This window comes from Geodermatophilus sp. DSM 45219, assembly GCF_900104025.1.
In the GTDB taxonomy this organism is placed as follows: Bacteria; Actinomycetota; Actinomycetes; order Mycobacteriales; family Geodermatophilaceae; genus Geodermatophilus.
Genome location: NZ_FNIQ01000001.1, coordinates 676,304 through 733,152, shown reverse-complemented (window position 1 = coordinate 733,152; position 56,849 = coordinate 676,304). Strand labels below are relative to the sequence as shown.

The window sequence follows — 56,849 nt, the reverse complement described above, 5'->3', positions numbered from 1 at the left end:
CAGCATCCGCATGAGCGGAGCGGTCATCGAGCCGGCCCGGCGCGGCGGGTCCGGCTCACCGCCGGCGACCCGGTGCAGCAGCCGCAGCGCGTTGTCGTCCATGCCGAACGGCGGCCGGCCCTCCAGGCAGGTGTAGAGCGTCGCGCCGAGGGCGAAGACGTCGCTCTCCGGCGTCACCTCGCCGCCGCGCGCCACCTCGGGGGCCAGGAAGGCCGGCGTCCCGGTGATCTGGCCGGTCTGGGTGAGCGTGACGTCGTCGCTGGCGTGCGAGATGCCGAAGTCGGTGATCTTCACCAGGCCCTCGACCCGCGGACCGCGCCCGATGAGGATGTTCGCGGGCTTGACGTCGCGGTGCACGATGCCCGCGGCGTGGGTGGCGGCCAGCGCGTCGGCGACCTGGGCGCCGACCTGGGCGACCTGGTCGACCGGCAGGACGCCGTCCTCGTGCAGCACCTCGGCCAGGCTGCGCGAGGGCAGGTACTCCATGACCAGCCACGGCGCGCCGTCCTCCAGGGCGACGTCGTAGACGGAGATGGCGTGCGGGTGCGACAGCCGGGCGGCGATCCGGCCCTCGCGCAGCGCCCGCTGGCGCTGCTGGGCGATGACGACGGGGTCGGCGGCCGGCGGCGGCAGCACCTGCTTGACGGCGACGTTGCGTCCGAGCAGCTCGTCGCGGGCCAGCCAGACCGCGCCCATGCCGCCGCCGCCGACGCGCTCCAGCAGGCGGTAGCGCCCTGCGACGACGTGGCCGGGCCCGTTCACGATCCGCCTCCCCTGCCCGTCGCCGAGGTGTCGATCAGACGCCCGTCGGCACGCCGTACCGGCGGGCGTACTCCTCCTGGGCACCCGCGGGCAGGACGTCGTACAGCTCGCCGAGCTCGGTCACCACGTCGGAGTCCAGGTCGTCGAACAGGCGCCGCCAGGTCGGCGGCTCGTCGTAGCTGCGGGTCAGCAGCAGCTCCCAGGCCCGCGTCTGGCGGTCCCGCTTGCTGCGCTCGGCGACGAACTCCGACAGGTAGCGGTCCTTGGCGGCGTCCTTCTCCTCCTTGGTCGCCGTGGCCGGCAGCTCGGCGGGGTCGGCGCCCTTGAGCACCGCGACGATGGCCTCGACGACGTCGGGCCGGAGCCGGTTCTCGCTCATGGGGCTGCTCTCCTGTCGTGGGCGTGCGCCGCCGGTTTCGACGCAGTGAGGGGCAGCGTGCCCCACCCGGCACGGGAGTAACCACCCCGGGACCGGCTCCCGGGTGCCGCGGCCGACCCGCGGCACGCCGCCCGGTATCGTGGCGGGTGCACGTGGAGGATTCGCCTAGTGGCCTATGGCGCTCGCTTGGAAAGCGGGTTGGGGGCAACCCCTCGGGAGTTCGAATCTCCCATCCTCCGCCGGTGAGGCCGGGTCCCACGGGGTCCGGCCTCCGTCGTCCTGGGTCTCAGCCGCGCAGCTCGGTCACGGCCGGCGCCGGGCGCCGCAGGTACAGCCCGGCCACGGCGGCGAGCACGAGCAGCCCGCCGGCCAGCGCCCCGAGCGGCAGCCGCTCGCCGAGGAAGGCCGTCGCGAGCGCCGTCGCCGCCACCGGCTCGAGCAGCGTGACGATCCCGGCCACCGCGCCGGGCACCGTCTGCAGGCCGCGGAAGAACAGCGCGTAGGCCGCGGCGCTGGGCACGACGCCCAGGTAGAGCAGCGTCGCCAGCGCCACCGGCTCGGTGGTGAGCCGCAGCCCGGCGACCAGTGCGACCGGCGTCAGCAGCAGCGCGCCGCCCGCGAACCCGACCAGCGTCACCGGGATGCCGACGGGGACGTCGCCACCGGCCACCGTCACGACCGCGTAGCCGAGGGCCGAGCCTGTGGCGACCAGCGCGCCCAGCAGCACCGCAGTCCCGGCCGAGGCGCCGGCGGTGAGCCCGACCAGCAGGGTCAGGCCGACGAGCGCGACGGCCAGGGCGGTGAGCGTGGCGCGGTCGGGACGGCCGTGGCCGAGGGCCGTCGTCCCGAGGGCGATGAGCAGCGGCGCCAGCCCGAGTGCCACGAGGGTCGAGATGCTGACGCCGGCCAGGGCGACCGCGGCGAAGAAGGCCAGCTGGTACGCGGCCAGCCCGGCGGCCACCAGGGCCAGCCGGACGGCGAGCGGCCGGGTCAGCGGGACCGGCGCCGTCGTGGAGCGGTGTCGGGTGAGCAGGTGCGCGGTGAGCAGCGCGACGGCGCCGATCGCCATGCGGTGCCAGGCGATGTCGAGCGGGCCGAGGTCGGTGCGGGCGGCGACGACCTGGCCGCTGACCCCGGCGGTGCCCCAGCAGAGGGCGGCGAGGACGACGAGCGGGAAGCCGCGCGCGGCGACGGCGGTGGTCGAGGGGGTGGGCATGACACTCCTGGGCGGTCCGGGGGACGGTCGGTCCGGAGCACGGCGCAGATCCCGGGCGGCTCGCGCCGGGAGGAGGTCAGCCCGCGGTGCTCCGGGTCAGGAGCGGGGCGGGGGCGGTCGGAGGACCCCGTCGTCCGCACCCCTCACCGGCTCGGGGCGAGCCTCCGGACGGGGCCTCGGCGTCATGGCACGGAGGGTAGCGAGGGGGGCACCCTGCCCTCGCGGGGTTTCCTCTACAGTGGTGTCCGACCCCTCGTGTGGCGTCATCTCGTGAACCTCCCCAGGGCCGGAAGGCAGCAAGGATAAGCGGGCTCTGGCGGGTGCGCGGGGGGTCCCTTGCTTTCGTGCTGGGCGGGGTGCGGCGGAGGCCGCCGATACCGTCCTCCCGTCCACGTAACCTGCTGCCGTGGCTCTGGCGCTCTACCGGAAGTACCGCCCGGCGACCTTTGCCGAGGTGGTCGGGCAGGAGCACGTCACCACCCCGCTGGTCAACGCCGTCGACGGCGGGCGGATCAACCACGCGTACCTGTTCAGCGGGCCGCGCGGCTGCGGCAAGACCTCCTCGGCGCGCATCCTGGCCCGGTCGCTGAACTGCGAGCAGGGGCCGACGTCGACGCCGTGCGGCGTCTGCGCGTCGTGCGTGGCGCTGGCGCCCGACGGGCCCGGCTCGCTCGACGTCATCGAGATCGACGCCGCGAGCCACGGCGGTGTCGACGACGCCCGCGACCTGCGCGAGCGAGCCTTCTTCGCCCCGGTGAGCAGCCGCTACAAGGTCTACATCGTCGACGAGGCGCACATGGTGACCACGCAGGGCTTCAACGCCCTGCTCAAGCTGGTCGAGGAGCCGCCGGAGTTCCTCGTCTTCGTCTTCGCGACCACCGAGCCGGAGAAGGTGCTCTCCACGATCCGCTCGCGGACGCACCACTACCCGTTCCGGCTGGTGCCGCCGACCACGCTGCGCGGCCTGCTGGAGAAGACCTGCCAGGCCGAGGGCGTGCGGGTCGAGCAGACCGTCTTCCCGCTGGTGGTGCGCGCCGGCGGCGGGTCGGTCCGCGACTCGCTGTCGATCCTCGACCAGCTGCTGGCCGGCGCCGGCGAGGAGGGCGTCACCTACGCCACCGCTGTCGGGTTGCTCGGCGTCACCGACGACGCGCTGCTCGACGAGACGATCGACGCCCTCGCCGCGCACGACGCACCGGCCGTCTTCCGCGCCGTCGACCGCGTGGTGGAGGCCGGGCACGACCCGCGCCGCTTCGCCACCGACCTGCTCGACCGGCTGCGCGACCTCATCGTCCTCGACGCCGTCCCGGACGCCGGGGGCAACGGGCTGCTCGACTGCCCGCCCGACCGGCTGGACCTGATGAGCTCGCAGGCCCAGGCGCTGGGGTCGGCCACGCTGTCGCGGATGGCCGACACGGTGCACGCCGGCCTGACCGAGATGCGGGGGACGACGGCGCCGCGGCTGCTGCTGGAGCTGGTGTGCGCCCGGATGCTGCTGCCCGCGACCGACGGCTCGACGGCGGCCGTGCTGCAGCGGCTGGAGCGCCTCGAGCGGCGCATGTCGATCGCCGGCGAGCACGCGGGGCGGCCGGCCGCCGAGCCCGCGGACGGGTACGCGGCTCCCCGTGAGGCCCCGGTGCGCGAGGCCCGGCCGGAGCCCGCCGCCGCCCCGGCGCCGGCAGCCGAACAGCAGCCCGGCCGGACGGTGCGCGAGTTCGTGCGGAAGTCCCAGGCCCCCGCGCCGGCGCAGCGGCCCGCGCCGGGGCCGGCCCGCAGCGAGCCGGCGGAGGCCGAGCCGGCGCGGTCGCAGCCGGCCCGTCCGGAGCCCGCGCCACCCGAGCCCGAGCGCGCCCGCCCGGAGCCGGTCGCGGCCCGTCCGCCGGCCGACGACGGCTGGCCGGAGACCACCCCGCCGGGGTCGGGGGCACCGTCCTTCCCGGCCGCACCGGCGGCTGCCGCTGCGGCGGCCCCGCCGGCCGCCACGGCCGAGGAGCCGCGGCGGTCCCGCGTCGCCCCGGGCGAGCCGGACATCCCGCTGCCCCCCGAGCCCACCGACGACGAGGACTGGCCGCACCCGGCCCAGCCCGCGGCGGCCGCCGCCGCGGCCGGGCGCGTCGAGCAGCCCCGCCCGGCGGCCACGTCGGCGCCCCGGGCCGCGGCCGAGTCCTCGCCGGCGCCGCGCGGTGCCGAGCCGACGCCGCTGGTGACGGCGAACCCGCCCGACCAGGCCGCCGACGGGGACCTCAGCACCACCGACGTCCGCCGGGTGTGGCCCGAGCTGCTGAAGGTCGCGCGCGGCCACAAGCGCACGACCGAGGCGCTGCTGCGCAGCGCCCAGGTCCACGACCTCGCCAACGGGGTGCTGACCCTGACGGCCACCTCGCCGGCCCTGGCCAAGATGCTCGGCGACGACCTCAACCGAGACGTCGTCCGGCAGTCGCTGCAGGAGCTGCTCGGCGTGCGCTGGAAGGTGCAGGTCGTGGTGGAGGGCGCGGCCGCCCGCGGCGCCGCCCCGGTGGCACCCGAGGCGGCCCGGGAGGCCGCGCGGGCCGCGGAGGCCGCGGAGGCCCGGGAGCTCATGGCCGAGCGCGCGGCCGAGGGGTCCGGGGGTGACGGGGAGCCGGAGCCCGCGGTCGACCCCGAGCAGGCGGCGCTGTCCCTGCTGCGCACCCACCTCGGCGCCCGCCCGATCGACTGAACGGCCCCCCGCCCCCGCCGCTCGTACCTCGCGGCGGGACCCTGCAGGGGGCCGTTCAGCAGGTCACGAGCGGGCGAGGACCTCGTCGAGGCGCTCGTAGCCCTCGCGGACGCCGACCTCCATGCCACTGGCCACGAAGGCGTCCCGGCCGGCGAAGGAGTCGACCAGCGAGGTCGACGTGAGCCGGGTGCGGCCGTCGCCGAGGTCCTCGAGCACCAGCCGCTCCAGCGCGACGCCGTCCGGCTCGCCCTCGTAGGTGAAGGTCTGCACGATCAGCTCGTCGGGCCGCACCTCGTGGAAGCAGCCGTGGAAGCCGTACTCCTCGTCCCCCTGGCGGTGCAGGTAGCGGTAGGAGCCGCCGGTGCGGCAGTCGTAGTGGTCGATCGCCATCTCCAGGCCACGGGGGCCGAGCCACTGGACGACCAGCTCGGGGTCGGTGTGCGCGCGGAACACCTTCGCGGGCGGTGCGTCGAACTCGCGGGTGATCCGGACCAGCGGGACCTCGGGGTCGACGTCGATGCGGGTCTCGTGCGTGGTGGTGGTCATGACGGGTTCCCTCTCTCGGTGGTCGGTCCGGTGGTGCTGTCGCTGTCGTCCGGCATGGACGCCAGGACGTCGTCGAGCCGGCGGTACCGCTCCTCGGCCTGCCGCCGGTAGCGCTCGATCCACGCCGTCATGAGGTCCAGCACCTCGGCCTCCAGGTGCACCGGACGCCGCTGGGCGTCGCGGCTGCGGCTGACCAGGCCGGCGTCCTCGAGCACCCGCAGGTGCTTGGAGACGGCCTGGACGCTGACGTCGTAGGGCTCGGCGAGATCCCCGACGGTGGCGTCGGCGACCGCCAGCCGGGCGACCAGGTCGCGCCGGGTCGGGTCGGCCAGGGCCGCGAAGACCCGGGAGAGCGGATCGGCGGCCATCGCGGTGTCCTCCCTTCCTCAACCGATTGGTTGAGGAAGAGCGTGGACCGGCTGCCGACCTTTGTCAACCACTTGGTTGAGGAGGCGGCGTCCCCGCACGTGTCGGTCCCCCGGCATACGCTCGGGTCATGTTCCCCGGAGGCCAGCCCGACATGTCGGAGTTGCTGAAGCAGGCGCAGCAGATGCAGCAGCAGCTGGCTGCCGCGCAGGAACAGCTCGCGCAGGAGGAGGTCACCGGCACGGCGGGCGGGGACCTGGTCAGCGTGACCATGACCGGGCAGGGCGAGGTCACCGCGGTGACGATCGCCCCCGCGGCCGTCGACCCCGACGACCTCGAGACCCTCCAGGACCTCATCGTCGCCGCCTTCCGCGACGCCTCCCGCGCCGTCAACGACCTCACCGCCAGTCGCATGGGGCCGCTCGCCGGCGGCCTCGGCGGCGGCCTGGGGCTGCCCGGCCTGTAAGGGTCGCGGCGGAACCCCCTGAGGAGAGGGACACCGTGTACGAGGGGGCCGTCCAGGACCTCATCGACGAGCTCGGCCGGCTGCCCGGCGTCGGGCCGAAGAGCGCCCAGCGCATCGCCTTCCACCTGCTGGCCGCGGAGTCCGCGGACGTCGGCCGGCTGGTCGCCGCGCTGCAGCGCGTGCAGGCAGAGGTGCGGTTCTGCAGCACCTGCTACAACGTCGCCGAGGGTGAGCAGTGCCGCATCTGCCGCGATCCGCGGCGCGCCGACGACGTGATCTGCGTCGTCGAGGAGCCCAAGGACGTCGTCGCGATCGAGCGCACCCGCGAGTTCCGCGGCCGCTACCACGTGCTGGGCGGCGCGATCAGTCCCATCGAGGGCGTCGGCCCCGACGACCTGCGGGTCAAGGAGCTGATGACCCGGCTGATGAGCGGCGCGGTCACCGAGCTGATCATCGCCACCGACCCCAACCTCGAGGGCGAGGCGACCGCCGCCTACCTGGCGCGGCTCGTCGGCCCGCTCGGGCTCGCGGTCAGCCGGCTGGCCAGCGGCCTGCCCGTGGGTGGCGACCTGGAGTATGCCGACGAGGTCACGCTGGGCCGCGCCTTCGAGGGCCGCCGCCGCATCGACGCCTGAGACCTCGTCCTCCCCGCCCCCGCACACTCCGGAGCCCTGGACGGGGCCGTGGCGGGTCGGCCGGCGTGGTGGCGCCTGACCTGGCCCGATCCCAGGTCACAGGATGGTGTCGATGGGGATCCCGTGCTCACCGTCGCGTCGACGTCCCGCCTAGGGTCCGACCCACGTCCGTGAGGGATTGCACCCTGCGGCCGTGAAGTCGGGAACTCATCCGGTCCACAGGGGCCGAGAAGGCAGGTCTTCCGCGATGCAGCGTCGTCCCTCACGCGTGCTCGCCGCTTCGGCGGCCACGCTCACCGCAGTCACCCTGGCTGCCTGTGCCTCCAGCGACCGGGACTCCGGCGGCGGCGGGGAGGGCGGTGAGGCAGCACAGTCCGGCGGCACGATGGTGTTCGGCGCCGCCGGCGACCCCGCCATGCTCGACCCGGCGTTCGGCAGCGATGGGGAGACCTTCCGCGTCTCCCGGCAGATCTTCGAGGGGCTGCTCGGCAACGAGATTGGCGGCACTGACCCGGTGCCCGAGCTGGCCGAGGACTGGGAGGTCAGCGAGGACGGGCTGGAGTACACCTTCAACCTGCGCCAGGGCGTCCAGTTCCACGACGGCACCGAGTTCGACGCCGAGGCCGTCTGCTTCAACTTCGACCGCTGGTACAACTTCGAGGGCCTGGCCACCAGCCCGAGCGCCTCGTACTACTACCAGGCGGTCTTCGGCGGCTTCGCGAGCACGCCGGACGCCCCGAGCATCTACCAGAGCTGCGAGGCGACCGACGAGAGCACCGCGGTCATCCGGCTCAGCCAGGTCACCTCGAAGTTCCCGGCGGCGCTGGCGCTGCCGGCGTTCTCCATCCAGAGCCCCACGGCCCTGCAGGAGTACGACGCCGACAACCTGTCCGGCGACGCCGACGCGCTGACCTACCCCGAGTACGCCCTCGAGCACCCGACCGGCACCGGGCCCTTCCGGTTCGACAGCTGGGACCGCGGCAACGGCCAGGTCACCCTGGTCCGCAACGAGGACTACTGGGGTGACCCGGCGCTGCTCGACGAGCTGATCTTCCGCACCATCTCCGACCAGAACACCCGCCGGCAGGAGCTGCAGGCGGGGTCGATCGACGGCTACGACTTCGTGGCCCCGGCGGACTACCAGTCGCTGGAGGACGAGGGCTTCCAGGTCCTGGTCCGCGACCCGTTCAACATCCTCTACCTGGGCTTCAACGGCGGGAACGTCCCCGGCACCACCGCCAACCCGGCGCTGCAGAACCCGCAGGTCCGGCAGGCCATCGCGCACGCGATCGACCGCGAGACGATCGTCAACTCGCTGCTGCCCGAGGGCGCCCAGCCGGCCATCGAGTTCATGCCGCCGACCGTCGACGGCTACGCCGAGGACGTCACCACCTACGAGTACGACCCCGACCGCGCCCGGCAGCTGCTGCAGCAGGCCGGCGTCGAGGGGACGACGCTGCGGTTCTACTACCCGACCGAGGTCAGCCGGCCCTACCTGCCGGACCCCGCGGCGATGTTCCAGGTGATCAGCCAGAACCTGACCGACGCCGGCTTCACCATCGAGCCGGTCGCCCTGCCGTGGAACCCGGACTACCTGAACGCGGTCCAGGCCGGCCAGGCCGACATCCACCTGCTCGGGTGGACCGGTGACTACAACGACGCCTACAACTTCATCGGCACCTTCTTCGCCGAGGCGTCGAACAACCAGGCGTCGGCGGAGTTCGGGGCCTTCAGCGCGCCGGAGATCTTCCAGGCTCTCGACCGGGCCGACCAGGAGCCGGACCCGGCCGCTCGCACCGAGCTCTACCAGGAGGCGAACCGGCTGATCATGGACTACCTGCCGGGTGTCCCGATCTCCCACTCCCCGCCGGCGCTGGTCGTCGCGGAGAACGTCTCGGGCCTGGAGCCCAGCCCGCTGACCGCCGAGGTCTTCGCCCCGGTGTCCATCAGCGAGTGACCTGCACGCCCGTCCCCGTCGGGCAGCCGCCTGCTGCCGACGGGGACGGTGCGGTGACCGACGCCGGACCGAGGGAAGGCTGACCAGCACGCCGTGCTCCGCTTCGTCGTCCGACGGCTCCTGCAGCTCGTCCCGATCCTGCTGGGCCTGTCGGTCCTGCTCTTCGCCTGGCTGCGCGCCCTGCCCGGCGGCCCCGCCCAGGCCGCCCTCGGCGAGCGCGCGACGCCCGAGGCCATCGCCCGCTACAACGAGCTCTTCGGCCTGGACCAGCCGATCTGGGTGCAGTACCTGCGCTTCCTCGGTCGCGCCGTCCAGCTCGACTTCGGCTCGTCGGCCCGCACCGGCCGCCCGGTGACCACCGAGTTCCTCGAGCGGATGCCCGGCACCGTCGAGCTGACGCTGTTCGCCATGGTCTTCGCCATCGGCGTCGGCATCCCGCTGGGCTACCTCGCCGCCCGCAGGCACGGCAGCTGGCTGGACTCCAGCGCCGTCATCGGCTCGCTCCTCGGCGTGGCCATCCCGGTGTTCTTCCTCGCCTACCTGCTCCGGCTGCTGTTCGCCGTGGAGCTGGGCTGGCTGCCGGGGTCCGGCCGCCAGGAGGTGCGCATCGACGCCACCCACATCACGAACTTCTACGTCCTCGACGGCCTGCTGACCCGCGAGTGGGACGCCGCCTGGGACGCCTTCCTGCACCTGGTCCTGCCGGGCATCGCGCTGGGCACCATCCCGCTGGCGATCATCGTGCGGATCACCCGCGCCGCGGTGCTCGACGTCGTCAACGAGGACTACGTCCGGACGGCGAACGCCAAGGGCCTGTCCGCCGACACCGTCCGCCGCCGCCACGTCATCCGCAACGCCCTGCTGCCGGTGTCCACGACGATCGGCCTGCAGACCGGCCTGCTGCTGTCCGGCGCGGTGCTGACCGAGACGGTCTTCGCCTTCGGCGGCGTCGGGTCGGCCATCTACGACGCGATCTTCGCCCGCGACTTCGCCGTCCTGCAGGGCTTCGTCCTCATGCTGGCGGTCGTCTACGTGCTGGTGAACCTGCTGGTCGACATCTCGTACGGCCTCCTCGACCCGAGGGTGCGCGTCCGATGACGCCTGCGGAATCGGACCAGTGGGCAGAGCCGATGAGCTCGCGAGTCGGACCCATGGGAGGAGCCCGATGACGGCCATGGGCGACGTGCGGCGGCAGCGGATCGACGAGCTCGCCGCCCGCGCCGGGCAGGTGCCCGAGGGCGAGGGTGGCGTCTCCCTGGTGAAGAGCGCGTTCCGCCGGCTCCGGCGCAACCCGGTGGCGATCCTGGGCGCGGTCATCGTGCTGGTGTTCCTGTTCGTCGCCGCGTTCGCGCCGTGGCTGGCCCCGCGCGACCCGCTGGCGCAGACGCTGCTGGGCGAGGTCCGCCCCGGGTCCATCCCCGGTCCGCAGGAGGGCTTCCCGCTCGGCGTCGACCAGCTCGGCCGCGACCTGCTCTCCCGGCTCGTCTACGGCTCGCGGCAGTCCCTGCTCATCGGCGTGGTCTCCACGGTGCTCGGCGCGGTGGTCGGGATGGCGCTGGGCGTGCTGGCCGGGGCCTTCGGCGGCCGGGTGGACACGGTGGTGATGCGGTTCGTCGACATCATCCTGTCCATCCCCAGCCTGCTCATGGCGATCAGCATCTCGGTGCTGCTGGGCCAGAACCAGTACGCGCTGATGATCGCCATCGCCGTCACCCAGGTGCCGGTGTTCGCCCGGCTGCTGCGGGGGTCGATGCTGGCCCAGCGGGAGAGCGACTACGTGCTCGCGGCCCGCGCGCTGGGCGTCAAGCGGGGCCGGATCGTCTTCGGCCACGTGCTGCCCAACTCGCTGTCGCCGGTGATCGTGCAGGGCACGCTGTCCCTGGCGACGGCGATCATCGAGGCCGCCGCGCTGTCCTTCCTGGGCCTGGGCGATCCGGACATCGCGCGTCCGGAGTGGGGCGCGATGCTGTCCACCGCGCAGGACTTCCTGTCGATCCGACCGGGCCTCGCGGTGTGGCCGGCGGTGTGCATCATCGTGGTCGCGCTGGGCTTCACCCTGCTCGGGGAGTCGCTGCGAGAAGCCCTCGACCCGAAGTTCCGGAGGTGAGCCGCGATGACGACGGGCGAGCGAGCATCGCAGGGAGCGCCAGCGACCGAGGAGCGGAACGAGCCCGGAGTCGAGCAGTGAGGGAGCCGGTGTCGATCGAGGCGATGCCGCCCGAGGGTGCCCTGCGCAGCGACGTCCCCGTGCTCGAGGTCGAGGACCTGTCGGTGACCTTCACCCGGCGCGGCGAGCAGCCGACGCGCGCCGTCGACGGGGTCAGCTTCTCGGTGTCCGCCGGGGAGACGATCGGCCTGGTGGGGGAGTCCGGCTGCGGGAAGTCGGTGACCTCGCTGGCGGTCATGGGCCTGCTGCCGAAGCGCGGGGTGCAGGTCGGCGGCTCGGTGCGGCTGGCTGGCACCGAGCTGCTCGGGGCGTCGGACCGGACGCTGCGCCGGCTGCGCGGGTCGGAGATGGCGATGGTCTTCCAGGACCCGCTGTCCTCGCTCAACCCGACCGTGCCGATCGGCACGCAGGTCACCGAGGTGCTCGTCGAGCACCGCGAGATGGGGAAGAGGGAGGCGGCCACCGAGGCCACCGACCTGCTGGACCGGGTCGGCATCCCCGACCCCGCCCGCCGGCTCAAGGAGTACCCGCACCAGCTGTCCGGCGGCATGCGGCAGCGGGCGCTCATCGCGATGGCGCTGGCTTGTTCCCCCCGGCTGCTCATCGCCGACGAGCCGACGACGGCCCTCGACGTGACCATCCAGGCGCAGATCCTCGAGCTGCTGCGCGAGCTCGTCGTCGACTCCGGTACGGCGCTGGTGATGATCACCCACGACCTCGGTGTCGTCGCCGGGCTCTGCGACCGCGTGCACGTCATGTACGCGGGCAAGGTCATCGAGACCGCCGACCGGTACGAGCTGTTCGCCCGGCCCCGCCAGCCCTACACCGGCGGGCTGCTCGCCTCGGTGCCGCGTCTGGACGCCGGGCGGGGGGTCCCGCTGACGCCCATCCGCGGGTCGGCCCGCGACGCCATCCCGTGGGCCGAGGGCTGCGCCTTCGCCCCGCGGTGCGACAACGCCCAGGACGACTGCCTCACCGAGGTCGCAGGGAGCACCGTGCCGCTGGAGTACGACGGGCCCGGCCGCGAGCTGCGCTGCCGCCACCCGCTCAGCTACCCGCAGCAGACCCCGGCCGGGGCCACCGCGTCCGGAGCCGGGCGGTGACCGCCGCGAGCGAGCCGCTGCTGCGGGTCGAGGGCCTGCAGGTGCACTTCCCGATCAGGCGCGGGCTGTTCTTCGACCGCACGGTCGGCCACGTCCGCGCCGTCGACGGCGTCGACCTGGCCATCGACCGTGGCACCACCTACGGGCTGGTGGGGGAGTCCGGCTGCGGCAAGTCGACCCTGGGCCGCGCCGTCCTCCGGCTGGTCGAGCCCACCGCCGGGCGGGTGGTGTTCGACGGCACCGACGTCGCCTCGCTGGGCGGTGAGCCGCTCCGGCACATGCGCCGGCGGATGCAGATGGTCTTCCAGGACCCGCTGGGCAGCCTGGACCCGCGGCAGGACGTCGAGTCGCTGCTGTCCGAGCCGCTGCAGGCGCACGGCCTGGGTGGCGGGAAGGCCGGCATCGCGACGCGGGTGCGGGAGCTGCTGGACGCCGTCGGGCTGCCGGCCGCGGCGATGCGCCGGTACCCGCACGAGTTCTCCGGCGGGCAGCGGCAGCGCATCGGCATCGCCCGGGCCATCTCGCTGGAGCCGGACCTGCTGATCGCCGACGAGCCGGTCTCCGCGCTGGACGTCAGCGTGCAGGCGCAGGTGGTCAACCTGCTCGAGGAGCTGCAGGAGCGTCTGGGCCTCACCTACCTGGTCATCGCCCACGACCTGGCGGTGGTGCGGCACATCAGCGACGTCGTCGGCGTCATGTACCTCGGGTCGCTGGTCGAGCAGGCACCGGCCGACGCGCTCTACGACGAGCCGCTGCACCCCTACACGCGGGCGCTGATGAGCGCCGTCCCGGTGCCGGACCCGGTGGTCGAGGAACGCCGCGCGCGGATCCTGCTCGCCGGCGACCTGCCCTCACCGGCGAACCCGCCCAGCGGCTGCCGGTTCCACACCCGCTGCCCGTGGCGGCAGGAGACCCGCTGCGACGACGAGGCCCCGGTGCTGCGCGAGCTGGCGCCCGGCCACCTGGTGAGCTGCCACTGGGCCGAGGAGATCCGGGACGGCGTCCTGCGGCCCAAGTCGGCCGAGGAGGTCGCCGCCACCCAGGGCGTGTCGGTGCGGGCCACCGGCGCGGACGGCGGCTTCGAGCCCGACGCGCTGCTGCAGGGCGTCGACGAGCCGATCGAGCGGCGCTGAGGCGATGACACCGTCGTCCTACCGGTAGCGGCCCCCTGCAGGGTCCCGCCGCGAGCCTGCGAGCGGTGGGGGGCAGGGGGTCCTGCCACCACTCGGCGCGACAGGATGGCGCGGCCGCCGACCGGTCGCTCCCACTCACTCCAGGACGACGTCGTCCCCGCGGCGCAGCGCCCGGCGGACCCGCAGTCGCAGCACGCGGGCGTAGGCGCGGACGAACTGCGTGTAGCCCGGCGTGGGCCCGTGGTAGCCGAGGAACCCCCGGGGGCCCTCGGTCATCTCGCCGGTCCGCACGTCGTAGCGCGCCTGGTGCCACGGGCAGACCAGGCAGCCGTCGGCGTCCACCGTGCCCTCCGACAGGTCGGCCAGCTGGTGGCGGCAGCGCCGGGAGACGGCGAAGTACCGGCCGTCGTGGTTGCCGACGGCCCAGTCCCCGACCCGGCGGACCGCCCCCGGCGGCAGGTCGGCGGCGGGGATCCGGTCGGGCTGGTCCATGGGTCCTCCAGGTCTCGGGGTCCGGCACCTACCCGCGCAGGCCACGGGTCAGACCAGCCGGCGCGGGTAGGGTCGCCGCACCCGATCTGCGGAGGTCCCCCCGTGCGCCGGCTGCCCGCCGTCCTCGTCCCGCTGGCCGCTCTCGTCCTCTTCGGCGGGGGTCCCGCGCTCGCGGAACCGCCGTTCGACGTGCCCGAGCAGGTCACCGACCGTGCCGGCGTGCTGGTCGGCGACGAGTCCGACGTCGAGGCCGCGGTCGCCGAACTGCAGGCCGAAGAGCAGGTGCAGCTCTTCGTCGTCTACGTCGACTCCTTCGACGGCCTCGATCCGCGCACGTGGGCGGACCGGACCGCCGAGCTGTCCGGGTTCGGTGGCAACGACGTCCTGTTCGCGGTCGCCGTCGAGGACCGGCGCTACGCGTACAACCCGCCGGCGGACCTCGCGCTCTCCGAGCAGGAGATCGAGGAGCTGATCGTCTCCGACGTCGAGCCGGAGCTCACCGCCGGTGACTTCGACGGGGCGGCCGTCGCGTTCGCCGAGGGCCTGGCCCGCGGTGGCGGGGGCGGCGGCTCGGGCAGCGGGCTGGGCACGATCGCCGTCGTGGGAGGCATCGCGGCGGTCGCGGGCGGCGCCTACCTCATCACCCGGTCGCGCCGCCGCCGGCAGGGCCCGCCGCCCACCCAGCGGCTGGAGCGGCCCGACCCGCACGCCGGCGTCCCGACCGAGCAGCTCGAGGCGCAGGCCAGCACGGCACTGCTGGAGCTGGACGAGGCGGTCAAGACCTCCCGGCTGGACCTGGACTACGCACGGCTGCAGTACGGCGCCGACGCGGTCGCCGGGTTCACCGAGGCGCTCGCCGCCTCGGAGCAGGACCTCTCCCGGGCGTTCACGCTGCGGCAGCAGCTGGACGACGAGCACCCGGAGGACGAGCCGACCAAGCGGCGGATGCTCACCGAGATGCTGCAGGCCACGGCCGCGGCCGACGCGCGGCTCGACGAGCAGGCCGAGGGCTTCGACCGGCTGCGCGACCTGGAACGCACCGCCCCGCAGGCGCTCGACGCGCTCGCCTCCCGCGCCACCGCGCTGCGCGGCCGGCTCCCGGCCGACGAGGAGCGCCTCGCCGCGCTGCAGCGCCGGTACGCCCCGGCCGCGCTCGCGCCGGTCGCCGACAACCCGGCCCAGGCCCGGGCGCGGCTGGACGCGGCCGAGCAGGCGATCAGCGAAGCGCGTGCCGACCTCGCGGCCGGCCGCACGGGCGGGGCCGTCGGCGACATCCGGGTCGCCGAGGACGCGCTCGCCCAGACCGGCACGCTGCTCGACGCCGTCACCCGGCTGGGCGAGGACCTGCAGGCCGCCGAGGCCCGGGTGGCGCAGGTGCGGGCCGAGACCGAGGAGGACCTGGCCGAGGCCCGGGCGCTGATCGCCGGCGGCACCGGTGCGGGGTTGCGGTCCCAGGTCGCCCGCGCCGAGGCGGCGCTGACCGCGGCCGACGCCGCCGTGCGCCCGGGGGACGGCGGCCTGCCCGACCCGCTGGCCGCGCTCCGCCAGCTGGAGGAGGCCGACATCGCGCTGGAACAGGCCCTCGGCGTGGCCCGGGACGCCGAGCAGCGCGCCCGGCGTGCGGCGGCGTCGCTGGACCAGGCGCTGCTCACCGCCCGGTCGGGCATCGCGGCCGCCGGCGACTTCATCAGCACCCGCCGCGGCGCCGTCGGCCCCGAGGCGCGCACCCGGCTGGCCGAGGCGCAGCGGCACTTCGACGTCGCCGTCGCGCAGGGCCGCACCGACCCGGTCGGGGCGCTGCGCGAGGCCCAGCTGGCCGACGCCCTGGCCCAGCAGGCGCTGCAGCGGGCGCAGTCCGACGTCGCCGGCTGGGGCAGTGGGTACGGCGGTGGCGGCTCCGGCGGGTACGGCGGCGGGTACGGCCCCGGTGGGTTCGGTGGCGGCCACGGCGGGGGGCGGGGCGGCGTGGACCTGGGCAGTCTCGTGCTCGGCGGCATCCTCTTCGGCGGCGGCGGTGCCGGGGGCTACGGCAGTGGTGGCGGCTTCGGCGGGGGCGGTGGATCGCGCGGCGGTGGCCGACGTCCGGGTAGCTTCGGCGGGTCGCGGAGCCGGGGGCGCTCCGGCGGGGGTCGTTTCTGATCTCGTCGCCGCACCCCTGGGAACTGTCGGTCCCCGGTGCCACGGTGGCCCTCCCCACCCGACGAGGAGGAGCGATGCCCACTCGGAACACCCCGTGGCCGGCCGGCACCCCGTGCTGGATCGACTACGGTGCCTCGGAGATCGACGCCGCCAAGGAGTTCTACGGCCGCCTGTTCGGCTGGGAGTTCACCGGCGGTGAGCCGGAGTACGGCGGGTACCTCAACGCCACGCGCAACGGCGAGCAGGCCGCGGGCCTCGGCCCGCTGACGAACCCGGGCGACTCCCCGGGCTGGACGACGTACTTCGCCACCGACGACGCCGCGGCCACCTGTGACCGCATCCGCGGCGCCGGCGGCACCGTGGTCGTGGAGCCGATGGAGGTCGGGCCGATGGGCACGATGGTCATCGCCGCCGACCCGCAGGGCAACGCCTTCGGCCTGTGGCAGTCCGGGGAGCACACCGGCTACCGGGTCTTCAACGAGCACGGGTCGCTGGTGTGGAGCGAGGCCGCCGTCGACGACCCCGCGGCCGCCCGCGAGTTCTACACCGCGGTCTTCGGCTTCAGCTGGGCCGAGGTCCCCGGCGCGGAGGGCTACACGACGTTCGCCACGGGCGACCGGATGCTCGGCGGCCTCGGTGGCCACCAGCCCGGCTCGCCCAAGGGGTGGACGGCGTGCTTCGCGGTGGACTCGACCGACGACTCGGTGGCCACGGTGGAGTCCGGCGGCGGCAAGGTGACCATGGCCCCGATGGACACCGAGTACGGCCGCTTCGCCGTGGTCGAGGACCCGTGGGGTGCTCCGTTCTCGGTCATGCAGGTGCCCTCGGGCAGCTGAGGGAGGACTCCCGCCGGGATCCCGTCGCAGGCCCGGGATGCCGAGGAGGGGCCGGGCCGGTGCGGCGGGGGCGCGCCGGCCCCGGCCCGGTCGCCGTCCCGGCCGTGAGACGCCGGTACGGGCCCAAGGGCTCCTGCGCCTCCGCCGGTGGGAGCCCACCCTGGTCCCCACCACGCGGGGCCGAGGAGGGACAGCCATGACCGCGAGCACCGGACGCGCCCGCACGAGGACCGGCAACGCCGCCACCGTCACCGAGCTGTACGACGCGTTCGGCCGGGGCGACGTCCCTGCCGTCCTGGCGAGGCTGGCCGACGACGTCGCCTGGGAGGACTGGCGGGACAACTGGGCCCAGCGCGCGGGCATCCCCACCATGGCCCGGCGCACCGGCCCGGCCGAGGTGGCGGACTTCTTCGCCGTCATCGGCAGCTGGACGCTGCACGAGTTCACCGTGCTCGACGTCATCGGGGACGGGCGCCAGGTCGTCGCCGAGGTGCGGGCGGAGTTCACCCTGCCGAACGGCGGGCGCTGGGCGGACGAGGAACTCCACCTGTGGACCTTCGACGGGTCCGGTCGCGTCGTCCGTCTCCGGCACTACCTCGACACGGCCAAGCACATCGCGGCCGGCCGCGGCGAGGACACCACGGCGCGCTGATCGAGCGGGCTCAGCCGCGCACCTGGCCGTAGGCGTGCTCGGGCCGCAGGCGGACGACCAGCCGGCGGTCGGCGACCATGGCCGCGCGGTAGGCGTCCCAGTCCTCGTGCTCGCCGCTGAGCGCGCGGTAGTAGCCGACCAGCTCCTCGACGGTGGCGTCGTGCGGGTCGGCGGCGACCGGGGTCAGCTCGGCGGTGCCCTCCACGGCGACCCAGGTCCAGAAGTCCGGCGACGTCACGTGCAGCGTCGCCCGGGGGTCGGCCTGCAGGTTGCGGGTCTTGGCCCGGTCGGCGGTCACCGAGATGCGGGCCAGCTGCTGCTCGTCGTCCCAGGCGTAGAAGAGGTTGGACAACTGCGGCCGGCCGTCGCGCTTCACGGTGGCGAGCACGCCCCGGTGGTTCCCGGCGACGAAGCCGAGCAGGCGGGGGTCGACGTCCATCAGCGCACCCTGCCACGGGCCTTGAGCGGCACCGGGGGCAGCGGCGGGGCGGCCAGCCGGTCGCCGTCGTAGCCGACGACGGTGCCGAAGCGCTGGTCCTCGGCGGTCCACTGCTCGGCGTACCCGGTGATCTCCTCGCCCGTCCGGCCGACGAAGTTCCACCACATGACGATCCGCTCCTCGAAGGGCTCGCCGCCGAGCAGCAGCAGCCGGCTGGCCTCGGCGGCGCGCACCCGCACCCTGCGCCGTCCGGTGCCGAGGTACAGCATCGCGCCGATCTCCAGCGGCACGTCCTCGACCTCGGCGGAGCCGGAGGAGGTCAGCAGCGCGTACTCGAAGCCCGGCTCCAGGGGCAGCTCGACGTCCGCGCCGGCGGCCAGGTCGAGGTCCACGCCCACCAGCGGGGTGTGCGCGGTGCCCGGCGAGGTGGCCCCGCCGAGCGAGCCCATCAGCACGGTCGCGGTGAGCCCGTCGGAGGTGAAGCCGGCCAGGCCGGTGTGGTGGGCGAAGGCCGGGGCGGTGTCGCGCGCGGCCTCGGGCAGCGCCACCCACAGCTGCGCGCCGTGCAGGAACCGCGGGTGCACGGCCGGGGACTGCTCGGAGTGCGCGATGCCGTGCCCGGCCGTCATCAGCGCCAGCTCGCCGGGGTGGATGCGGGTGTCGCTGCCGAGCGAGTCGCGGTGGTGCACCTCGCCCTCGAGCAGCCAGGACACCGTCTGCAGGCCGGTGTGCGGGTGCGGCGGCACCTGCATGCCCGGGGAGGAGGCGATGTCGTCGGGGCCGTAGTGGTCGACGAACGCCCACGCGCCGACCAGCCGCCGGCCCAGGGTGGGCAGCAGCCGGCGCACGCGGGTGCTCTCGCCGAGCAGCACCTCCTTGCCCGGCAGCAGGTCGAGCACGGGACCGGCGGCGGTGCCCTCCAGCCCGCCCAGTTCGCGGGCCGGTGGGCGGCGGTCCAGGTTGCTCATGGTCGGGTCCTCCGAGCGGTCGTCACCGGTACTCCGGGGCGGTCGGGCAGCGCAGGGCGTCGAGGTCCCAGCCGGCGCGGCGGGCACCGGCCAGGTAGGCGCTGTCCAGGAAGTCCAGGACGACGGCCCGCGGGTCCGCGGCGGTGCGCACGTCGGCGTAGGGCAGCAGCGCGAGGTGGGCGCCGCGGCTCTCGATCCACCGCGCCGTCGCCGGCCGCAGCGGCTCACCGGCCAGCCCCGCCGGCTCGGGAGCGGTGTAGGAGTAGAACGCGGGCTCGGGGACCTGGGCGTCGCCGAACCAGAAGCCGGAGCTGATGACCTCGTGGGAGTAGGCCTCCCGGGTCACCGGGTCCGCGTGCTCGGGCTGGTCCACCCGCCGGTCGGAGAAGCGGGTGACCGCGATGTCGAAGGTGTGCCAGAAGTGGTGCACCGGGCTGGTCTTGGCGTAGCTGCGGCCGGCGAACTCCTCGAGCACCTGCGCGACCTGCCCCAGCACCACCCAGTAGCGGGTCGCCATCTGCCGGTCGTAGGCCGCGTGGTGCTCGTCCTCGGCGAACGGGGTGCCGTCGGCCAGGTCGAACGGGACGGGCCGCTCCACGGTGGCCGGCAGGCCGAGCCCGGCGAGGGTGCCGAGCAGCTGCCGGTAGAAGGCGGCCACGCTCAGCCCCGGCAGCGGGAACGACGCCCGCCGTCCGTCGGCCACGGAGACCTCCAGCCGGTGGTCGACCAGATCGAGGTCCACGGCGAAGACGGGGTCGAACCCCATCGGGCGGGTGGTGAGCCCCCGGCCGGTCAGGTGGAACGGGATGTGCCACCAGTGGTTGCGCCGCGGGGCGTTGGCCAGCCGCAGCTTGCCGACGATCTGCAGGAACCGGTGCAGGGTCTCCTTGGTGTCGGCCCAGTCGGCCAGCGGGATCGGCGGGAAGACGGACACGGGCGGCTCCTTCCTCGGGTACCGGGGCCAGCATGCCGACCCCGGCGGCGGCGCGGTAGCCGCCGCCGGGGACGCCGTCACCGAACGGACTCGCCGCGGACGGCGGCGTGCGGGACGGCGGCGTGCGGCACGCGCTGGGCGGGGACTGCGCCGAGCCGGCCGGCCCGGAAGTCGTCGAACGCCTGGACGACCTCCTGCCGGGTGTTCATGACGAACGGCCCGTACATCGCGATCGGCTCGCGGATCGGCCGGCCGCCGAGGACGACGACGTCCAGCGCGGGCGTCCGCGACTCCTGGTGCACCGCGCCGCTGACCGTAACGGTGTCGCCGGGCCCGAGGACGGCGAGCTGCCCGGTGCGGATCGGCGCCCGGTCGATGCCCACCGAGCCCGTGCCCGACAGCACGTAGACCAGCGCGTTGAAGTCCGGCTGCCACGGCAGGTCGAGGGTGGCGCCGGGCGAGACGGTCGCGTGCACCATCGCCATCGGGGTGTAGGTCGAGCCCGGTCCGCGCTGCCCGGCGACGTCCCCGGCGATGACCCGCACCAGGGCGCCGGCGTCCGGGCTGGCGAGCAGCACCGACTCCCGGGCCCGCAGGTCCTGGTAGCGCGGCTGCACCCACTTCTGCGCCCGCGGCAGGTTGACCCACAGCTGCAGGCCGTGGAACAGCCCGCCGCTGACGACCAGGTGCTCCGGCGGCCGCTCGATGTGCAGCACGCCGCCACCCGCGGTCATCCACTGGGTGTCGCCGTTGCTGATCGTCCCCCCGCCGCCGTGGGAGTCGGCGTGCTCGAAGGTGCCGTCGATGATGTAGGTGACGGTCTCGAAGCCGCGGTGCGGGTGCCAGGAGGTGCCCCGCGGCTCGCCCGGCGCGTACTCGACCTCGCCCATCTGGTCCATGTGGACGAACGGGTCCAGGTCGCGCAGGTCGACGCCGGCGAACGCGCGCCGCACGGGGAAACCCTCGCCCTCGAAGCCGGACGGGGCGGTCGTCACCGAGCGGGTGCGCCGGCGGACGGTGCGCGGGGCGGGCAGCGGGACGCGGGGCAGGGCGGTGGTGTCCTCGACGGTCACGGCAGGCATGCCGGCCTCCTCGGTTGAGGGCTCAACTAGTGGCACTGTAACCCCGGCCACCTCGCGCGTCTTCCCTCGCGGCACGGCGGCACGGCGGCACGGGATCGGCGGTCTCGTGGCGATCACGCACCGATGGCCACGAGACCGCCGATCTCGCCGGTTTGGCGACGAGCCGCACGGGTCACGCTCCCCCGGGTGGACGACGTCCGCGGCCGCCCGGGCTGCCCCAAGCGGATGGTCTTCGGGCCCTGCGGCGGGGTCCGGGTCGACGAGCGCTGCGAGGTGGCCGAGCACCGCTGCGTCTTCGTCGACGAGCCCGCTCCGGCGTGGCAAGGGCCTCCCTCGCCGCCGGTCCCGCCCCGGCCGGACAGCCTGCTCGCCGCCGCCGCCGCCGCCCGCGCCCGGCCGGTCGTCCTCACCGACCTCACCGTCCCGCCCTTCGACCGAGCCGGGCTGCGCCGGGTGGTCGAGGTGCTCGCGCCGGTCTCCGACGGGCTGCTGGCCGGCGAGCACGCGAACCGGCCCGATCTCCCGCCCACGGTGGTCGCCGCCGAAGTCCTGGACGCCGGGGGCCGGCCGTGGACGACGCTGGCCTGCCGCGACCGCAACCGCGTGGTCCTGGAGCAGGAGCTGGCCGGGCTGGCCGCGGTCGGGGTCGACGGCGTGCTCTGCGTGACCGGCGACGCCCGCGGCCCGGGCGTCCGGCCCGGCGTGACCCAGGTGTTCGACCTCGACGGCCCCCGGCTGGCGGCGCTCGCCGCGGCGGCCGGGCTGCCGGTCGCCGTCCCGGAGTCGCCGGTGGCGCCGCCGGTGTCCCTGCGCCCGGCGCGGGTGGCGGACAAGCAGCGGGCGGGGGCGCAGCTGTGCGTGCTCAACCACGTGCGCACGCCGGCGCAGGTGGCGGCGTTCGTCGCCGCCGCGCGGGACGCCGGCGCGACGCTGCCGTTCGTCGCCGCGGTCGCCGTCTACACCGACGAGCGCTCGGCCCGCGTGCTGCAACGCTTCCCCGGCCTGCAGATGGACGACGCGACGGTCGAGCGGGTGCTCGCCGCGCCGGACCCGCGGTCGGCCGGGATCGCGGCGGCCGTGGCCGAGGCCCGGGCGCTGCTCGCCGTCCCCGGTGTGGTGGGCGTCAACCTCTCGGGTCTGGCCTCCGACGGCGGCGAGCTGGCCGGCGCTCGGGTGAAGGCCGAGGTCGCCGCGGGGATCGGGAGGACGGCGTGAGGGAGCTGGAGAGCGAGGCGATGGAGGCCGAGTTCGGCACCGTCGCCGGCTGGACCGAGGAGGCGGTGCGGGCCCTGGGTCCCGGCTCCGCCGTCCCGGCCGGGTGCCGCGGCAGCGGCAGCGAGGGCGCGCTGCGCTGGCTGGCCGACCGGCTCGAGCTGGGTGCCGGCAGCCGGGTGCTCGACGACGGCGCCGGCGTCGGCGGGCCGGCCGGGTGGCTGGCCGCCGAGCGCGGCGTGCGCCCGGTCTGCGCCGAGCCGATGCACGCGGCGGCGCGCGCCGCGCACCGGCTGTTCGGGCTGCCGTCGGTGGCAGCGGTGGCGCAGGCGCTGCCGTTCGCCGACCGCTCCTTCGACGCCGCCTGGTGCCTCGGCGTCCTCTGCACGACGTCGGACAAGGCCGCTGTGCTGACCGAGCTGCGGCGGGTGCTCCGGGACGGCGGCCGGCTCGGGCTGCTGGTGTTCGTCGCCGACCGCCCGCTGCCACCGCCGCTGCCCGAGGGCAACGACTTCCCGGGCGAGGACGAGGTGCGGGAGCTGCTGACCGCGGCGGGCCTCGGGCTGCTGGAGACCTCGGTCGCCGACCTCGGGGACAGCCCGCCGGAGTGGTCTGCGCGCGCCGACGCGGTCGACGCCGAGGTCGAGCGCCGGCACGGGGACGACCCGCGCTGGGCGGAGGCGCAGGAGCAGTCCCGCCGGGTGGGCCGGCTGCTGGCCGATGGCGCGCTGCGGCCCTGGCTCGGCGTCGCGGTCGCCGGCTGACGGCTGCGGGAGCGCGGAGGCCGGCCAGTGCCGTCGCCGGCTGACGGGCGGGCGCGCCGGTCAGGAGGCGCGTTCGCGCAGGTCCGCGGCGGGGGAGGCGGCCGCGAGCGCGGCGGCGGCGACCTCGGCGTCGTCGAGGTGGACGGCGTCGCGCGGGTCGGTGGTGTCCAGCAGCCGCGTCTCGTGGCCGCGGCCCACGACGAGGACCACGTCGGCCGGCCCGGCGGCCCGCACCGCGGCCGTGATCGCCTCCCGGCGGTCGGGCACGGTGCGCACCCCGGCCTCGGACCCGAGCAACCCGATGCGCAGCTCGGCCCGGATCGCGGCCGGGTCCTCGCCGTGGCTGCCCTCGTTGGTCAGCCACACGCAGTCGGCGGTGCGGGCGGCCTCGCCCAGCCCCTGCCGCTTGTACCGGTCGCGCCGGCCGCGGGCGCCGAGCACCAGGTGGACCCGTCCGCCGGTGCCGGTGAGCTCGCGGGCGGTCGTGATCGCGGCGGCCAACGCCCGGGGGGTGTGCGCGTAGTCCACGACGACGACCGGCCGGCCCGATCCGCCGAGCACGGTGTTGCGCCCCCGCGGTGGCGCCACCGCGGCCAGCCCAGCGGCGATCCGGTCCGGCGCGACGCCCAGCACCCGGCCGGTGGCCCACGCCGCGGCCAGGTTGGTCACGTGCACCCGGCCGACCAGCGGGCTGTGCACCCGGTGCCCGCCGGTGTCGTCGGCGAGCAGCACCTCGGTGCCGCCGGCCCCGGTCCGCCAGCCGAGCACCCGCACGTCGGCGTCCTCCCCGGAGCCGACCCGGGTCACCGGCACGCGCGCCTGGTCGGCGAGCCGCCGTCCCCACGGCTCGTCGGTGACGACCACCCCGGCGGCGCTGCGGCCGGGCTCGAACAGCCGGGCCTTGCTGGCCCAGTACTGCTCGAGGGTGCCGTGGTGGTCGAGGTGGTCCTCCTCGAAGCCGGTGAACACCGCGACCTCGAAGGCCAGGGCGTCCATGCGGCCCATGTCCAGCGCGATGGAGGAGGCCTCCACGACCGCCCGGCGCGCCCCGGCGTCGAGCATCCAGCGCAGCAGTTCCTGCAGCTCGGGCGCCTCCGGCGTGGTCAGCGCCGTCCCCCGGGCGCGGTCGCCGACCTCCGCGCCCAGGGTGCCGACGACGCCGGTGCGGTCCCCGGCCGCCTCGAGCACGCCGCGCACCAGCGTGCTGGTCGTCGTCTTGCCGTTGCTGCCGGTCACCCCCACCAGCTGCAGTGCGCGTGCCGGGTCCCCGGCGAGCAGCGCGCCGAGCGGGCCCAGCTGGGCGCGCACCGACGGCACGCAGAGCTGGGGCAGGTCGCTGTCCACCGGCCGGTCGACGAGCAGGGCGGCGGCCCCGCGGGCCGCGGCGGCGGGGGCGTGCCGGTGGCCGTCGCTGGTCGCGCCGCGGACGCAGGCGAACAGCGAGCCGGGGGTGACCAGCCGCGAGTCGGTGACCAGGCTCCGCACGGTCAGGTCGTCGGCACCGCCGGCGCGCGTGACGGGACCCCCGGGAACCGTGCGGGCGCGGCGCTCGACCTCCGGCCAGGCGACGAGAGGGAGACGCACCGCCACGACGGTAGAGGCACTCCAGCGAGCACGCCGGTCGAGACCGGGTGCCGGCCGCCGGGCGGCGCGCCGCTGACACGCCGAGACCGCGCGGGACACGCACCGGAACCAGGTCCGCCGCCATTCGTGGGGGCGGTGGTCGGCGCACCGGCCTGGACCGGCCGCGCGGATACTGGAGTGCGATGAGCGCACCCCTGAACCTGGTGAACCTCGAACGGGTGCACAAGGCGCACGGCACCACAGTCATCCTCGACGACGTCTCCCTCGGCGTCGCCGCAGGCGAGCGGATCGGTGTCGTCGGCCGCAACGGTGGCGGGAAGAGCACCCTGCTGTCGCTGATGACCGGCGCCGACGAGCCCGACTCCGGCCGCGTCACCCGCCGCGGCGACCTCGCCCTGGGCGTGCTGGACCAGTCCGGCACGCTCCCGCCCGGGACGACGGTGCGCGACGTCGTCCTGCCGCCGTCTGCGTTCGCCGCCGAGCACGAGTGGGCCGGCGACCCCGCGGTGCGCAGCGTCCTCACCGGCCTGGAGCTGGACCGGCTCGGCCTCGACGCCCCGGTCGCGCCGATGTCCGGCGGCGAGCGGCGGCGGGTCGCGCTGGCCGCCCAGTTGATCCGGCCACTGGACCTGCTGCTCCTGGACGAGCCGACCAACCACTTGGACGTCGAGGGCGTCGCCTGGCTCGCGGAGTACGTGAAGGCCCGCGCCGGCGGCCTCGTCGTCGTCACCCACGACCGGTGGTTCCTCGACGAGGTCTCCACCACCACGTGGGAGGTCGCTGACGGCAAGGTGCACGCCTACGAGGGCGGGTACTCGGCGTACACGCTGGCGCGGGCGGAGCGGGCGCGGATCGCAGCGGTCACCGAGGAACGCCGGCTCAACCTGGTGCGCAAGGAGCTGGCCTGGCTGCGCCGCGGCCCGCCGGCCCGCACCAGCAAGCCGAAGTTCCGGATCGAGGCCGCCCAGGCGCTGATCGCCGACGAGCCACCCGCGCGGGACTCGATGGCGCTGAAGGGGTTCGCCGCCCGGCGCCTCGGCAAGACCGTCTACGACGTCGAGGACGTGGACTACGCCGTGCGGACCGAGGACGGGCCGCGCACGTTGTTCGAGGACCTGACCTGGAACGTCGGCCCGGGCGACCGGATCGGGATCGTCGGCGTCAACGGGGCGGGCAAGACCTCGCTGCTGAAGCTGCTGGTCGGCGAGACCGAGCCCGACTCGGGAACGGTGACCGTGGGTCAGACGGTGGCGCCGGCCTACCTGTCCCAGCACGTCACCGAGCTGCCACCGAAGGCGCGGGTGCTGGAGGCGGTGCAGGACGTCGCCCGCATCGCGCGGATCGGCAACCAGGAGATCTCCGCGTCGTCCCTCGCCGAGCGGTTCGGGTTCGCGGCCAACCGGCAGTGGACACCGGTCGGTGACCTCTCCGGCGGTGAGCGGCGCCGGCTCCAGCTGCTGCGGCTGCTGATGGCCGAGCCGAACGTGCTGCTGCTCGACGAGCCCACGAACGACCTCGACATCGACACTCTCACCGCGCTGGAGGACCTGCTCGACGGCTTCCCGGGGACGGTGCTGGTGGTCAGCCACGACCGGTACTTCGTCGACCGGGTGTGCGACAAGGTGGTGGCTCTCCTCGGCGACGGCACGCTCGCGGAGCTGCCCGGTGGAGTCGACGAGTACCTGCAGCGGCGCGCGGCCGGTGGTGCGCCGCTGACCGCGACCGCCGGTACCGGTGCCGGGGCTCCCACCGCATCCCGTCCGGCCGTCTCCGCCGCCGACTCCCGCGCGGCCAGGAAGGAGGCGAGCCGGCTGGAGCGTCGGATGCTCAAGCTGGACGCCGACGAGAAGCAGCTGCATGAGCGACTGGCCGCCGCGGCGACCGACTACGCGAAGGCCGCCGAGCTGGATGCGCAACTGAGGGCGGTACGGGCGGAGAAGGACCAGGTCGAGGAGGAGTGGCTGGTGGCAGCCGAGGTCGCCGAGGGCTGAGCCCGGATCGTCGTCCCCCGGTGGCATGGTCCTCGTGCCGCCGGGCGGCGGCGCGGGGGAGTCGACGGAGCGAGGCAGCATGCAGGACGTGGAGGTGCGCCGGCACGTGGCGGCACCGGTCGAGCGGGTGTGGGCGCTGGCCACCGACCTGGAGGGCTCGCCACGGGTCGTCCGCGGGATCGAGGCGGTCGAGGTGCTCACCCCCGGGCCCTTCGGCGTCGGGACGCGCTGGCGTGAGACGCGGAGGATGTTCGGCCGGTCGGCGACCGAGGAGATGACCGTGACCGCGGTCGAGCCGCAGCGGTGCTACGCGACCGAGGCGTCGGGCCCCGGGGTCACGTACGTGTCCACGTTGGCGTTCACCCCGGCTCCCGACGGCGGCACGGACGTGACCGCGACCTTCGGCGGCCGGCCGACCACCACGGTGGGGCGGGTCCTCGCGGCGCTCACCGGGGCCGTCGGCCGGCGCGCGATCGGCCGGGCGCTGGCGCAGGACCTCGAGGACATCGCAACGGCGGCCGAGCAGGGCTGACGCCACGCGACGCCCGTGTCCTGCCCGCCGGAGCGGGCAGGACACGAGCGTCGCAGGGCAGACCGTCGCCGGGGGTCAGGCGACGGCGGCCTCGGCCCGGTGGCGGCGGATCAGCAGCCGCCCCACCACGACGGCCGGGACGGCGCCGAGCAGGGCGAAGGCGGCGTGGGTCAGCGGCGCGAAGGGCAGCGCCATCGACGCCAGGAGCGGGACCACGGGCGCGGCGAGCAGCCACCAGTTCACGACCCCGGCCCGGGCCAGCTCCGCGTAGCCTGCGGGACCGGGTCCAGGCGGTCGCCTTCGCCTACGAGTCCGGGCTGGTCCGGCCGGGCGGGTAGCGGAAGGACCCCGCTGCCCCGTCCCTCGCTCCGCTCGCAACGGGTCCCTGCAGCGGGGCCGGACCGAGATTCCCCACCGGGTAGTCTGGGTGTCACCGCCGGCCGTCGTCGACCGACGTCCCTGGTGTCCCCGAGCCGCCCATCGACTCCCGGAGACACGTGCTCGCTCTGCTGCTCCTCCACCTGATCGCCGGTGTGCTGGCGCCCGTTCTCGTGCGGTGGTGGGGGCGGCAGGCCTTCCTGGCCCTCGCGCTGGTGCCCGCCGCCGGCTTCGCCTGGGTGCTGTCGCGCCTCGGTGCCGTCGTCGCCGGTGCGGAGCCGCGCGAGACGCTGCAGTGGGTCCCGGTGCTCCAGCTCGACGTGGCGCTGCGGCTCGACGCCCTGGCCCTGACCTTCGCCGCGCTGGTCACCGGCGTCGGGGCACTGGTGCTGGTCTACTGCGCCCGCTACTTCACCCCGGACGACGAGGGCACCGGCCGCTTCGCCGGCTGCCTCACCGCGTTCGCGGGCTCCATGCTCGGCCTCGTCCTCGCCGACGACATGCTGCTCCTCTACGTCTTCTGGGAGCTCACCACCGTCTTCTCCTTCCTGCTGATCGGCGGGTCGGGACGGCGGCTGGCCGCGCGGCGGGCGGCGTCCCAGGCGCTGATCCTCACCACCGCCGGCGGGCTGGCCATGCTGGTCGGGCTGATCCTCATCGGCCAGGCCAGCGGCTCGTTCCTGCTGTCGGAGGTCGTCGCGGACCCCGGGAGCGGCGCCGCCATGGTCTGGGGCGCGGTCCTGGTGCTGGCCGGGGCGGTCACCAAGTCGGCGCTGGTGCCCTTCCACTTCTGGCTGCCGGCGGCCATGGAGGCGCCGACGCCGGTCAGCGCCTACCTGCACGCCGCGGCGATGGTGAAGGCCGGTGTCTACCTGGTCGCCCGGCTGGCCCCCGCGCTGGCCGACGTCCCCGGCTGGCGGCCGCTCGTGCTGGGCCTCGGCGTGAGCACCATGCTCGTCGGCGGGTACCGCGCGCTGCGCCAGAAGGACCTCAAGCTGCTGCTGGCCTTCGGCACCGTCAGCCAGCTGGGCTTCCTCGTCACCCTGGTGGGAGCGGGCAGCCACGAGCTGGCCGCCGCGGGGCTGGTCATGACGATCGCGCACGCGCTGTTCAAGTCCACGCTCTTCCTCACCGTCGGCGTCATCGACCACGCCACCGGCACCCGCGACCTGCGCCGGCTCTCGGGCCTGGGCCGGCGGCTGCCGCTGCTGGCCGTGGTCGGCACCGCCGCCGCGGCGTCCATGGCCGGGCTGCCCCCGCTGCTGGGCTTCGTCGGCAAGGAAGCGGCGTTCACCGCCCTGCTGGACGGTGGGCTGCCCGACCGCACCGCCGCGGTCGCCGTCCTCGTCGGGCTGGTGGCGGGCTCGGTGCTCACCGCCGCCTACACCGCCCGCTTCGTGTGGGGCGCCTTCGCCCGCAAGACCGGCTGCGCGGAGACCGAGGTCGGGCACGCCCCCGAGCCGCTGTTCCTGGCCGCCCCCGTCGTGCTGGCGCTGGCCGGGCTGGTCCTCGGCCCGGCCAGCCCGCTGCTCGACGGGCTGGTCGCCCGCTACGCCGGGACGCTGCCGCTGCTGGCCCCCGAGGTCGAGCACCTGGCGCTGTGGCACGGCTGGCAGCCGGCGCTGGCGCTCTCGGCGCTCACCGTCGCCGGCGGTGCGGCGCTGTTCGCCGGCCGCCGGCGGGTGCAGACCCTCCAGCGGCGGATGGCCGTGGGCGCCTCGGCCGACGAGGGCTACTGGAACGTGCTGCAGGGCGTCGACCGGCTCTCGGTGCTGGTCACCGGCACCACGCAGCGCGGATCGCTGCCGGCCTACCTCGGCACGATCCTGGTCACGGTGCTGGCGCTGCCCGGGGTGCTGCTGCTGACCCGCGCCCCCTGGCCGGGGGAGTGGCGGGCCTGGGACACCCCGGTGCAGGCCGTCGTCGGCGTGGTCGTGGTCACCGCCGCGGCGCTCGCCCTGCGCATCCGCCAGCGGCTCTCGGCGGTGCTGGTCGTCGGCGTCACCGGCTACGGCCTCGCCGTCGTCTTCGCGCTGCAGGGCGCCCCCGACCTGGCGCTGACCCAGTTCCTCGTCGAGACGCTCACCCTCGTCGTCTTCGTGCTGGTGCTGCGCAAGCTGCCCAAGGACATCAGCGAGCGGCACCGCCCCCGCGAGCGCGCCGTCCGCGGGGTGATCGCCGTGGCCGTCGGGGCGTTCATGGCCGCCGTCGGGGCCGTCGCCCTGTCCTCCCGGACCGCCACGCCGGTGTCGGAGGCCTGGCCCGGGCCGGCGTACGACTTCGGCGGCGGGAAGAACATCGTCAACGTGACCCTGGTCGACATCCGCGCCTGGGACACCCTGGGCGAGGTCTCGCTGCTCGTCGTCGCCGCCACCGGCGTGGCCAGCCTGGTCTTCCTGCGCCGGCGCACCGGCGGCGTGGACCGCGCGCCCCGCACCGAGCTCGCGCAGCGGCGCGAGCGGGCCCGCCGGGCACCGCGGGACCGCTGGCTGGCCGCCACCGCGACGCTCGACCCGGCCCGCCGCTCGGTCGTGCTCGAGGTGGTCACCCGGCTGCTGTTCCACACGATCATGGTGTTCTCGCTGTACCTGCTGTTCTCCGGGCACAACGAGCCCGGCGGCGGCTTCGCCGGCGGCCTGGTCGCGGGTCTCGCGCTGGTGCTGCGCTACCTGGCCGGCGGGCGCTACGAGCTCGGCGAGGCCGCACCGGTGGCCCCCGGCCTGCTGCTGGGCAGCGGGCTGCTGTTCGCCGGCGGCACCGGCGTCGTCGGTCTGGCGCTGGGTGGCGGGGTGCTGCAGACGGCGATCCTGGAGACCACGCTGCCGGTCCTCGGCGACGTCAAGCTGGTGACCTCGCTGTTCTTCGACATCGGCGTCTACCTCATCGTCGTCGGGCTGGTGCTGGACGTGCTGCGCAGCCTGGGCGCGGAGCTCGACCGCCAGGAGGACCAGGAGGACCCCGTCGAGCTCGCCCCCGGGGAGATGGTGCTGCGATGACCCCGACGATCGTGCTGCCGCTGATGGTCGGCGGGCTCTACGCGGCGGGGGTGTACCTGCTGCTCGACCGGAGCCTCACCCGCGTGCTGCTGGGCTTCGTGCTGCTCGGCAACGCGACCAACCTGCTGGTGCTGTCCAGCGGCGGCCCGGCGGGGCTGGCGCCGATCCTCGGCTACTCCGACCCCGAGCAGATCAACGACCCCCTGCCGCAGGCGCTGATCCTCACCGCGATCGTCATCACCTTCGGCGTCTCGGCGTTCCTGCTGGCGATCATCCACCGCTCCTGGCGCCTGGTGCGCGAGGAGGTCGTGGGCACCGACGAGGAGGACCGTCGCGTCGCCGCCCGGCGCACCCTGGACGCCGACGAGCTCGACCCGGACGAGCTGGCCCCCGACGACCGCATCGCCGGGCACGCCGACAGCCTGGCCGGGGACGCCGAGGAGCTGGCCGACGACGTCGACCTGCCCGCGGGGAGCGGACGCCGGTGACCGAGGTCCTCGCTCCGCTGCCGGTGCTGATCCCGCTGCTGGGGGCCGCCGGCGCGCTGCTCGTCAGCGGGCACCCGGTGTTCCAGCGGGCGCTCAGCGTGGCGGTGCTGACCGCGGTGCTCGGCGTCTCCGTGGCCCTGCTGTTCGTCGCCGACGCCGAGAGCGCGAGCTCGGTCTCCGTCGGCGGCTGGCCGGTGCCGCTGGGCATCGTGCTCGTCGTGGACCGCCTCTCGGCGCTGATGCTGGTGGTCGCCTCCACCGTGGCGCTCGGCGTCCTGGTCTTCGCCGTGGGCCAGGGCGCGGCCGACGGGCAGGAGGAGACGCCGCTGTCGATCTTCCACCCGACGTTCCTGGTGCTGGTCGCGGGCGTGAGCAACGCCTTCCTCGCCGGTGACCTGTTCAACCTCTACGTCGGCTTCGAGATCCTGCTGATGGCCTCCTACGTGCTGCTCACCCTCGGCGGCACCGCGGCGCGCATCCGCGGCGGGATCACCTACATCATCGTCAGCCTGACCAGCTCGCTGGTGTTCCTCGCCGCGATCGGCCTGGTGTACGCCGCGACCGGCACGGTGAACATGGCCCAGCTCGCCGTCCGGCTGGGCGAGCTGCCCGAGGGCACCCAGGTGCTGCTGCAGTCGATGCTGCTCATCGCCTTCGGGATCAAAGCCGCGGTCTTCCCGCTCTCGGCGTGGCTGCCGGACAGCTACCCGACCGCACCGGCCCCGGTCACCGCCGTGTTCGCCGGCCTGCTCACCAAAGTGGGCGTCTACGCGATCATCCGCACCCAGACCCTGCTGTTCCCCGGCGGCGCCCTCGACGACCTGCTGATGTGGGCCGCGCTGGCCACCATGCTGATCGGCATCCTCGGCGCGGTCGCGCAGAGCGACCTGCGCCGGATGCTGTCGTTCACGCTGGTCAGCCACATCGGCTACATGGTGTTCGGCATCGCCCTGGGGACGGCGGCCGGCCTGGCCGGTGCGGTCTTCTACGTCGCCCACCACATCGCCATCCAGACCACGCTGTTCCTGGTCGCGGGGCTGGTCGAGCGCCAGGGCGGGACGACGTCGGTCGACCGGCTCGGCGGCCTCGCCCGGCGCTCCCCGCTGCTGGCGGTGCTCTTCTTCGTGCCGGCGGTGAACCTGGCCGGCATCCCCCCGCTGTCGGGCTTCATCGGCAAGCTCGGCCTGCTGCAGGCCGGGGTCGCCGAGGGCAGCGCGCTGGCGTTCACGCTCGTGGCCGGCGGGGTGGTGACCAGCCTGCTGACGCTGCTCGCGGTCGCCCGCATCTGGACCCGTGCCTTCTGGCGGTCCCCCAGCCAGCCGCCTGCGGAGGAGTCCGCCGCGGCCGCGGCCGCCGACGCCACCTCGCGACGCCGGCCGGACGGGGTGCCGGTCGAGGACGGTGCGGCGTCCGCCGACGGCCGGCCGCGAACCGCGCTGCAGGACGCGTGGCGACGGCACACGGCGGTGGCGACGGCGACCGAGCCCGACGTCGCGCCGGCGGCCGGCGCGGTGCGGGCGCTGCGCCCGCTGCCCCGGACCATGGTGGGTGCCACGGCCGGGCTGGTCGCGCTCACCGTGTCCCTCACCGGGCTGGCCGGGCCGCTCTACGGCCTGGCCGACCGGGCCGCGGGCGACCTGCTGGACCGCACGCCCTACGTCACCTCGGTGTTCGGGACGGAGGAGGTGCCGTGAGCGTCGAGCCCGCGGCGACGCGGCTGCGGTACCAGGGCCCGCTGATCGCCTGGCTGGTGCTGGTGTGGGTGCTGCTCTGGGGCACCTTCTCCTGGGCCAACCTGCTCTCCGGCCTGGTGGTCGCCCTGGTCCTGCTCGCCCTGCTCCCGCTGCCGCACGTGGTCGGCGGCGCCCGGGTGCGGCCGCTGCCACTGCTGGTCTTCCTCGGCCACTTCCTCTCCGACCTGGTCGTCTCCGGTGCCGAGGTCGCCTGGCAGACCCTGCGCCCCGGCGGCGTGCGGAGCACGGCGATCGTGCAGGTGCAGCTGCGCGTCGACTCCGACCTGCTGCTGACGATGGTCGCGGAGGCGACCTCGCTCGTCCCCGGTTCCCTGGTGCTCGACCTCGACCGGGAGCAGCGGGTGATCACCCTGCACCTGCTGCCCGCGCGCGACCTCGCGGACGTGGAGCGCAAGAAGGCCCACGTCCTGGTCGTGGAGGGCCGGCTGGCGCGGGCGTTCGGCTCGGCCGACGACATCGCGGCCGTCGAGCGCGACGAGCAGGTGCGGGCGCCGTGACGGTCCTGGGCATCGCGCTGTACGCGCTGATCGGCGGAGGGGCGCTGCTGGCGCTGGCCCGGCTGGCCCGGGGCCCCTCGCTGCTGGACCGGGTGGTCGCCACCGACACGCTGCTGGTCATCATCTCGGCCGGCCTCGCGGTCCACGCCGCGCTGGTGCGGGACCCGACGCTGGTCCCGGTGCTGGTCGTCGTCTCGCTGCTGGCCTTCGTCGGCTCGGTGTCGGTCGCCCGCTACATCGGCGGGATGCTGCTGCGCTCGCGCACCGGCGACGGCCGGGACGTCGGCCTGCCGGTCGCGGCCGAGGAGAGGGTAAACGGGTCGTGAGCGCGCTCGCCGACGTCATCGCCGCCGCCTGCCTGCTGGCCGGTGCGGCCCTGTGCCTCACCGCCGGACTGGGCCTGGTGCGGTTCCCCGACGTGCTGTCCCGGATGCACGCCGGCACCAAGCCGCAGGTGCTCGGCGTCCTGCTGGTCATGGTGGGCGCCGCCATCCGGCTCGACGGCTGGGCCAACGCCTGGATGCTGCTGCTCGTGGCCGCCTTCCAGCTGCTGACCGCGCCGGTGAGCGCCCACCTGATCAGCCGGGTGGCCTACCGCCGCCGGCACGTCCGCCGCGACCTGCTGCTGGTCGACGAGTTCGGCGGCGCCGGCCACCAGGACCTCCGGCACCGCGGCGACGAGCCCGGCGACGCCCCGCCCGGGTCACCGCGGCCGTCGGCCGGTCAGTCCAGCTGAGCCAGCCGGAACGGCAGCCCCTGGTCGTCGCGGCACTCCACCGTCCGCCCGGAGGGGCCGGAGGTGACCTCGCCGGCCTGCCCGCCCGCCGTCCGGACCGCCGCGACGGCGACCTCGATGTCGTCGACGGCGTACACCGGCACGCTGCCCGGCTCGTCCGACCCGCCGGTGATGCCGACCGCCGGCACCGCGCCGTCGACCCGCCAGCCGTCGGCTCCCCCGCCCGGGGTCGCCGACCAGTCGAGCACCGACTCGTAGAAGTCGCGGGCCCGGGCGCCGTCGGGCACCTGCAGGGTCAGGGAGAGCGCGTCACCCGGACGCACCGGCGGCCGGGGTGCCGCGGCCGCGGACGACGGGGTCTGCAGCATCCAGCGGTGCCTGAACGGGTCGAGGACGACGCCGGTGCGCCCACCCGGGCCGTCGGACGGCGGCCGCTCCACGGTCGCTCCGGCCGCCGCGGCCCGGTCGACGGCGGCGTCGACGTCGGGGACCGGGAGGACCAGCGAGACGCTGACCCGCCCGTCGTCGGGACCGGCCAGGCCCAGCTCGGGGTACTCGTCGGCGAGGTACAGCGTCGCCCCGCCGAGGGCGAGCTCCGCGTGGCCGATGCGGTCGTCGTCCATGACGTACGGCTCGCCGACCAGGTGCGCCCCGAGGGCGTCGGCGTACCAGGACACCGCCGCGCGGGCGTCGCGCACGGTCAGGTAGGGGGTCAGCAGGGCCATGGCGCGGGACCTCCGGCGGGGTCCTGCTGCTACCGCTGGGCCCGGTTCACCGCCGACACGACCGCGCGCAGCGACGCGGTGACGATGTTCGGGTCGATGCCCACGCCCCAGAGCACGCGGTCGCCGACGGCGCACTCGACGTAGGCCGCGGCGCGGGCGTCGCCGCCGGCGGACATGGCGTGCTCGGCGTAGTCCAGCACGCGCACGTCGACGTCCACCGACCGCAGGGCGTCGACGAACGCCGCGATCGGGCCGTTGCCGCGGCCCTCGATGGTCAGCGGGACCCCGTCGTCGACGAGCTCGACCACCATCTCGTCGAGCTGCTCGCCGTGGGCCTGGTGGCGGTGGCCGGACAGGGAGAAGCGGCCCCACGGGGCATCGGCGTCGGGCAGGTACTCGCTGGTGAAGGCCGCCCACATCTGCTGGGCGGTCACCTCGCCGCCCTCGTCGTCGGTGTGCCGCTGGACGACGGCGCTGAACTCGATCTGCAGCCGGCGCGGCAGGTCGAGCTGGTTCTCGGTCTTCATGATGTAGGCGACGCCGCCCTTGCCGGACTGGCTGTTCACCCGGATCACGGCCTCGTAGGTCCGGCCGACGTCCTTGGGGTCGATCGGCAGGTACGGCACCGCCCACGGCTGCTGCTCGACCGGGACACCGGCGGCCGCCGCGTCGGCCTCCAGCGCCTTGAGACCCTTGTTGATCGCGTCCTGGTGCGAGCCGGAGAAGGCGGTGTAGACCAGGTCGCCGCCGTAGGGGTGCCGCTCGTGCACGCCCAGCTGGTTGCAGTACTCGACGGTGCGGCGGATCTCGTCGATGTCGGAGAAGTCGACCTGCGGGTCGATGCCCTGGCTGAACAGGTTCAGCCCGAGGGTGACCAGGTCGACGTTGCCGGTCCGCTCGCCGTTGCCGAACAGGCAGCCCTCGATGCGGTCGGCACCGGCGCGGTAGCCCAGCTCGGCGGCGGCGACGGCGGTGCCGCGGTCGTTGTGCGGGTGCAGGGACAGGACGACGGCGTCGCGCCGGCCCAGGTTGCGGTGCATCCACTCGATCTGGTCGGCATAGACCGTGGGCTCGGCCATCTCGACCGTCGCCGGCAGGTTGATGATCGTCGGCCGGTCGGGGGTGGGCTCCCAGACGTCGGTCACGGCGTTGCAGACCTCGACGGCGAAGTCGAGCTCGGTGCCGGTGAACGACTCGGGGGAGTACTCGAAGAAGACCTCGGTGTCGCCCATCTGCTCGGCCAGCTTGCGCACCACCTGCGCGCCGTGGACGGCGATGTCGACGATGCCGGCGCGGTCGGAGCCGAACACGACCCGCCGCTGCAGCGTGGACGTGGAGTTGTAGAGGTGGACGATCGCCTGCTTCGCGCCGCGCAGGGACTCGAAGGTGCGCTCGATCAGCTCGTCGCGGGCCTGGGTGAGCACCTGGACGGTGACGTCGTCGGGTACCAGGTCGTCCTCGATGAGCTGGCGGACGAAGTCGAAGTCGGTCTGGCTCGCCGCCGGGAACCCGACCTCGATCTCCTTGTAGCCCATGCGCACCAGCAGCTCGAACATCCGCCGCTTGCGGTCGGGCGTCATCGGGTCGATCAGCGCCTGGTTGCCGTCGCGCAGGTCGACGGCGCACCAGCGCGGGGCCACGGTGGTGACCTTCTCCGGCCACGTGCGGTCGGGCAGGGTGACCGGGGTGAAGGGGGCGTAGCGGGAGATCGGCATCCGCGACGGCTGCTGGGGGTGCCGGACGTGCGGGTGGTTCTCGCTCAGGTTCCTGCTCACGGTTCTCGCTCCTCTGGGCGCGGGCTGGACTCAGCTCCGGTGGGGGCGGTCAGCAGCGGCGCCGGGGACGCACTCGGTCACGGCAGGTCACCGCGGCGAGGGGGGCCGACCTAGGAGAGGGCCTCGCCGCGGCGGGTAAGCAGGAGGCTGCCGCGCACGGGCCAACGGTAGCAGCGGCTCAGCCGAGGTCGCAGCGGCACGCGCAATCGGCGGCGTGCCTCGCCGGGCCGCTGCCGTCGTCGATCTCGTCGCATTCCGGTGGGCAGGTGCAGGTCAGACCCGGGTCGACGTCGGCGAACTCGCCGGCCAGGAAGCGCCGCTGTCGCTCCTCCGCGACGGCGCGCCAGTGCGCGTCCCGGCGCGCCTCGGCCCGTTGCCTCGGGGAGTCGCCGGGTCGCGGCACCTGGTGGTCCTCGGGCACGCCATCGCGCGCCCGGACCCGGTCCCGCAGCCAGCGGGTGCGGTCGAACGTGTACCAGGGCTGCTCGCGGTCGTGACCGTGGTGCTGGTGGGAGTACCACCACTCCTCGTCGCCGTAGCGGGTGTCGAGGTGGGCCGGGAACAGCCGGCCACCCCGGTCGCGGACGGCGTCGGGACCCATGCCGACGACCTCCCGCCCCTCGGCATCGACCAGCACCAGCCGCAACCCCGCCAGCTCGGCAGCCCGCGCCAGCGCCCGGACGTCCAGCCCCGCTCGCCCGCTCTCCGCGGCGGCGACCGCTGACTTGGAGACCCCGATCCTCGCGGCGAGTTCCCGCTGAGACAGGTCGGCGGCTCGACGGATGCGCCGGAGCATGCCGCTGTGGGCGGGGTCGGTCACGAACGCAGGGTCGGTCCTCGGACGCCGGGCCGGGGTCAGGTGTGTCCCCCTGGGGAAGGTCGTGCTCTGCCCACAGTCCTGGGCAGAGCACGACTGTCCGCGAAGGAACACTGCTCGGTCCTCTTCGTGCTCTGCCCACCGGTGTGGGCAGAGCACGACTGTCCGGGACACAGCTGGTGCGAGACCTCCTCCGGGACGGAGGAGTGCGACCATGCGGCCATGTCCGCGCCCACCCCGGGGGACGGCGACTCCCGTCACGGCCTCGCCCGGTTCCTCGATGACCTGCGACGGACGGGCACGGTGGTCACGGGTCCCGTACCGGGTGAACCGGAGGACCCGTGGGTCGACGAACGGCCGGTCGAGTGGCTGGTCGAGGTCCATCGAGGGGAGCGGGTCGACCCCCCGTACCGGCTGCGCCTCGACGAGCAGCAGTTCGCGGACGCGATCGAACAGGGCACCTCGGTGGTCGACGAGTGGTGGCCCGGGGGGAACCCGCGGTCGCGCGCCTACGAGGCCCTGCTCCTGAGCTTCGACGCCGCACTGGTGGGGATCGACCGCACCCCGCACGGTTTCGTCCTCGAGGGGGAGGACCGCCTGCACCTCACGACCCACCACCCCTGCCCGGACCCGATGCCCCACCTGGTGGCCGAGGGCGTCGTCGGGATGTGGTCGGCGTACGAGCCGGGGACCCCCGAGTTCGAGGAGCAGCAGGCACAGCTGGCGCGGCGGTCGCCGCACCGCCGGCACAGCTACCTCGTCCTGGGCTGGCTGGAGGTGGAAGCGGCCTACGAGAACGGCGAGCGCATGGACGCCGCCATGGGACACCTCCAGGATGCGCTGGCAGAAGCCTTCGGCCACGAGGTCGTCCAGCGGTTCTCGGCCTACCTGGAGCAGCACGGCTCACCGACGACGGTCGAGCTGTCCCGGGTCATGCACGCGGAGGACGAGCGCTTCGACGCCTTCCTCGACGCGCTGGCCGGGAGGCCGCGCGACGCCTGACCGGGCTCAGAACGCCTTGCGCAGCCGCATGGCCAGCGGGCGGCCGTCGGGGTCGTCGACCAGGCGGTAGAACGGCGTCGCCCACAGCCGGGTGGGCAGCGAGAGCCGCGGCGGGTTGTGCCCGCGCAGCCGGCCCCGCGGGCGCGGGCCGCGGCGGCCGCCGGCGTACCAGGCGTCGAGCGCCTCCGCCGAGGCATCGAGGGCCTCGACGAACGCGTCCGGGTCCAGCAGGTCGCCGTCCTCGCTGCCGTCGGCCGCGCGGTCCAGGTGCTCGCGGGCGAGCTCCAGGCGCAGGTCCCGGGCGAAGGTGCGGGCGCCGTCCCCGGTGCCGGCCGGGTCGCGCGGCTCGCGGGGGTCACGGGTGGTGTCCAGCACCGCCGAGGAGAGCTCGCTGTCGTGGGTCCAGGAGCGCCGGTTGAAGTTGTCGCTGCCGACGCTGGCCCAGACGTCGTCCACCACGCAGACCTTGGCGTGCACGTAGACCGGCGTCCCCTCGTGGTTCTCGACGTCGAACACGTGCACGCGGCCGCGGCCGGCCCGTCGGCACATCTCCAGCGCCTGCCACCGGCCCACGTACTGCGCCCGCTCCGTGAGCGCGCCGTCCTCGTCCGGCACCCGCGGCACCACGACCACCAGGTGCAGCGTGGGGTTCTCGGCCAGCGCGTCGGCGAACAGCCGGGCGACGTCGGCCGACCACATGTACTGGTCCTCCAGGTACACCAGCCGACGGGCCTGCTCGATCGCCTTGGAGTACCCGCGGGCCACCGACCGCTCGCCGCGCGGCGCGAAGTCGTAGGGCGGCCGGATCGCCGGGTAGGTGCGCAGGTTCTGCACCACGTGCGGACCGCACGGCGGCGGGGGCGGCAGCTGCGGCGGCAGCGGGGTGGGCTCCAGCCGGGCGCCGCGCAGCCGGTCGAGGACCCACGCGATCGGGTTGCCGGAGTCGGCGTTGGTCGGGTCGTCCCAGCGCTCGCGGAACACGGTGTCCAGCACGCCGACCGTCGGCCCGCGCAGCATCAGCTGCACGTCGTGCCAGGGCGGCGTCTCCCCGTAGGCCGCCGACATGGCCACCGACTGCGGGTCGCCGGCGTGGTCGGCGTCGTCCCGGCGGCTGTGGCACAGGTCGATCCCGCCGACGAACGCGACGTCGCGGGTGGCGTCCTGGTCGTGCCGCAGGACGACGAGCTTCTGGTGGTGGCTGCCCCCGCGGCGCACCCGCTGGTCGAGGATCACCTCGCCGCCGCCGTGCTCGACCTCGTCGTCCAGGGCCCGGTTCTCGTCCGCGCTGAACGACATCCAGTCCACGTGCGAGCGCCAGACCAGCCCGCGCACGCAGACCCCGCGGCGCACCGCGTCGGTGAACAGCTGCGCGACGGTGGGGCCGCCCGGGCGCAGCTCCTCGTCGGGGTCGCCGCGCCAGTCGGTGAAGAAGAGGTGGTCACCGGCGTCCAGCGCCTCGACCCGCTCGACCAGCCGGTCGAAGTACGCGGCACCGTGCACGAGCGCCTCGACGAGGTTCCCCTCGGTGTAGGCGGGCAGGGAGGACGCCGGGTTGTCACGCTCCTCGGCCGTCAGCAGCCAGCGCTCCACGTCGTCCACCGGGTGATCACAACGCCCCGCCTGCGGGGACGCAACCACGGCCGTCACGGGGACGTCGGTAGCCTGTGGACCCGTGGCCCTCGTCGTCCAGAAGTACGGCGGCTCGTCCGTCGCCTCCGCTGCGCACATCAAGCGCGTCGCCGAGCGGATCGTGGCGGCCAAGGAGGCCGGCGACGACGTCGTCGTCGTCGTCTCCGCGATGGGCGACACGACCGACGAGCTGCTCGACCAGGCCGCGCAGATCACCGACGACCCGGCCGGCCGCGAGCTGGACATGCTGCTCACCGCGGGTGAGCGCATCTCCATGGCCCTGCTGGCGATCGCGATCAACACCCACGGCTACGAGGCCCGGTCGTTCACCGGCTCGCAGGCCGGCGTGATCACCACCTCCAGCCACGGCAGGGCGCGGATCATCGACGTCACGCCCGGCCGGCTGCGCGACGCCCTCGACGAGGGCTCGATCGTCATCGTCGCCGGCTTCCAGGGCGTCAGCCAGGACACCAAGGACGTCACCACGCTCGGCCGCGGCGGCTCGGACACCACCGCCGTCGCCGTGGCCGCAGCGCTGCGGGCCGACGTCTGCGAGATCTACACCGACGTCGACGGCGTCTTCACCGCCGACCCGCGGATCGTGCCCAACGCCCGGCGGCTGGACACGGTGACGTACGAGGAGATGCTCGAGCTCGCCGCCTCCGGGGCGAAGGTGCTCATGCTCCGCTGCGTCGAGTACGCCCGCCGCTACGGCATCCCGGTGCACGTCCGCAGCTCCTACTCCCAGCTCCCCGGCACCACGGTGACCGGCTCGATGGAGGACCTCACGGTGGAACAGGCCATCATCACCGGCGTCGCGCACGACCGCTCCGAGGGCAAGATCACCGTCTTCGGCGTGCCGGACCGGCCGGGCGAGGCCGCCCAGCTGTTCCGGGTGCTCGCCGAGGCGGAGATCAACATCGACATGATCGTGCAGAACGTGTCGACGTCGGCCAGCAAGACCGCCGACATCTCCTTCACGCTGCCCAAGAGCGACGGGCCGACGGCGATCGCCGCGCTGGAGAAGGTCCAGCACACCGTCGGCTACACCGACGTCACCTTCGACCAGCACATCGGCAAGGTGTCGCTGGTCGGGGCGGGCATGCGCTCGCACCCCGGTGTGTCCGCGCGCTTCTTCGGCGCGCTGGCCGACGCCGGTGTCAACCTGGAGCTGATCAGCACCTCGGAGATCCGCATCTCCGTGGTGTGCCGGGACACCGACGTGGACCTCGCCGTCCGCGCGGTGCACGACGCCTTCGACCTCGGCACCGACGAGGAGCAGGCGGTCGTCTACGGAGGGACGGGACGATGAGCTCCTCGAACGACGGGCTGCGGGTCGGGATCGTCGGCGCCACCGGCCAGGTCGGTGCCGTGGTGCGCGAGATCCTCGCCGAGCGGCGCTTCCCGATCGGCGAGCTGCGCTTCTTCGCCTCGGCGCGCTCCGCCGGCAGCACGCTGCCGTGGGGGGACGGCGAGATCACCGTCGAGGACGCCGCCACCGCCGACCCCACCGGGCTGGACATCGCGATCTTCTCCGCCGGCGCCTCGACCTCCCGGGTGCAGGCGCCGCGGTTCGCCGAGGCCGGCGTGACCGTCATCGACAACAGCTCGGCCTGGCGCCGTGACCCCGACGTCCCGCTGGTCGTCGCCGAGGTCAACCCGCACGCCCTGGGCGAGGTCCGCACGGGGATCATCGCCAACCCGAACTGCACCACGATGGCCGCGATGCCGGTGCTCAAGCCGCTGCACGACGAGGCCGGGCTGGTGCGGGTCGTCGCCAGCACCTACCAGGCGGTGTCCGGCAGCGGCCTGGCCGGGGTGGAGGAGCTCGACACCCAGGTCAAGGCGGTCGTCGACAAGGCGGCGGAGCTGACCCACGACGGCTCGGCGGTCACCTTCCCGGAGCCGGTGAAGTACGTGCGGCCGATCGCGTTCAACGTGCTGCCGATGGCCGGCTCGCTCGTCGACGACGGGTCGTCCGAGACCGACGAGGAGCAGAAGCTCCGCAACGAGAGCCGCAAGATCCTCGGCATCCCCGACCTGCGGGTGTCGGGCACCTGCGTCCGGGTGCCGGTCTTCACCGGGCACTCGCTGTCGCTCAACGTCGAGTTCGCCCGGCCGCTGACGGCCGAGCGGGCCACCGAGCTGTTGGCGGCCGCGCCGGGCGTGGAGCTCACCGCCGTCCCCACGCCGCTGCAGGCGGCCGGCCGCGACCCGAGCTACGTCGGCCGCATCCGGCAGGACCCCGGTGTCGACGGCGACCGCGGCCTGGCCCTGTTCGTCAGCAACGACAACCTGCGCAAGGGCGCGGCGCTCAACACCGTTCAGATCGCCGAGCTGATCCTGCGCAACCAGAAGGCCTGAGAGCCGAGCACCCAGGGGTACGGACCGGCGTAGCCGGGTCTGACCGAGCGGGGGCCCGGAGGGTCCCCCGAGGGTGGACGGCTGTCGGCTCAGTTCAGCTGGGGGACGGCACCTGGCCGCGGTGCCGGCCGGTAGGCCGGCAGTGTCACGGCTCCACGTGGCGCAGCGCGAAGTCCAGGGCGACCTCGACCTGGCGGATGGTCTCCTCGATGACGAGCGAGCCGTGGCCGGCGTCGAAGCGGTACACCTCGTGCGGCGTGCCGAGCTCGGTCAGCCGCGCCAGGTAGTTGTCGATCTGCCGGATCGGGCAGCGCGGGTCGTTGGCACCGGCGACGACGAGCACCGGCGCGCTCACGGCCTCGGCGTAGGTGATCGGGGAGGACCGCAGGTAGACCTCGCGCACCTCCTCGGGTGAGCCCCCGAACAGCGCCCGGTCGTAGGCCCGCAGGCCCTCCATCTCGTCCTCGTAGGCGGCCAGGTAGTCGGCCACCGGCACCTCGGCGATCCCGGCGGCCCAGCGCTCCGGCTGGGTGCCGAGACCGAGCAGGGTGAGGAAACCACCCCACGACCCGCCGGAGATCAGCGCCCGCGTCGGGTCGAGGAAGCCCTCCTGCACCAGCGCGTCGTACACCGCGGCGACGTCCTCGAGCTCGGTGAGCCCCGGCCGGCCGGTGAGCGCGTCCCGCCAGGCGCTGCCGTAGCCGGTCGACCCGCGGTAGTTCACGTGCACGACCGCATACCCCGCGTCGACGTAGGCCGCCCGGCGGGCACGGTAGGAGTCGTCGTCGGCCGCCTCCGGTCCGCCGTGCACCAGGAACGCCGTCGCGTACGGTGCCGGGCCGGCCGGGCGCACCACCAGCGCGTGCACGTCACCGCCGGGTCCGGGCACCCAGCGGTCCTCGACCGGGTACGCCGCCGGCGGCTCCTCACCGGGCGCGGCGAGCACCACCGGGCCGTCGGCCCGCCGGATCACCGGCGGCAGCTCGGAGTTCGACCAGGCCAGCTCGACGGCACCGTCGGGGCGGGCGGTGGCGCCGCGGACGACGCCGCGCGGGGTGTCCAACCGCTCCAGCGCGCCGGTGCCCAGGTCGTAGCGGTACAGCTCGCTGCGGGCGGCGTGGTCGTGCCCGACCAGCAGCGCCGACCCGTCGGGGTACCAGCCGGCGGTCACGTCGCCGGGCAGGTCCAGCACGACCTCGCTCTCGGTGTCGGTGGCGACGTCCCAGACCAGCAGCTCCTCGCGGCCGCGGCGCTCGTGGCCGACGAGCAGCCGGCGGTCGCCGGGCAGCGGGGCGAACTCCAGCGCGTGCAGCCCGCGGCCCTCGCCGTCCCACTTCTCGGCGACGACGGCGGGCGCGTCCTCGGTGGCCGCGTCGGTCCGCAGCACCCGCAGCGCCGGGTAGCGCGGGTCGCCGTGCTCGGAGTGCGAGATGACCAGCAGGTCCCCGTCGTGGGTGAGCGAGTCGACCGAGGCCGGGTCCGCGTGCCGGTAGACCACCCGCGGGGTGCCGCCGGCCGGGGCCAGCCACAGCTCGGAGCCGTCGTCGGTGGAGCGGCCGATGGCGACCACGGACGTGCCGACCTCCAGCCCGGCCGGGTAGGCCGGGCCGACCTCGGGGACGGCGACGCGGTCCTCCCCGCCGGCGAAGGGCTGGGTCATCCAGACGCCGAACTCGTCGCCGTCGGTGTCGGCGAACCACCAGATCGTCTCGCCGTCCGGGCTCAGCGTGCCGATCAGCGTGCCGTTGGCCCGGTCGGTCGCCTGCCGGTGGGCGTCGGTGGTGCGGTCCCACGCGTACTGCTCGACGACGCCGCTGACGTCGGAGGCGTACAGGTTGCGGTGCGGTGCCTCCAGCGCCCAGTCCGGGAGGCTCACCCGGGGGGCCCGGAAGCGGGCCCGCCAGCGGGCGGTGACCTCGGCGGAGAGGGCGGGGGACGTCGGCTCGGCACTCACCGCCTCATCTTCCCCCGGCGCCCGCACCGGCTCCGGCGCCGCCCCGGACCGGGTCCGCCAGCCGGCGGTGCGTCTCGGCGGCCGCGTCGCGGATGTCGCCGACGAGCCGCTCCAGCACGTCCTCGAGGGCGACCAGGCCCACGGTGCGCTCGCCGTCGGTCACCCGGCCCAGGTGCGCCCCGGCGTCCCGCATCGCGGCGAGCACGTCGGGCAGCTCCGCACCCGGTTCCAGCGGGGGGAAGGGGATGACGTGCTCGTCGGCGATCGGCAGGTCGCGCGCCCCGCCGTCCACCCCGAGGACGTCCTTGACGTGCACGTACCCGACCAGCGCGCCGTCCTCCGCGCGGACGGGGTAGCGGCTGAAGCCGTGCTCGGCGACGACCGCCTCCAGCCGGCGGGGCGTCGTCGAGCGCGGCACCGTGACCAGCCGGTCCAGCGGGAGGAGCACCGAGTCCAGGTCGTCCCGGTCGAAGGTGAGCGCGCCGGCGGCCAGCTCGCCCACCTCGCTGCCGAGCCGCCCCTCGCGGCGCGACTGGCCGATCATCGAGCGGATCTCGGACTCGTCGAAGCTGGCCGCGACCTCGTCGGTGGGCTGGACGCCGACCGCGCGCACCATGGCGTTGGCGATCGCGTTGAACAGCCGGATCACCGGCCCGAGCAGCCGGACGAAGGCCGCCAGCGGGGGGCCGAGCACCAGCGCGGCACGGTCCGGCCCGGCGATCGTGATGTTCTTGGGCACCATCTCGCCGAGCACCATGTGCAGCACGGTCACGAGCGACAGCGCGATGACCAGCGCGATCGGGTGCAGCAGCCCCTCGGGCACCCCGAGCGCGGCCATCGGCGCCTCGATCAGGTGGGCCACCGCGGGCTCGCCGACGGCGCCGAGACCCAGCGAGCACAGCGTGATGCCGAGCTGCGCGCCGGCCATCATCTGGGAGACGTTGCGCATCGCCCGGATGGTCTTCCGGGCCCGCGCCGAGCCGGCCGCCGCGCGCGGTTCCAGCTGGTCGGGGCGGGCGGTGACCAGCGCGAACTCCGCCGCCACGAAGAAGGCGTTGCCCAGCAGCAGGGCCACCAGCACCAGCAGGCCGATGACGTCGCTCACGCGACGGGCTCCTCGACGAGCCGGACGGCGGTGGCACCCGACGAGTAGCCCTCCCGCATCAGCGCACGCACCCGCGCCACCCGCCGTCCCTCGATCGTCTCCACGGTCAGCCGGCCGCCCTCGACGGGCACGGTGTCCCCGACGGCGGGCAGGCGCTGCAGCTGCTCGGCGAGGTAGCCGCCGAGGGTCTCGTAGCGGCCCTCGGGCACCGGGACGCCGGTGCGCTCGCGCACCTCGTCGGGGCGCAGCAGCCCGGAGAGCAGCCAGGTCCGGTCGTCCAGCCGGCGCAGCGTGCGCAGCGGCCGGTCGGTCTCGTCGGCGATCTCGCCGACCAGCTCCTCCACGATGTCCTCCAGCGTCACCACGCCCTGCGTGGCGCCCCACTCGTCGACCACGAGGGCCATCTGCAGACCCTCCTCCCGCAGCAGGTCGAGCAGCCGCTCCAGCCTCAGCAGCGACGGGACGGCGAGGATCGGCACGGCGAGCTCCTCGGCCGGGACGGCGGACCGCCGCTCCTCCGGGACCGCGACCGCGTGCTTGACGTGCACCAGCCCGGTGACCTCGTCGATGCCGCCGCCGTAGAGCGGGAAGCGAGAACTGCCCGAGGCGACCGCCGCGGCGATCACGTCGGCGGCGGTGGCGGCCGCGTCCAGCGCCCACATCCGCGTGCGCGGCGTCATGACGTCGGCCGCGACCTTGTCCCGCAGCGCGAGCGAGCGCTCCAGCAGCCGGGCCGCCCGGGGGGAGAGGTCGCCCTCCTCGGCCGACCGGCGGGCGACGGAGGCCAGCTCGTCGGCCCCGCGCGCGGACTCCAGCTCCTCGCGCGGCTCGAAGCCCAGCCGCCGGACGATCGCGTTGGCCAGCCCCTGCAGCGCGTGGACGACGACGCCGGTGACCCGGGTGAACGCGCGCATCCCGGGAGCGACGGCGGCGGCGACCGGCAGCGGGCGGGCGATCGCCAGGTTCTTCGGACCGAGCTCGCCCAGCAGCATCTGCAGCGTGGTGGCCAGGGCCAGCGCCAGGCCGTAGGAGACGCCGGTGACCCAGCCGCCGGGCAGGCCGGCCGCCTCCAGCGGGCTGCGCAGCAGCTGGCCCAGCGCCGGTTCGGCCAGGTAGCCCACGACCAGCGTGGTGACCGTGATGCCGAGCTGGGCGGCGGAGAGCTGGGTGGACAGCGTGCGCAGCGCCGCGACGACGCCACCGGCCCCGCGGTCGCCGGCGGCCGCGGCCTGCTCCGCCCGCCCCCGGTCGACCGTCGTCAGGGAGAACTCGGCGGCCACGAAGAAGCCGGTCATCACCGTGAGCACCACGGCGGCGAGGAGGAGCAACCACTCGGTCATCGGGGGCCCGGTGCCCGATCGGGAGCCGGGCCAACCGGGACGTGGGCGGGCCGACACCCGTCCCGGGCCGGGGGACGACTCAGGGACCGCCTCGCGGCTCCTGAGCAGCGTCGAGCCCGTGGCACGGTGTTCGACGTCTCGGCAACGGGCCTGGACGAGTCCGCCGCGCGGCCGCCTGCACCCAGCGGTCCCGGCGGGGATCGGAATCAGTCAACCAGTGCGACCCCCGGTCCCGGGACGGCTGAACGAGTCCGGACTGCGGGCGATCGTGGCTCCCGGAGCCGTCGTCCTGACGTTCCCTGCTCGACCACGAGGGTTCTGCTCACTCGTGACGGGCTCGCTCGTCGCTGCCGTCTCGTGGTTTCCGTCGACCGGCCTCCAGCGCCGGCCGGTCTTCTCGTGGATCACAGAGCGAGCCATCACGGCTCGTCTCCAGTCGGACGGTCTGCTGCCTGAACAGCCTGCGGCAAGGCGGCCGCTGCACCACGGTGGCCGTCGAGGTGCGGGCATGGATCTCCGTCGATCGGGAGACGTCTGCCGGCAGGCGGGACGGCGACCGCAGGACGGCTACCCGGAGCGGGACCGCAACCCTGCCAGCACCGTGGTGCTCAGCCGGCCCAGCACTGCCAGGTCCTCAGGCGACACCACGTCGATGAAGGCAGCCCTCACGGCCGCGACGTGCGTCGGCGCAGCAGCCACGATGGCATCGAGACCTCGTGCGGTCAGGACGACGTCATTCCCCCGCCCATCGGGGCACTCGACACGGCTCACGAGTCCACGGCGCTGCATCCGGTCGAGGTGGTGCGAGAGCCGGGATGGGGACCACAGCAGGTGGTTGCCGAGATCCTTGAGACAGAGACGTCGCTCCGGCGGGTCGGTCAAGGCCGACAGGACGTCATAGTCCTGCATCGACAAGCCACTGTCACCGGAGAGCCTGCGAGCCAGGTGCGCCTCCAGCTGACGGGTCATGTGCCGATAGGCCAGCCAGGCGTGCTGCTCTTCGTCGTCGAGCCAGCGCGGCACTGTCCCATCGGGCACCTCATCGGCCACTGGACGAGCGTCTCGGACCGGGCTTGACATGTCAACTGCGCTACACCATCGTTCCGATTGACACGTCAACCCGTCACGGAGGGTGACTGGCCGAGGATGCCGCGCCTGCAGGTGCGGCGCTGACCAGGCAGCCCGATCGACCCGCCAGCGCTCGACCGACTGCACACACGTCGCCCATCAGCCGCTACTCGCCGTACAAATTCGACTACGCATTGCCACATGGACCTCATCGAGTGTCCGCCACTGTTCGGTTGCAGTACGGAAGGAACCGCCCGTGCCCAACCAGGCCACCACCCAGTACCTGGCCGCGTGCCAGCAGCCGGGGTCGCAGCTGGCGACCGCGGCCCGGCAACTTCGCCTGCCGGAGACCTACGCCGGCTCCTACGGCGAGCTCCTGCTCGACCGCCCCGTGCTGGCCCCTCACGAGGAGCTGGAAGGGTTCGCGGCGGATCTGTCAGCGGTCTTCGACCTGCTGGTGTCGTTGCCGCATCGTCTCTTCGGCGGCGACCTCGGTGCCTATTGCGCCGCTGTCCGGCTCGACCCCCGGCTCACCGCCCTGGCCCTCCACGGCGCAACGGGTGAGCCTCCGCTGCACGGCCGCGTGGACGCCTATCACGATGGCACCGCGTTCCGGTTGCTCGAGTTCAATCTCGGGAGCGAGCTCGGCGGTACCGACGCGGCACAGTTGAACCGGTCCTACCTCGAAGTCGCGTCGGTGCAGCGCTTCAGCGACCGCATGGGCCTGGGCTTCATCGACACCGCGTCCCGGGTCGCCACGGCCTTGCGCGAGGCGGCCCGCTCTGCGGGCCTGGCGGACGAGCCCACCGTCGCGCTGATCGAGAGCCGTGGAGGCCTGGCGGGTCACCGCCACGTCTTCAGCGCCCTCCAGGAGGCGATGCGCCTCCACGGCGTGGACCTGTTGCTCGGCGAGATCCACGAGCTCGGTGAGCGCAACGGCAAATTGCTACTCCACGGCCGACCGCTCGACGTGGTCCTGCGGTACTTCGTGGCGGGGGAGTTGGCTGACGACCCGAGCGGGTCAGAGCTGCTGGACGCCGTGGTGCGCGCCCACGAGTCGGGACGAACCAGGCTCTTCACGCCACTAGAGGCGGGGCTGTACGCCAGCAAGGCGGCCTTGGCGCTGCTGCACGACCCGCAGACCCGTGCCACCTACACGAACGACGAGCGGCTGCTGGTCGACCGGATCGTGCCCTGGACGCGGTTGCTCGTCACTGCTGCAGACCACGAGGAAGTCGTCGAACGCTGCCGCGCGGACCAGTCGTCTCTGCTGATCAAGCCGGGGGTCGGTTACGGCGGAACCGGTACGGTCCCCGGCTGGGCGGTCGATGAGCGCACCTGGCAGTCCGCGCTCCACAGCGCCGCGCCGGACACGGTCGTCCAACAGCGCATCAACCCCGTGCCGGAGCCGGTCTTCGATCCCGAGGACGGCACCGTCCGCGATTGGGTCGCCAACTGGGGCGTCTTCGTCGACCAGCAGGGATATGCCGGGGCCTTTGTCCGCGCCTTGCGTCCGGAGGACGGCGCGGTCGTGTCCTATTCGAATCCGGGAACCCGCGGCACCTGTGTCTTCACCTACTCCATGGCGCGGGAGAGCCCAGATGGCGATGCCGCCCGTATCTGACCGTCGATCACGGTCATCCGCGGACCGGCTGACCGGAAGCCAGCACACGGACCAAGGGGGAGAGGGCTGATGATCACGGCGCAGGAACTGACCGAACCGTCGCACATCGTCGTGATGAACCGGTGGCGCGAGCGCTACGCCGACTATGCCGCCTACCTGGACCACCGGTGGCACCGTGTCACCTACGTGACGACGGATGTCGGTCAGGGGTCGGTGCCCGATCAAGCCGCGGACATCGCCCTCGTCGCCGCAACCGACGACCTGGCCCAGGTCACGGGCGCCCTGGAGCAGCTGGAACACCGCCACGGGCCCGTTGGTGGCCTGATCGCGCTCAAAGAGGACGACTTGCTCGTGGCGGCGGAGCTGCGTCATGCCCGCCACCTGGCTGGTCAGCACCCCTGCGATCTGCTGCGGTTCCGCGACAAGCTCCTGATGGTCGAGGCGGTGGCCGCGGCTGGCTTGCCGACCCCTCGGACGTCGGGTGCCGCCTCCCGGGGCGAGGTGCTGCGCTTCGCCCGGGCCACCGGTTGGCCGGTGGTGCTCAAGCCTCGAATGGGAAGTTCGAGCGAGGGCGTCGTCGTACTGGATTCCGAGCGCGACCTCGACGAGCTGGTCTGGCCGGACAGACCCATGATGGTCCAGGACTTCGATCCCCGGCCGATCTTCCACGTCGACGGGATCTTCGCCGGCGACCGCCTGCTCGTCTGGCGGGCTTCTCGATACATCAACAGCTGCCTGGATTTCCGCGGCGGCGCGGCCCTCGGATCGGTGGAGGAAGACGACCCGATCGTCCTGTCAGCCATCCAGGAGGCCACCACCGACTACCTGCGGGCGCTGACCCGCGACCCAACGGCCTTCCACCTGGAGATGTTCGTTGACCGCCATGCCCCCGCCGTTTCCTGTTCCTTCCTCGAGGTCGGTGCCCGTGTAGGCGGTGCTGAGATCCCCTTCATCTGGCGAGAACTCCACGGCTACGACCTGATGGCGAGCGCGCTACGCATCCAGCTCGGGCTGCCGCCGGCTCCTCCACCCCAGCGAACGGTCCCGAACGAGGTCGGTGGCTGGTTGCTCGCACCGGCGCCGGCCGCGCGCCCGTGTGTGATCACCGAGGCGACCTCGATGCTCGGGAGTTCGCCTGGGCCGTACGCCGAATCACTGTTGGCCCCGGGCGAGATCCTGCCTGCTGCAGACGCCTACTACGAGCACGTCGGCGGGCGGTTCCGCTTCCGTGGTTCCAATAGTGCCGCCGTTGAGAGAGCAATAGTCGCCACCGCTTCGAGCTTTCGGGTCAGCGGCTCGGCTCTGCCCGCAACCGACCGTGAGGCCACGTCCGTCCCCACCGCCGGGGGCCCGGCGCCGGTGCCCGCCTGAGACTCCAAGGACCCATGTTGCCCAAGGACTACAAGACCCAGGTGCTCTCGGGTGAGGGTGCCAATGACTACGCGCGCTACATGCGCACGGACAGCCTGCTCGCCCTGCAGCGGTCGCCGGACGAGGTCGTCCACCGTGACGAGCTGCTCTTCCAGGTCGTGCACCAGTCGACCGAGTTGTGGCTGAAACTCGCCTGCGCCGAAGTCGAGACGGCCACCGCCGCGATCAGGGAGGGGCACCTCGAGCAAGCCACCAGCCTCCTGAGGCGGGCCGCGCTGTCCGTCCAGCTGGTGACCGAGCAGCTGGAGATGCTGCGCCATCTGTCCCCCTGGGATTTCCAGACCATCCGTACCGTCCTGGGACACGGCTCCGGTGCGGACTCTCCCGGGTGGCGAGCCGTACAGCGGCACAGCCGCGCTCTCGGTCAGGCTTTCGGCGCCCTTCTGCAGGAGCGCGAGCTGAACCTGACCCAGATGTACCAGGACGGCGGGCACAATCCCGTCGTCACTTTGGCCGAGGCGTTGATCGAGTGGGACGAACGGGTCTCGATCTGGCGAGTCCGCCACTACAAGGTGATAACGCTCATCATCGGCCATGACGTGGTGGGGACGCAGGGGACCCCGGTACAGGAGGTGCTGACCAGACTCATTGCTCACCGCTTCTTCCCCGAGCTGTGGCAGGTGCGAGCCGACCTGACGCGCCGCGGCCCCCTGGGAGCGGACCAGGCAGCGGCCGACGCATGAGGGCATCGCTCGTCGGCACGCGGCCGGCGTCGGCCGTGGACGCTGCTGCTTTCCGCGCCCGCTTCCCTGCCCTTGCGCAGACCGCACACCTCGCCTCGTGCAGCCTGGGCGCCCGATCCGTCGACCTGGACGCGGCGATGGAAGCAATGCTCGCGGACATGGCGTCCGAGGGGGCGCCATGGGGACGGTTCGAGGACCAGGTCACCGAGGCGCGCGGTCGTTTCGCCAGTCTCATCGGCGCCAGGCCGCAACAGGTGGCTGTAGTCCCGAACGCTTCGGTGGGCGCCTATCAGATCGCCTCAACGATCGACTGGTCGCGCCGACCTCGGCTGGTCACGAGTCGGGTCGAGTTCCCGTCCCTGGGGCACGTCTGGCTCGCGCAGCAGCACAACGGCGCCGACATCACGTTCACGGCCTCACCTGACGAGCAGGCCCAGCACCTCGATGAGCGCACCGCACTCGTATCGGTGCCGCTCGTCGACTACCGCGATGCCCGTCGCTGGCCGGTCCGCCATATCGCTGACCGCGCACACGCACTCGGGGCACGGGTCATCGTCGACGCCTATCAGGCAGTCGGGGTGCAGCCAGTGGACGTGACTGAACTGGGCTGTGACTTCCTCGTCGCCGGGTCCATGAAGTACCTACTCGGGTTGCCGGGCGTGGCCTTCCTCTACGTCAAGTCGCCGGAGTTGGTCGACCGCACACCGGTCCTGACGGGCTGGTTCGGTCGGGTGAACCCCTTCTCGTTCACTCCGGACCAGCTCGACTTCCCGCCGGAAGCCCGAAAGTTCGAAACGGGCACCCCAGCGGTGCCCGCCTGCTACGCGGCCGCCGCCGGCCTCCGGCTCATCAGCAGCCTGGACCTGGTGAACGTCCGGGATCACGTGCTCGGTCTGAGCATGCTGGCGACGGATCAGCTGACCGCGGCCGGGGAACGAGTCCAGGCAGCTCCCCCTGGTCAGCGCGGTGCACACATCGCCATCAAGGATCGCGATCCCGTGCGCCTGGCCGCCTTCCTCGCCAGACGGCGGGTCATCGCCAGCCCACGCGGCGACCTGCTCCGCCTGTCCTTTCACTTCTACAACGACACCGCGGATGTGGAGGCCGCCTGCGCTGCCATTGCTGCCTACCGCGCTCAGCGGCCTGAATCCAACATCCACCCGACCCCCCGGTGAGGCTATGTCTACAGCAGAAGTGATGTCCTGGCTGCGACGGAGAGACGCCCGGACGTTTCCCTATGACGCCGTCGTCCGCGAGTACCACGCCGTGGGTAAGCACTTCGTGTCCGACGAGATCCTCCGTCTCCTGGCCCGCGTCCGTGCAGAGCTGCCGGAGATCCAGAGCCCCTGGCCGGCGCTGCACAGGCTCGCAACCTTCCTCGACGTGGCCCTCGACAAGCCCGACGGCCGCTATGACTACCGCAGCTATCTGGCCCTGCCGCTGCTGGAGCTGCCGGCCGCGGACGACCCGATCGAGCAGGTGCCGTTCGCCCGCTCCCGCTGCGACCGGCTCTCAGCCCATCTGATGGCGGACGTGCTGGCCTTCGAGTTGGCGGCAGCAGACGGCCAGACGACCCGGCTGCCCCACATGCGTCCGAGTTCGGCAGGTACGGCCAAGCGGCTGCGCCTCGGCGTACGCGCGATCCGGCCGACGCTCGAGCGACTCACGCTGGTCGGCGGGCTGACTGAATCCGACCCCGTGGACCTTGCTCGGCAGGTCTGCACCGTCGTCGACGCCGACATGTCAGTACTGGAGCGACGCCTGATGGGTCTGACCGTGCTGCCCGTCTACACGGCGCACGATGAGTACCTCTTCCTGCGAGTTCTGCAATTGTTCGAGACCACCTTTGCTTTGCTGAGTGCCCAGTTGCGAGGAGCGGTCAACGCCCTCGCGCGCCGGGACACGCATCGGGCAGTGCACTACCTGCGCGTGGCCGCAACCGCGATGCGCCAGGCCGCGCCGCTCTTCTCGATGCTCGCCACGATGCAGGTCGAGGCGTTTCGGACCTTCCGCACCTACACCGACGGTGCAAGCGCGATCCAGTCGCGCAACTACAAGATCTTCGAGGCCCTCTGCCGCCAGCCTGACGACGCCCGGGTCGACTCCGAGGCCTTCTACTCCGTGCCTGAGGTTCGCGCGCGCGTGCTCGCCGGGCAGGCCACACTGGACGACGCCTACCGCGAGGCCATCGCCGTCGGCGAGTTGAGCGACCAACAAGTCGACGCTCTGCGCACGGCGATGGCCGACTTCGCCTCTGTCTGGCTGCGGTGGCGCCAGACGCACTACCGGCTCGCCGCGCGGATGCTCGCCGACCTGCGAGGGACGGGCAGCACCGACGGCACCGCCTACCTGGCGTCGGTGCGGACCATCCCGGTCTTCCACACCGTCGATGCCGAGTCCGCCGACAGCGCGGCGGACGAGACGGTGGCCCGATCATGAGCCGGACGGACGAGCCTCTGGTCGTGGTGGGCGCCGGACCGGTGGGGCTGGTGACGGCGCTGCGGTTGGCAGACCACGGGGTGCGCAGCATCGTGCTGGACGCCAAGCCGGCACTGCAGAAGCAGGGCTCCAAGGCCTGCCTCATCCAAGGGGACGTCCTCGAGGTGCTCGACAAGTTCGGGTGCGCCGCTCCCATCGCTGCCGAAGGCGTCACCTGGACGGTGGCCCGCACTTACGTCCGCGACCGTGAGATCCGCAGCGCTCACTACGCACCCGGCCCCGGTTTCGGTCCCTTCGTCAACATCTCGCAGCACCGCATCGAGCAGGTGCTGCTGGCCGCCGCCGAGCGCCACCCCTTGGTCGAGGTCCGCTGGGGCCACGAGGTGGTGGGGCTCGAGCAGGATCGCGAGGCGGTCACCCTCCGGCTCACCGGACCTGAAGGCCCCGATCGCCTGACTGCCGCGTACGTCGTTGCCTGCGACGGGGTACGGAGCCGCCTGCGGGAACTCACAGGCGTCCGATGGACCGGCTACACGCACCGTGATCGCTTCTTGATCACCGACATCCGGGCCCGTCTCGACCTGCCCAAGGAACGACACTTCCACTACGACCCGGCCTGCAATCCGGGCCGGCAATTGGTCATGCACCCACAGCCTGACGAGACCTGGCGGATCGACTGGCAATTGCCACCCGACGCCGACATCGAGGCCGAGCAGGTCAACGGTGAGTTCGACCGACGCGTTCGGGCCGTGATCGGTGACGTTCCCTATGAGGTCGACTGGGTCAGCACCTACCGCTTCCACCAGCGCGTCGTCGAGCACATGCGCGTCGGACGGGTCTTCTTCGCCGGGGATGCTGCTCATGCCCTACCGCCCTACGGGTCGCGGGGCATGAACAGCGGCATCCAAGACGCGGACAACATCGCCTGGAAGCTGGCCCTCGTGTACCAGGGCCAGGCTGAGGCTGATCTCCTCGAGAGCTACCACGTGGAGCGGCACGCTGCCGCCCGCGAGAACCTGGCAGTCACCGAGGCGACGATCCGCTTCATGATCCCGCCAACACGGTGGCGGCGGTGGACCCGGGCGGTCTTGCTCGGTCTGAGCGGCGCTCTGCCGGCGGCGCGGGATCGGGTCAACAGCGGACGAATGGCAGAGCCGTTCGTCTACCGCGAGTCGCCGATCGTCCGAGGTGACGATCCGCAGCAGCCGCTGGTGGGCTCCTTCGCACCCGACGCGCGGGTCGCCGCGGCTCACAGCGGCACACGCCTGCGACGGTTCTTCGGTGCCGGCTTCGTCGGTCTCGTCACCGCTCCGGACGACTCAGCGGCAGCCGCTGCTGTCACCGCGATGCGGGCACAAGCCTGGTCGCAGCCAGCCAGCCTGGTCGTCGTCCTGCCAGCCTCCGGTGCGGCAACGCAGCTCTCCGAGCTGGCTGACGTCGTCGTACTGCGCGACGTCGAGTCGCAGGTCCGAGCCGGTTACGGCGGGGGTGGGACAACGTGCTGGTTGGTCCGTCCCGACGGCCACATCGCCGCCGCCAGCACGGACCCGGAGAGCTTTGCCTCTCTTCTGCAGGCCTGCTCGCGTGGGCCAGCAGGACCCGCAGTCAAGGCGTCCACCTCCACGAAGGGAGCAGCATGACCGACGGTATTCCGGCGTATGCCTGGCAGAACGGCCGGCTCGTGCCTTGGGACCAGTGCCAGGTTCACGCTCGCAGCCAGGGCGCGTTCTGGGGGGCCAACGTGTTCGAAGGACTGCGCGCCTATTGGGACCCTCAGGACGAGCAATTCCGCCTCTTTCGCTTGGGCGATCACCTTGCCCGCCTGGGACGGTCGATGAAGAGCCTGCGCATGGAGATATCCTTCACGGCCGAAGAACTGGAAGCCGCCTGCATCGAGCTGCTGCGGGCCAACGACCACCGCCAGGACGCCCACCTCGTGGTGGTGGCCTACTTCGACATGGCTCCCGACCTGGACCCGCTGTGCCACACGACGCACACCGGAGTCCACATCACCTCAACGGCACTCCGTCGTCCACCGGCCTACGACCACGGGTTGGCAGCGACGATCTCCACTTGGCGACGCATCAGCGACGACGCCATGCCACCCCGCATCAAGACGGGGGCCAACTACCACAACAGTCGGCTGGCCCAGCACGAGGCGACGCGCAACGGCTACGACACGACCTTGCTGCTCAACCAGCGGGGCAATGTGTCGGAGGCGCCGGGGTCCTGCGTTGTGATGGTGCGTGACGGAGAGCTGTCGACGCCGCCGGGCACCAGTGGTGTGTTGGAGGGGATCACCGTCGCCACCACAGCGGAGCTGGCCGTCGAGCACCTCGCCCTTGCGCTCCGCTGGCGGGAGATCGACCGCACAGAGCTGTACGTCGCAGACGAGGTGTTCCTCTGCGGAACCAAGTCCGAGTTGCTGCCGGTCACCTCGGTCGACCGGATCCTCGTCGGAGACGGCAGACCCGGTCCGGTGACCCGCCGGCTGCAGTCCCTCTACGACGACGTCGTCCGGGGCCGCGGAGGGCACGAGGACTGGGTGACGCCGGTGCAGGTCCTGGCTCGACCGGTGGGTGCGGCATGACGGCCATGTCGCAGCAGCAGGCGTCGACCAGCGCGATCGAGCTCCTGACGGTGGCGCTGGAGAGTGGCGCGGTCGAGGTGATCGACCTGACCGCGCCGCTGTCCGAGGACACGCCCGTCATCCCGCTGCCGCCGGAACGGGGCCAGCCCTGGAGCTTCAGGCGTCAGGTGATCAGCCGCTACGACGCGCTCGGGCCTCAGGTCTACTGGAACAACATCGCGCTGTCCGAACACACCGGCACGCACTTCGACGCGCCCGTGCACTGGGCCTCGGGCCGGCACCTTCACGACGTCCAGCAGGTGCCCACCAGCCATCTGGTCGCACCAGCGGTGGTCCTCGACGCCTCGGCCGAGGTCGCTGCAGATCCCGACTTCCTGCTCGGACGTCGGCATGTCGAGGAC

The 56,849-nt window shown here is 73.8% G+C and carries 52 protein-coding genes, 1 tRNA gene and 1 other RNA gene (2 of these 54 running past the window's edge); 34 read left to right on the top strand and 20 right to left on the bottom strand.

Translation table 11 applies throughout. The features are described from left to right. Together BLR12_RS03580 and BLR12_RS03575 are read right to left on the bottom strand one after the other, a co-directional pair. On the bottom strand, positions 1–762 hold the start of the coding sequence (locus BLR12_RS03580) for a serine/threonine-protein kinase (RefSeq protein WP_218120524.1). Its footprint begins 900 nt before the window's first position; the window shows 762 of its 1,662 coding nt (coding positions 1–762); its start codon is at positions 760–762; its stop codon lies off the left edge, out of view. 34 nt (positions 763–796) lie between these two features. Further along, on the bottom strand, positions 797–1,141 hold the full coding sequence (locus BLR12_RS03575) for a hypothetical protein (RefSeq protein WP_091373480.1): 345 nt from the start codon (positions 1,139–1,141) through the stop codon (positions 797–799). Between the two features lie 154 nt (positions 1,142–1,295). On the opposite strand from BLR12_RS03575, the gene BLR12_RS03570 reads away from it, so the two are divergent. Further along, a tRNA-Ser gene (locus BLR12_RS03570) sits at positions 1,296–1,380 on the top strand. 47 nt (positions 1,381–1,427) lie between these two features. On the opposite strand, the gene BLR12_RS03565 is transcribed toward BLR12_RS03570, so the two are convergent. Next, on the bottom strand, positions 1,428–2,357 hold the full coding sequence (locus BLR12_RS03565) for a DMT family transporter (RefSeq protein WP_091373474.1): 930 nt from the start codon (positions 2,355–2,357) through the stop codon (positions 1,428–1,430). A gap of 244 nt (positions 2,358–2,601) precedes the next feature. Between BLR12_RS03565 and ffs the strand changes: the two genes are divergently transcribed. Together ffs and BLR12_RS03555 are read left to right on the top strand one after the other, a co-directional pair. Further along, positions 2,602–2,697: signal recognition particle sRNA small type (gene ffs, locus BLR12_RS03560), an RNA gene on the top strand. Between the two features lie 66 nt (positions 2,698–2,763). Beyond that, positions 2,764–5,055 (top strand): DNA polymerase III subunit gamma and tau, encoded by a 2,292-nt coding sequence (locus BLR12_RS03555; protein WP_091373470.1) that lies wholly within the window; start codon positions 2,764–2,766, stop codon positions 5,053–5,055. A gap of 63 nt (positions 5,056–5,118) precedes the next feature. Here the strand turns inward: BLR12_RS03555 and BLR12_RS03550 are convergent, their stop codons facing one another. Both BLR12_RS03550 and BLR12_RS03545 read right to left on the bottom strand, forming a co-directional pair. Then, entirely contained in the window at positions 5,119–5,601 is a 483-nt protein-coding gene (locus BLR12_RS03550) for an SRPBCC family protein (protein WP_091373466.1), read from the bottom strand. Beyond that, on the bottom strand, positions 5,598–5,969 hold the full coding sequence (locus BLR12_RS03545) for an ArsR/SmtB family transcription factor (protein ID WP_091373463.1): 372 nt from the start codon (positions 5,967–5,969) through the stop codon (positions 5,598–5,600). The genes BLR12_RS03550 and BLR12_RS03545 overlap by 4 nt, the downstream gene beginning before the upstream one ends. Before the next feature lie 128 nt (positions 5,970–6,097). Between BLR12_RS03545 and BLR12_RS03540 the strand changes: the two genes are divergently transcribed. The 7 genes from BLR12_RS03540 (at position 6,098) to BLR12_RS03510 (ending at position 13,428) form a co-directional block, all read left to right on the top strand. Next, positions 6,098–6,433, top strand: coding sequence for a YbaB/EbfC family nucleoid-associated protein (locus BLR12_RS03540; protein WP_091373459.1), 336 nt, complete (start codon positions 6,098–6,100; stop codon positions 6,431–6,433). A gap of 35 nt (positions 6,434–6,468) precedes the next feature. Continuing rightward, complete coding sequence (recR, locus tag BLR12_RS03535) at positions 6,469–7,068, top strand: recombination mediator RecR (RefSeq protein WP_012946702.1); 600 nt, start codon at positions 6,469–6,471, stop codon at positions 7,066–7,068. 268 nt (positions 7,069–7,336) lie between these two features. After that, a complete protein-coding gene (locus BLR12_RS03530; RefSeq protein ID WP_255363266.1) occupies positions 7,337–9,025 on the top strand; it encodes an ABC transporter substrate-binding protein in 1,689 nt (562 codons plus the stop codon). Positions 9,026–9,118: 93 nt separating this feature from the next. Then, positions 9,119–10,123: an ABC transporter permease gene (locus BLR12_RS03525; RefSeq protein ID WP_091373453.1), complete on the top strand. Its 1,005-nt coding sequence runs from the start codon at positions 9,119–9,121 to the stop codon at positions 10,121–10,123. Positions 10,124–10,190: 67 nt separating this feature from the next. After that, positions 10,191–11,132: an ABC transporter permease gene (locus BLR12_RS03520; RefSeq protein ID WP_091373451.1), complete on the top strand. Its 942-nt coding sequence runs from the start codon at positions 10,191–10,193 to the stop codon at positions 11,130–11,132. A 104-nt stretch (positions 11,133–11,236) separates the two neighbouring features. Continuing rightward, positions 11,237–12,295 carry an ABC transporter ATP-binding protein gene (locus BLR12_RS03515; RefSeq protein ID WP_091374322.1) on the top strand — a complete coding sequence of 353 codons (1,059 nt, stop codon included), beginning with the start codon at positions 11,237–11,239 and terminating at the stop codon, positions 12,293–12,295. Next, on the top strand, positions 12,292–13,428 hold the full coding sequence (locus BLR12_RS03510) for an ABC transporter ATP-binding protein (protein ID WP_091373448.1): 1,137 nt from the start codon (positions 12,292–12,294) through the stop codon (positions 13,426–13,428). Before BLR12_RS03515 ends, BLR12_RS03510 begins: the two co-directional genes overlap by 4 nt. Before the next feature lie 135 nt (positions 13,429–13,563). Here BLR12_RS03510 and BLR12_RS03505 read toward each other — a convergent pair whose 3' ends face one another. Beyond that, entirely contained in the window at positions 13,564–13,920 is a 357-nt protein-coding gene (locus BLR12_RS03505; protein ID WP_091373445.1) for a Rieske (2Fe-2S) protein, read from the bottom strand. Between the two features lie 102 nt (positions 13,921–14,022). On the opposite strand from BLR12_RS03505, the gene BLR12_RS03500 reads away from it, so the two are divergent. The 3 genes from BLR12_RS03500 (at position 14,023) to BLR12_RS03490 (ending at position 17,547) form a co-directional block, all read left to right on the top strand. Further along, a complete protein-coding gene (locus tag BLR12_RS03500) occupies positions 14,023–16,059 on the top strand; it encodes a TPM domain-containing protein (RefSeq protein ID WP_091373443.1) in 2,037 nt (678 codons plus the stop codon). Positions 16,060–16,133: 74 nt separating this feature from the next. Further along, positions 16,134–16,895 (top strand): VOC family protein, encoded by a 762-nt coding sequence (locus tag BLR12_RS03495; protein WP_091373440.1) that lies wholly within the window; start codon positions 16,134–16,136, stop codon positions 16,893–16,895. A gap of 196 nt (positions 16,896–17,091) precedes the next feature. After that, a complete protein-coding gene (locus BLR12_RS03490) occupies positions 17,092–17,547 on the top strand; it encodes a nuclear transport factor 2 family protein (protein WP_176832319.1) in 456 nt (151 codons plus the stop codon). Positions 17,548–17,557: 10 nt separating this feature from the next. Here the strand turns inward: BLR12_RS03490 and BLR12_RS03485 are convergent, their stop codons facing one another. From BLR12_RS03485 to BLR12_RS03470, 4 genes are all read right to left on the bottom strand, one after another. Then, positions 17,558–17,986, bottom strand: coding sequence for a PPOX class F420-dependent oxidoreductase (locus tag BLR12_RS03485; protein WP_091373436.1), 429 nt, complete (start codon positions 17,984–17,986; stop codon positions 17,558–17,560). Next, positions 17,986–18,954, bottom strand: coding sequence for a pirin family protein (locus BLR12_RS03480; protein WP_091373434.1), 969 nt, complete (start codon positions 18,952–18,954; stop codon positions 17,986–17,988). The genes BLR12_RS03485 and BLR12_RS03480 overlap by 1 nt, the downstream gene beginning before the upstream one ends. A gap of 22 nt (positions 18,955–18,976) precedes the next feature. Beyond that, positions 18,977–19,888 carry a DUF5996 family protein gene (locus BLR12_RS03475; protein ID WP_091373431.1) on the bottom strand — a complete coding sequence of 304 codons (912 nt, stop codon included), beginning with the start codon at positions 19,886–19,888 and terminating at the stop codon, positions 18,977–18,979. A gap of 77 nt (positions 19,889–19,965) precedes the next feature. Next, on the bottom strand, positions 19,966–20,970 hold the full coding sequence (locus tag BLR12_RS03470) for a pirin family protein (protein WP_091373429.1): 1,005 nt from the start codon (positions 20,968–20,970) through the stop codon (positions 19,966–19,968). A gap of 186 nt (positions 20,971–21,156) precedes the next feature. Between BLR12_RS03470 and BLR12_RS03465 the strand changes: the two genes are divergently transcribed. Together BLR12_RS03465 and BLR12_RS03460 are read left to right on the top strand one after the other, a co-directional pair. Then, the gene (locus BLR12_RS03465; protein WP_255363264.1) at positions 21,157–22,185 is read left to right on the top strand and encodes a methylenetetrahydrofolate reductase C-terminal domain-containing protein; all 1,029 of its coding nucleotides are present in this window, start codon (positions 21,157–21,159) and stop codon (positions 22,183–22,185) included. Then, the gene (locus BLR12_RS03460; protein ID WP_255363263.1) at positions 22,182–22,946 is read left to right on the top strand and encodes a class I SAM-dependent methyltransferase; all 765 of its coding nucleotides are present in this window, start codon (positions 22,182–22,184) and stop codon (positions 22,944–22,946) included. Before BLR12_RS03465 ends, BLR12_RS03460 begins: the two co-directional genes overlap by 4 nt. 60 nt (positions 22,947–23,006) lie before the next feature. Here the strand turns inward: BLR12_RS03460 and BLR12_RS03455 are convergent, their stop codons facing one another. Then, positions 23,007–24,530: a Mur ligase family protein gene (locus BLR12_RS03455; protein WP_091374316.1), complete on the bottom strand. Its 1,524-nt coding sequence runs from the start codon at positions 24,528–24,530 to the stop codon at positions 23,007–23,009. Positions 24,531–24,712: 182 nt separating this feature from the next. Here BLR12_RS03455 and BLR12_RS03450 point away from each other — a divergent pair, with 182 nt between their 5' ends. Together BLR12_RS03450 and BLR12_RS03445 are read left to right on the top strand one after the other, a co-directional pair. Next, positions 24,713–26,521, top strand: coding sequence for an ABC-F family ATP-binding cassette domain-containing protein (locus BLR12_RS03450; RefSeq protein ID WP_091373427.1), 1,809 nt, complete (start codon positions 24,713–24,715; stop codon positions 26,519–26,521). A gap of 79 nt (positions 26,522–26,600) precedes the next feature. After that, positions 26,601–27,053: an SRPBCC family protein gene (locus BLR12_RS03445; protein WP_218120522.1), complete on the top strand. Its 453-nt coding sequence runs from the start codon at positions 26,601–26,603 to the stop codon at positions 27,051–27,053. A gap of 75 nt (positions 27,054–27,128) precedes the next feature. Here BLR12_RS03445 and BLR12_RS24245 read toward each other — a convergent pair whose 3' ends face one another. Next, on the bottom strand, positions 27,129–27,296 hold the full coding sequence (locus BLR12_RS24245) for a hypothetical protein (RefSeq protein ID WP_176832318.1): 168 nt from the start codon (positions 27,294–27,296) through the stop codon (positions 27,129–27,131). 254 nt (positions 27,297–27,550) lie between these two features. On the opposite strand from BLR12_RS24245, the gene BLR12_RS03440 reads away from it, so the two are divergent. The 6 genes from BLR12_RS03440 to mnhG are packed head-to-tail and all read left to right on the top strand — an operon-like array spanning position 27,551 to position 33,902. Beyond that, positions 27,551–30,427, top strand: coding sequence for a Na+/H+ antiporter subunit A (locus BLR12_RS03440; protein ID WP_091373421.1), 2,877 nt, complete (start codon positions 27,551–27,553; stop codon positions 30,425–30,427). Continuing rightward, positions 30,424–30,915: a Na(+)/H(+) antiporter subunit C gene (locus BLR12_RS03435; protein WP_091373418.1), complete on the top strand. Its 492-nt coding sequence runs from the start codon at positions 30,424–30,426 to the stop codon at positions 30,913–30,915. Before BLR12_RS03440 ends, BLR12_RS03435 begins: the two co-directional genes overlap by 4 nt. Beyond that, entirely contained in the window at positions 30,912–32,609 is a 1,698-nt protein-coding gene (locus BLR12_RS03430) for a Na+/H+ antiporter subunit D (protein WP_091373414.1), read from the top strand. The genes BLR12_RS03435 and BLR12_RS03430 overlap by 4 nt, the downstream gene beginning before the upstream one ends. Continuing rightward, positions 32,606–33,166: a Na+/H+ antiporter subunit E gene (locus BLR12_RS03425; RefSeq protein ID WP_091373411.1), complete on the top strand. Its 561-nt coding sequence runs from the start codon at positions 32,606–32,608 to the stop codon at positions 33,164–33,166. Before BLR12_RS03430 ends, BLR12_RS03425 begins: the two co-directional genes overlap by 4 nt. Then, positions 33,163–33,492, top strand: a complete 330-nt coding sequence (locus BLR12_RS03420; protein ID WP_091373408.1) for a monovalent cation/H+ antiporter complex subunit F — start codon at positions 33,163–33,165, stop codon at positions 33,490–33,492. Before BLR12_RS03425 ends, BLR12_RS03420 begins: the two co-directional genes overlap by 4 nt. After that, positions 33,489–33,902 (top strand): monovalent cation/H(+) antiporter subunit G, encoded by a 414-nt coding sequence (gene mnhG, locus BLR12_RS03415; RefSeq protein ID WP_091373406.1) that lies wholly within the window; start codon positions 33,489–33,491, stop codon positions 33,900–33,902. The genes BLR12_RS03420 and mnhG overlap by 4 nt, the downstream gene beginning before the upstream one ends. On the opposite strand, the gene BLR12_RS03410 is transcribed toward mnhG, so the two are convergent. The 3 genes from BLR12_RS03410 to BLR12_RS24240 all read right to left on the bottom strand — a co-directional run bounded on the left by BLR12_RS03410 (position 33,890) and on the right by BLR12_RS24240 (position 37,222). After that, complete coding sequence (locus BLR12_RS03410) at positions 33,890–34,627, bottom strand: VOC family protein (RefSeq protein WP_091373403.1); 738 nt, start codon at positions 34,625–34,627, stop codon at positions 33,890–33,892. The two genes, mnhG and BLR12_RS03410, sit on opposite strands and share 13 nt — an antisense overlap. Positions 34,628–34,656: 29 nt before the next feature. Further along, on the bottom strand, positions 34,657–36,402 hold the full coding sequence (gene leuA, locus BLR12_RS03405) for a 2-isopropylmalate synthase (RefSeq protein ID WP_255363262.1): 1,746 nt from the start codon (positions 36,400–36,402) through the stop codon (positions 34,657–34,659). A gap of 178 nt (positions 36,403–36,580) precedes the next feature. Further along, positions 36,581–37,222, bottom strand: a complete 642-nt coding sequence (locus tag BLR12_RS24240) for a helix-turn-helix domain-containing protein (protein ID WP_176832317.1) — start codon at positions 37,220–37,222, stop codon at positions 36,581–36,583. A 219-nt stretch (positions 37,223–37,441) separates the two neighbouring features. Here BLR12_RS24240 and BLR12_RS03395 point away from each other — a divergent pair, with 219 nt between their 5' ends. Further along, a complete protein-coding gene (locus tag BLR12_RS03395) occupies positions 37,442–38,221 on the top strand; it encodes a hypothetical protein (RefSeq protein ID WP_176832316.1) in 780 nt (259 codons plus the stop codon). Between the two features lie 6 nt (positions 38,222–38,227). Here the strand turns inward: BLR12_RS03395 and BLR12_RS03390 are convergent, their stop codons facing one another. Beyond that, a complete protein-coding gene (locus BLR12_RS03390) occupies positions 38,228–39,820 on the bottom strand; it encodes a phospholipase D family protein (RefSeq protein ID WP_091373395.1) in 1,593 nt (530 codons plus the stop codon). Between the two features lie 73 nt (positions 39,821–39,893). Here BLR12_RS03390 and BLR12_RS03385 point away from each other — a divergent pair, with 73 nt between their 5' ends. Together BLR12_RS03385 and BLR12_RS03380 are read left to right on the top strand one after the other, a co-directional pair. After that, the gene (locus BLR12_RS03385) at positions 39,894–41,162 is read left to right on the top strand and encodes an aspartate kinase (protein ID WP_091373393.1); all 1,269 of its coding nucleotides are present in this window, start codon (positions 39,894–39,896) and stop codon (positions 41,160–41,162) included. Beyond that, entirely contained in the window at positions 41,159–42,214 is a 1,056-nt protein-coding gene (locus BLR12_RS03380) for an aspartate-semialdehyde dehydrogenase (protein WP_091373391.1), read from the top strand. Before BLR12_RS03385 ends, BLR12_RS03380 begins: the two co-directional genes overlap by 4 nt. Positions 42,215–42,359: 145 nt before the next feature. Here the strand turns inward: BLR12_RS03380 and BLR12_RS25615 are convergent, their stop codons facing one another. The 4 genes from BLR12_RS25615 to BLR12_RS03360 all read right to left on the bottom strand — a co-directional run bounded on the left by BLR12_RS25615 (position 42,360) and on the right by BLR12_RS03360 (position 47,663). Then, positions 42,360–43,067, bottom strand: a complete 708-nt coding sequence (locus tag BLR12_RS25615) for an alpha/beta hydrolase family protein (protein ID WP_369803436.1) — start codon at positions 43,065–43,067, stop codon at positions 42,360–42,362. Positions 43,068–44,172: 1,105 nt separating this feature from the next. Further along, positions 44,173–45,273 (bottom strand): hemolysin family protein, encoded by a 1,101-nt coding sequence (locus BLR12_RS03370; RefSeq protein WP_091373386.1) that lies wholly within the window; start codon positions 45,271–45,273, stop codon positions 44,173–44,175. Beyond that, positions 45,270–46,613 (bottom strand): hemolysin family protein, encoded by a 1,344-nt coding sequence (locus BLR12_RS03365; protein ID WP_091373384.1) that lies wholly within the window; start codon positions 46,611–46,613, stop codon positions 45,270–45,272. The genes BLR12_RS03370 and BLR12_RS03365 overlap by 4 nt, the downstream gene beginning before the upstream one ends. A gap of 567 nt (positions 46,614–47,180) precedes the next feature. Further along, entirely contained in the window at positions 47,181–47,663 is a 483-nt protein-coding gene (locus BLR12_RS03360; RefSeq protein WP_218120520.1) for a MarR family winged helix-turn-helix transcriptional regulator, read from the bottom strand. 274 nt (positions 47,664–47,937) lie between these two features. On the opposite strand from BLR12_RS03360, the gene BLR12_RS03355 reads away from it, so the two are divergent. From BLR12_RS03355 to BLR12_RS03320, 8 genes are all read left to right on the top strand, one after another. Continuing rightward, the gene (locus BLR12_RS03355) at positions 47,938–49,305 is read left to right on the top strand and encodes a hypothetical protein (RefSeq protein ID WP_218120519.1); all 1,368 of its coding nucleotides are present in this window, start codon (positions 47,938–47,940) and stop codon (positions 49,303–49,305) included. Positions 49,306–49,374: 69 nt separating this feature from the next. Next, complete coding sequence (locus tag BLR12_RS03350) at positions 49,375–50,676, top strand: ATP-grasp domain-containing protein (protein WP_091373379.1); 1,302 nt, start codon at positions 49,375–49,377, stop codon at positions 50,674–50,676. A gap of 14 nt (positions 50,677–50,690) precedes the next feature. Further along, a complete protein-coding gene (locus BLR12_RS03345) occupies positions 50,691–51,419 on the top strand; it encodes a tryptophan 2,3-dioxygenase family protein (protein ID WP_091373377.1) in 729 nt (242 codons plus the stop codon). Then, on the top strand, positions 51,416–52,594 hold the full coding sequence (locus BLR12_RS03340) for an aminotransferase class V-fold PLP-dependent enzyme (RefSeq protein WP_091373374.1): 1,179 nt from the start codon (positions 51,416–51,418) through the stop codon (positions 52,592–52,594). The genes BLR12_RS03345 and BLR12_RS03340 overlap by 4 nt, the downstream gene beginning before the upstream one ends. A 22-nt stretch (positions 52,595–52,616) precedes the next feature. Continuing rightward, a complete protein-coding gene (locus BLR12_RS03335; protein WP_218120518.1) occupies positions 52,617–53,858 on the top strand; it encodes a tryptophan 2,3-dioxygenase in 1,242 nt (413 codons plus the stop codon). Next, positions 53,855–55,498: an FAD-dependent monooxygenase gene (locus BLR12_RS03330; protein ID WP_091373368.1), complete on the top strand. Its 1,644-nt coding sequence runs from the start codon at positions 53,855–53,857 to the stop codon at positions 55,496–55,498. Before BLR12_RS03335 ends, BLR12_RS03330 begins: the two co-directional genes overlap by 4 nt. Continuing rightward, positions 55,495–56,448, top strand: a complete 954-nt coding sequence (ilvE, locus tag BLR12_RS03325) for a branched-chain-amino-acid transaminase (protein ID WP_091373365.1) — start codon at positions 55,495–55,497, stop codon at positions 56,446–56,448. Before BLR12_RS03330 ends, ilvE begins: the two co-directional genes overlap by 4 nt. A gap of 5 nt (positions 56,449–56,453) precedes the next feature. After that, positions 56,454–56,849: the start of a cyclase family protein gene (locus BLR12_RS03320; RefSeq protein ID WP_091374309.1), read on the top strand. It continues 399 nt past the right edge of the window; the window shows 396 of its 795 coding nt (coding positions 1–396); its start codon is at positions 56,454–56,456; the stop codon falls past the right edge of the window.

Bases quoted from the DNA above. Each gene is read 5' to 3' on its own strand.
- BLR12_RS03575 (WP_091373480.1), bottom strand. From the start codon at position 1,141: ATGAGCGAGAACCGGCTCCGGCCCGACGTCGTCGAGGCCATCGTCGCG.
- BLR12_RS03565 (WP_091373474.1), bottom strand. From the start codon at position 2,357: ATGCCCACCCCCTCGACCACCGCCGTCGCCGCGCGCGGCTTCCCGCTC.
- BLR12_RS03550 (WP_091373466.1), bottom strand. From the start codon at position 5,601: ATGACCACCACCACGCACGAGACCCGCATCGACGTCGACCCCGAGGTC.
- BLR12_RS03545 (WP_091373463.1), bottom strand. From the start codon at position 5,969: ATGGCCGCCGATCCGCTCTCCCGGGTCTTCGCGGCCCTGGCCGACCCG.
- BLR12_RS03540 (WP_091373459.1), top strand. From the start codon at position 6,098: ATGTTCCCCGGAGGCCAGCCCGACATGTCGGAGTTGCTGAAGCAGGCG.
- BLR12_RS03520 (WP_091373451.1), top strand. From the start codon at position 10,191: ATGACGGCCATGGGCGACGTGCGGCGGCAGCGGATCGACGAGCTCGCC.
- BLR12_RS03515 (WP_091374322.1), top strand. From the start codon at position 11,237: ATGCCGCCCGAGGGTGCCCTGCGCAGCGACGTCCCCGTGCTCGAGGTC.
- BLR12_RS03505 (WP_091373445.1), bottom strand. From the start codon at position 13,920: ATGGACCAGCCCGACCGGATCCCCGCCGCCGACCTGCCGCCGGGGGCG.
- BLR12_RS03495 (WP_091373440.1), top strand. From the start codon at position 16,134: ATGCCCACTCGGAACACCCCGTGGCCGGCCGGCACCCCGTGCTGGATC.
- BLR12_RS03490 (WP_176832319.1), top strand. From the start codon at position 17,092: ATGACCGCGAGCACCGGACGCGCCCGCACGAGGACCGGCAACGCCGCC.
- BLR12_RS03485 (WP_091373436.1), bottom strand. From the start codon at position 17,986: ATGGACGTCGACCCCCGCCTGCTCGGCTTCGTCGCCGGGAACCACCGG.
- BLR12_RS03480 (WP_091373434.1), bottom strand. From the start codon at position 18,954: ATGAGCAACCTGGACCGCCGCCCACCGGCCCGCGAACTGGGCGGGCTG.
- BLR12_RS03470 (WP_091373429.1), bottom strand. From the start codon at position 20,970: ATGCCTGCCGTGACCGTCGAGGACACCACCGCCCTGCCCCGCGTCCCG.
- BLR12_RS03450 (WP_091373427.1), top strand. From the start codon at position 24,713: ATGAGCGCACCCCTGAACCTGGTGAACCTCGAACGGGTGCACAAGGCG.
- BLR12_RS03445 (WP_218120522.1), top strand. From the start codon at position 26,601: ATGCAGGACGTGGAGGTGCGCCGGCACGTGGCGGCACCGGTCGAGCGG.
- BLR12_RS03435 (WP_091373418.1), top strand. From the start codon at position 30,424: ATGACCCCGACGATCGTGCTGCCGCTGATGGTCGGCGGGCTCTACGCG.
- BLR12_RS03410 (WP_091373403.1), bottom strand. From the start codon at position 34,627: ATGGCCCTGCTGACCCCCTACCTGACCGTGCGCGACGCCCGCGCGGCG.
- BLR12_RS03395 (WP_176832316.1), top strand. From the start codon at position 37,442: ATGTCCGCGCCCACCCCGGGGGACGGCGACTCCCGTCACGGCCTCGCC.
- BLR12_RS03380 (WP_091373391.1), top strand. From the start codon at position 41,159: ATGAGCTCCTCGAACGACGGGCTGCGGGTCGGGATCGTCGGCGCCACC.
- BLR12_RS03365 (WP_091373384.1), bottom strand. From the start codon at position 46,613: ATGACCGAGTGGTTGCTCCTCCTCGCCGCCGTGGTGCTCACGGTGATG.
- BLR12_RS03350 (WP_091373379.1), top strand. From the start codon at position 49,375: ATGATCACGGCGCAGGAACTGACCGAACCGTCGCACATCGTCGTGATG.
- BLR12_RS03345 (WP_091373377.1), top strand. From the start codon at position 50,691: ATGTTGCCCAAGGACTACAAGACCCAGGTGCTCTCGGGTGAGGGTGCC.
- BLR12_RS03340 (WP_091373374.1), top strand. From the start codon at position 51,416: ATGAGGGCATCGCTCGTCGGCACGCGGCCGGCGTCGGCCGTGGACGCT.
- BLR12_RS03335 (WP_218120518.1), top strand. From the start codon at position 52,617: ATGTCCTGGCTGCGACGGAGAGACGCCCGGACGTTTCCCTATGACGCC.
- BLR12_RS03330 (WP_091373368.1), top strand. From the start codon at position 53,855: ATGAGCCGGACGGACGAGCCTCTGGTCGTGGTGGGCGCCGGACCGGTG.
- ilvE (WP_091373365.1), top strand. From the start codon at position 55,495: ATGACCGACGGTATTCCGGCGTATGCCTGGCAGAACGGCCGGCTCGTG.